Raw genomic sequence first — 57254 nt, 5'->3', positions numbered from 1 at the left:
ATTCGCCGCCGGCCATGTCCTGGCCTTTCACACCGCCACGGCGTTTCACACCAATCATCGCTGGCTGAACGACGCCACCCTGGAACACACCCTTACCGAAGGGGCCGCAGACATTGCCGCCATCACGGGCGCGCCCCCCGTGCTGGTACGCCCACCCTTCTGGAACTACGACAAGCGCACCTTCGCCGCCTACCAACGCCACGGCATGCACGTTCTGCTGACGGACCTGAGTGCCAATGACGGCAAGATCTGGGGCTTCAACGCCAGCCCGCGTCGGCGGGCCAACCTGTATCGGCAACTGTCGGTGGTGCGCGAACGCATCGCCTTGGGTGAGCTGCCAACGGTGGAGGGGGTGATCCCGGTGGTGGTGACCTTCCATGACATCAATCGCTACACCGCGCGGCATATGCAGGAGTATTTGCAGATCCTGATGGACAGCGCGCGGGTCAACGGTTTGAAGACCGCTGCCGAGCCGTTCTACACCGACACGGCCCAGGTTGAGCGCGCGGCGATTGCGCGAACCGTGAAAAATGTGGACGACCCAGTGCATTTGCCTGGGATTTGGAATCTGGTGTGGGACGCAGACTCTCATTAACCTCGTCGCAACAACGGATAACATCTGCTGCCGTCCCCGCCCACCTGCTGTCGGGAACCTCAATTCCAGCACCACCACTCAGGGTCAACACACAATGAGATGACCCACATGAATACGTCTTCGCTTTCTGGCGCATACGCCGTCAATCCACAACCCATGGCGCCCGTGGAGGCACCTTCCAGCACAACCTCACCGCGACCACCCATCCAGATCAACGCTAAATCTGCCGGGTATGTAGGACCGGACAGGACAGTGGATTTCCTGTACTTTTCCAGCCATTCCAGGCTCACACCTGATCAGGACCCACTAGACACAACCCAAAAAAAATACATCAACACTGATGTGTTGCGTCATGACGCGAACGTAAAGATCTATCAGGAGATAACCTACTTAAGCAAAAACGGCGAGCCGATAGGGGCTGCTGGTAATGAATGTGTAATCGAGACAACTGACCGTGCCGATAAGGTCATTATCAAAAAAGGCCCGGACGACAGTCTGGTCGCCACCATCAATAACATACCGTATCAACTGAGTCTTGCTCGCTCCTCTGACGGAACTGAAATCCAGCCCCTGCGCATAAAAACCAAAGGCGGCGATGACTGCGTTGTGATCCACCCAGACGTTAATAACGACATTCGCATTGAACTGGGCGAGGGCAATGATTATGCCCGTGCTGGCTCGGGTAATACGCGTCTATACGGAGGCGCAGGGAACGACTGGCTAAAACTGGGCAGCGGCGTCGGCATCGCATTTGGTGATGATGGCGACGATTTACTCATCGCAGGCTCCGGCAGTGGCATTCTCAAGGGAAACAACGGTAATGACCGCATGCAGTCAGGAGAGGGTTCTGCTGATCGCCATATCTACATGGACGGTGGTGACGGTCACGACTTTATGATTAGCACCAGCAATGACTCCCCAAACCCGATAGTCATGCATGGAGGCAAAGGTGAAAACCTGATAGTCACGCAGGGCCCTGCCACGATTTATACCGGGCGCGACAAAAATATTGTCAGGTCCAATAGCGATGACACCGTCATTTATGCCAAGCCTTCGGACGAGATTCACCGCACGCCAGGTTCCACGCTCATTCACACGCAATACCGCGAAGCAGGAAAAAGTGGCTATGTCGTTGAAGGCTCTCCCGAGTTCATACAATACGTAGAGGACGACATGGAACTGCTGAGAATGTCCCTGCCAGGCAAAAAAATGTTAAGCACTGCCGATAACTCGGCCCAGCGCAATGACTCTCCGGTGCGCATCACTGAAACGGCTGATGATAACGGCTTTTACATTTTTAATAACGCAGCGGTGCGCAACCACCTGGCTACAGGTAAATCCCTGGAGACCCTTGAACCAGCAGCCCAGGGCTACATTGCTCACAATCAACGTGGCGCCTTCGCGACGGGCGCACAATTACAATACAACCCCTCCTTCGTGCCTAATGACGAAACTGCTCCGGTCAACGTCCTATTCCATGAAATGGCCCACGCCTACAATGGGGCCACGGGTACCTTCCTCGAAGGTCAAACAGTCATAGACGAGAATCCTGAGGGCGAGCCCAACGACGAACGTCAAGCAGTAGGCTTGCCTACAGATGCATTATCGTTCGATTTTGACGATCATCGTGCAACCGAGCCCACGACAAGCAACCCCCCTGCATTTACTGAAAATGCACTGAAGGAAGAAATGCGCCGCCCACTACGTACGGAATACATCTAGACCGCGCCCCGCGACTCAACTCCCAACTCATCCCACACTGACTCAGCCAAGTGAAACGTCGCATTCGCCGCCGGGATCCCACAGTAAATCGCACTCTGCATCAGCACTTCCTTGATCTCGGCGCGGGTCACGCCGTTGCTGGCGGCGGCACGCAGGTGCAGTTTCAGTTCTTCACTGCGGTTCATGCCGATCAGCATCGCGATGGTGATCAGGCTGCGGGTATGCCGAGGCAGGCCGGGGCGGGTCCAGATGTCACCCCAGGCATGGCGGGTGATCATTTCCTGGAACTCGCTGTTGAACTCGGTCAGGGCATTGAGGCTGCGGTCGACATGGGCATCGCCCAGTACTTCGCGGCGCACCTGCAGGCCTTCGGCATAACGTTGTTTCTCGTCCACAAATAGCTCCTCAGAGGGCCAGCAGAAATTCGATCACCCGGTCGCTGAACGCAGCACCGGCCTGAACGTTGGACAGGTGCGCCGCATAGAACTCGGCATACTCGGCACCCTGCACATGGCTCTGGATAAAGTGGCCGCCGGCTGGCGGCGTCACCGCGTCTTCGGTGCCGGCAATCACCAGGGTCGGCACCTTGATCGAGGACAATTGCTCACGAAAATCCGCATCGCGCACGGCGCCGCAGTTGGCGGCATACCCCTCGGGTGACGTGGCCGCGAGCATGTCGGTGATCTGCTTGGCCTGATGCGGGTTGGCAGCGGCGAAATCCGCGGTGAACCAGCGCGCAATCGACGCATCGCGCAGCGCCACCATCGCGGCTGCGCCATCACGCAGGACCATTTCGATACGCGGGTTCCACACCTCGGGCGTGCCGATCTTGGCCGCGGTATTACACACCACCAGGCGTTGCAGGCGCTCGCCGGCATGAATGCCCAGCCATTGGCCGATCAAGCCACCCATGGACAGTCCGCAAAAATGCGCCTTCTGGATATCCAGCGCATCCAGCAGCGCGATCACGTCTCGGCCCAGTTGCTCGATGCTGTAAGGCCCCGCGGTCACCAGGGATTGGCCGTGGCCACGGGTGTCGAATCGCAGCACACGAAAATGCTCGGTAAAAGCCGGTATCTGGATGTCCCACATATGCAGGTCGGTACCCAAGGAATTGGACAGCACCAATACCGGTGCGTCGGCGGGCCCCTCGAGTTGGTAATGCAGTTCGCCCTCGGCGAGTTGTACAAAAGCCACAGCGTTCTCCTCAGGCAGTCAAAGCAAAATGTTCGGTCACCGCACGCGTGACCCAGGTAGACGCCTGGCCTAGGTAGTGGGCAGGGTCGAGCAGGCGATCCAGTTCAGCCGCCGACAGCTCGGCGGTGACGTGCGGCTCATCCGCCAGTACCGCGCGCAAATGGCGCTGCTCGGCGACCGCACGTTTGCAGCACTGTTCCAGCAGATGGTGCGCGGTGTCACGGCCCAAGCGTTGGGCGAGCACGATACTCACCGCTTCGGCCAGTACCAGGCCTTGGGTCAGGTCGAGGTTCTGTGCCATGCGTTCGGCATTCACCTCCAGCCCTTCACTGACCAGAATTGCCTGATGCAAGGCACCGGATACCAGGCGGCAAATTTCCGGCAAGGTTTCCCATTCGGCGTGCCACAAGCCCAGGCTGCGTTCGTGCTCCTGGGGCATGGCGCTGAACATTGTCGCCACCAGGCCGGGTACGCGGGTGGCTGCGCTGATCAGCACCGCGGCGCCCACCGGGTTACGCTTGTGCGGCATGGTGGACGAACCGCCCTTGCCCGGCGCCGAAGGCTCGAACACCTCCGCCGCTTCGGTCTGCATCAACAGGCTGATATCGCGGCCCAACTTGCCGAGGCTACCGGCGATCAGACCGAGCAGGCAGGCAAACTCCACCAGGCGGTCACGCTGGGTGTGCCAGGGTTGCTCCGGCAAGCCCAGTTGCAACTCGGCGGCCAAGGCCTCGGCCACAGGCATGGCGTGTTCGCCGAGCGCGGCCAAGGTGCCCGAGGCGCCGCCAAATTGCAGCACCAGCAGGCGCGGCTTCAACTCGGCCAGACGCTGGCGACTGCGCGTCACCGCGCCCAGCCAACCGGCGATTTTCATCCCCAGGGTGACCGGCGTCGCGTGCTGCAACCAGGTGCGCCCGGCCAACGGCACGGTGGCGTAACGCTGGGCCTGGGCGGCCAACACCTCCCCCAGGCGAGCCAGGTCGGCCTCGATCAATTCCACCCCACGGCGCAGTTGCAGCACCAGGCCGGTGTCCATCACATCCTGACTGGTTGCGCCCAGGTGCACATAACGCTCGGCGTCAGCGTCCTCACTGGCGATCAACTTGCCCAACGCCTTCACCAAAGGAATCGCTGAGTTGCCCGCCGTGGCAATTGCGCTGCCAAGGGCATCCACGTCATACAGCGACGCCAGGCACGCCTGGGCAATCGGTGCGACGGCGGCCTGGGGAATCAACCCTACGCGGGCCTGCGCCCGGGCCAGTGCGGCTTCGAAATCCAGCATGCCCTGCAAGCGCCCCTGGTCACAGAACACCTCGGCCATGCTGTCAGCAGTGAAATAAGCGTCGAACAGTTGATTGCTCGTGCGCAACGTCATAACTCATCCCTTACAGATCGTGATGCAGGTACGCCGCCTGTTTCGGCAGGCGCAAGCTGAACAGGAAGGCCACCGCCATCATCGCGGTGACGTACCAATAAAAGGTGTTTTCCATGCCGATGGATTTGAGGCTCAGCGCAACCACTTCTGCCGAACCGCCAAACACCGCGTTAGCCACCGCATAGGCCAGGCCTACGCCCAAGGCACGCACCTGCGGCGGAAACATCTCCGCTTTGACCAGGCCGCTGATGGAGGTGTAGAAGCTGACAATCGCCAAGGCCAGGGTGATCAGCACAAATGCCAAAAACGGGCTGGTCACGGTTTTCAAGGTCAACAGGATCGGCACAGTGAACAGCGTGCCAAGGCCGGCAAACCAGAGCATCGAATTACGCCGGCCGATCTTGTCGGCCAACATGCCGAACAACGGCTGCATGCACATGTACAGGAACAGCGCGCCGGTCATGATGTAGCTCGACGTCTTGGCGTGCATGCCGACGGTGTTCACCAGGTACTTCTGCATGTAGGTGGTGAAGGTATAGAAAATCAGCGAGCCGCCGGCGGTGTAGCCCAGCACCGTAATGAAAGCTTTGCCGTGGTCGCGAAACAGCGCGACGATACTGCCGGCGTCCTTGTCTTCACGCATTTCCTTGCTGGTGGTTTCTTTCAGGGTGCGACGCAGCAGCAGGGAGATCACGGCGGCTATGGCGCCGATCACAAACGGGATGCGCCAGCCCCAGGCACGCAGTTCTTCTTCGGTGAGGATCTGTTGCAGGATCACCACCACCAGCACCGCCAGCAACTGGCCGCCGATCAGGGTCACGTACTGGAACGAAGCAAAGAAGCCACGCTGGCCCTTGAGCGCGACTTCACTCATGTAGGTGGCCGTGGTGCCGTATTCGCCGCCCACCGACAAGCCCTGGAACAGTCGTGCCACCAACAGCAGCGCCGGGGCCCAGGCACCGATGTCGTTATAAGTGGGCAGGAAGGCGATGACCAGAGAGCCGCCGCACATCATCAGCACCGAGATCATCATCGAGTTCTTGCGCCCGTGCTTGTCGGCCACCCGGCCAAACAACCAACCACCGATCGGTCGCATCAGGAACCCGGCGGCAAACACACCGGCGGTGTTGAGCAACTGCACCGTGGGGTCATCCGAGGGGAAAAACGCCGGGGCAAAATAAATCGCGCAGAAGGCATAGACGTAGAAGTCGAACCATTCGACCAGGTTGCCGGAGGACGCACCGACAATCGCAAAGATCCGTTTGCTGCGTTCTTCTCCGGTGTAGTGGCTGGTTTTTGTTGTCATGTTTTTTTACTCAGTGGGAACGGTTATAGCCTAGACATACTTTGCAACAACCCTGTTCCGCAAGCAGACTTTTGGATAGGTGGAGCCTGGATGATCGTTCCCACGCTCTGCGTGGGAATGCCGCATGGGACGCTCCGCGTCCTGCCGTTCGCGGGTGACGCGCAGCGTCACGGGATGCATTACCACGCAGAGCGTGGGAACGATCGTCAACAGCCAACTCAATAGTCGAAGAACACCGTTTCCTTATCTGTGCCCTGCAAAATCACATTCCACTGATATACCCCTGCCGCATCCGCCTGGGCAATCAAGGTGCCACGACGTTCTGCCGGCACACACGCCAGCAACGGGTCATCGCCGTTCAAGGCCTCACCGTCAAAATAAATCCGCGTCAGCAAGTGCTTCACCAACCCACGGGCAAACACCAGCACCACCAAATGCGGCGCCTGAGTGGTGCCCTTGAGCCCCGGCACACTGCCCGGCTTGATGGTGGTAAAACGAAAACGCCCTTCGGCATCCACCGGCACGCGGCCGAAGCCTTCGAAGTTCGGGTCGAGCGCTTTGTCCTGCTCGTCTTCGGGGTGAGCATATTTGCCGACGGCGTTGGCCTGCCAGACTTCCAGCATGGCGTCGTTGACGACATCACCATTGCCGTCCACCACTTGCCCGCTGATCGTCACGCGTTCGCCAAGGGTGGCGGTGACGGTCAGGTCTTCACGGTTCAGCCAGGTCAGGCCAATGTGGTAATACGGCCCGACGGTGTGGGACGTGGTCGCGTTGAGTGTCATCTCATTTCTCCATCGGCGTGGCGTCGCGGCCGCGCAGGACGATGTCCCAGCGGTAGCCGAGGGCATAGGAAGGAATGGTTTTTTCCAGGTCGAAGCTAGCGATCAAGCGTTGCTTGGCGCTGGTATCCGGCACGCAGTTGTAGATCGGGTCGTACTCCAGCAACGGGTCACCCGGGAAATACATTTGCGTCACCAGGCGCGTCAGCACGCTGGGGCCAAACAGCGAAAAGTGGATATGCGCCGGGCGCCAGGCGTTGTGGTGGTTGCCCCACGGGTAGGCGCCGGGCTTGATGGTCTGGAACTGGTACCAGCCATCGGCGTCGGTGACGGTGCGCCCGGTGCCGGTGAAGTTCGGGTCCAGGGGTGCATCGTGCAGGTCGCGCTTGTGGTTGTAGCGGCCGGCGGCATTGGCCTGCCAGATCTCCACGAGGATGCCCGGCACTGGCAGGCCGTTTTCGTCCAGCACACGGCCATGAATAATGATGCGCTCGCCTTGCGGCTCGCCCTCGTGCTGGGCCGTCAGGTCGTTGTCCTTCTCATTGATACGTTCGGCGCCGATGGTCGGGCCGGTGATTTCCGACAAGGAATGGGGCAGGAACACCAAAGGCTGGGACGGCGAACGCAGGTTCGTCGACTGGTAGGCCGGGTGCAGGTAATCAGGTTGAGTGCCCGCTTGCGGGCGCCGGTAACCGGGCTTGTCACTCATGGAGCAATCCTCTTTTATTGATCAGACGCGTTCAATCGCCAGGGCCAAGCCTTGGCCGACGCCCACGCACATGGTCGCCAGGCCTTTGCTGCCGCCGGTTTTTTCCAATTGGTGCAGGGCCGTCAGTACCAACCGCGCACCACTCATCCCCAAGGGATGGCCGAGGGCAATGGCGCCGCCGTTGGGGTTGACCTGGGGCGCATCGTCCGCAATACCCAGCTCGCGCAGCACCGCCAGGCCTTGGCTGGCGAAGGCTTCGTTGAGTTCGATCACATCAAAGTCGGTGACCGCCAACCCAAGGCGCTCCACCAGTTTGCGCACCGCCGGCACCGGGCCGATGCCCATCACGCGCGGGGCTACACCAGCACTGGCCATGCCCAGCACACGGGCGCGGGCGGTGAGGCCGTGTTGCTTGACGGCCTCGGCGCTGGCGAGGATCAGCGCGGCGGCGCCGTCGTTGACGCCCGAGGCATTGCCAGCAGTGACGGTCTTGTCCGCGCCGTTGACCGGCTTGAGCTTGGCCAGGGCTTCCAACGTGGTGTCCCGTGGGTGTTCATCGTGTTCCACCAGGATTTCGCCTTTTTTATGGGCAACCCGCACCGGAACGATTTCCTCGGCAAAGAACCCGGCGGCCTGGGCAGCGGCGGTGCGTTGCTGGCTGCGCAGGGCGAAAGCGTCTTGGTCGGCGCGGGAAACCTGATAGTCATCGGCCACGTTATCGGCCGTCTGCGGCATGGCATCCACGCCGTACTGGGCCTTCATCAGCGGGTTGATAAAGCGCCAGCCAATGGTGGTGTCTTCCAACTTCATGTTGCGCGAGAACGCCGCGTCGGCCTTGCCCATCACAAACGGAGCGCGGGACATCGATTCGACGCCACCGGCAATCGCCAGCTCCATTTCACCACTGGCAATCGCACGAAAAGCGGTGCCGATGGCATCCATGCCCGAGGCGCACAGGCGGTTGAGGGTCACTCCAGGAATACTTTCCGGCAGCCCCGCCAGCAGCAACGCCATGCGTGCCACGTTGCGGTTATCTTCACCGGCCTGGTTGGCGCAGCCGAGGAAGACTTCGTCTACGGCGCTCCAGTCCACCGACGGGTTGCGCTCGATCAGCGCCTTGATCGGCAGCGCCGCCAGGTCGTCGGCACGCACCGTGGACAGGCCACCGCCGAAACGGCCGATAGGTGTGCGAATGGCATCACAGATAAAAACCTCGCGCATCAGGCTTCTCCCGGTGCTTGGCCGTGGGCAGCCGCGGTGCGCGCTTCGAGGTCACGCAGGGCGGTCAGTTCGGTCTCGGTGGGTTCAGCGGTGGTGCTCACCTGGTCGGCAAAGCGAATCGCCCAGCCGGTGGCGGCGACCACTTGCTCGCGGGTTACGCCCGGATGCAGCGCAGTGACCACGAACTCATGACTGCCCTCCTCCGGCTCCATGATGCATAGGTCGGTAATGATGCCTACCGGGCCGGCGCCGGGCAGGCCCAGACGCTTGCGTGAGTCGCCACCTTCGCCGTGCCCCACAGAGGTGATGAAATCGAGTTTGTCGACGAACGAACGGGACGATTGCTTAAGGATGATCAACACGCTCTTGGCCGAACCGGCGATTTCCGGCGCGCCACCGGCACCCGGCAAACGCACTTTGGGCTGGTGATAATCACCGACCACGGTGGTGTTGATATTGCCGAAACGGTCGACCTGGGCCGCGCCGAGAAAACCGACATCAATGCGCCCGCCCTGCAGCCAGTAGCGAAAGATCTCACCGGTGGGCACCACGGTGTCGGCGGTCTCCGCCAGCTCGCCATCACCGATGGACAGCGGCAACACACTGGGCTTGGCCCCAATCGGGCCCGACTCGTAGATCAGCACCACATCCGGCGAAGACGTCAGGCGCGCCAGGTTGGCCGCCTTGGATGGCAGGCCGATGCCAACGAAGCACACCGAGCCGTTCTTGAGGCGGCGTGCGGCGGCGACGGTCATCATTTCATTGGTGGAATAAGCCATTACTTAGCCTCCTGCACGGCGGCCAGCTTGGCCTGGAATTCACTGAAGTCGGCAGTGCCGTGGATGTATTCGTCGATCCAGGCGGTAAAGGTGCCACGGTCGCGGGCAATCGGGTCCCACGCCTGGTAGAAACGGTTATCCCGCTCGTTGTAGCCGTGCGCGTAGGACGGATGGGCACCACCGGGTACGTGACACACCGCTGTCAGCGCCCAGGTCGGCAGCACGCAGCTGTTCATCGGCGCATTCAGGTCGTCGACGATTTCCTCGACGGTGACGATGCAGCGCTTGGCCGCCAGGGCCGCTTCCTTCTGCACCCCGAGAATGCCCCAGAGCAGCACGTTGCCTTTGCGGTCGGCTTTCTGCGCATGAATCACGGTAATGTCCGGACGCACCGACGGCACCGCCGCCAGCACTTCGCCGGTGAAGGGGCAGGTGACGGTCTTGATCAGCGGGTTGACCTTGGGCAAGTCGGAACCGGCGTAGGCACGCAACACCGCGAACGGCAGGCCGGAGGCACCGGCAACGTAGGCATTGGCCAGGTCGGCGTGGCTGTGTTCTTCGATCTCCAGCGCTTGCGGCCATTGTTTCTCTACCGCGTCGCGCAGCCGATGCAGGGAACCCACGCCCGGGTTGCCGCCCCAGGAGAAAATCAACTTGCGCGCACAGCCGGCACCGATCAACTGGTCGTAGATCAGGTCAGGCGTCATGCGCACCAGCGTCAGGTCTTTCTTGCCCTGACGAATGATTTCATGGCCTGCGGCCGTAGGGATCAGGTGGGTGAAGCCTTCGAGGGCGACGGTATCGCCGTCGTTCACGAAGCGCTTGACCGCATCACGCAGGGTGAGGATTTCAGCCATGGGGTTGGGCTCCCGGTGTTGATCGAAAAAGGCGCTGAGGTGGCGCCGAAGTGCTTGAAGATTAAGCCGGGGAAATGGACCGAACAATCCGATAATCGACTGAGCGTTCGATTATCGAACCGATTGTTACTTAACTAACCATTGTAAGGAACAGGGTCAATGTGGGAGCTGGCTTGCCTNGTGGATTCAGCACCGCTATCGCAGGCAAGCCAGCTCCCACAGGGGTAGCGATTGGTTTCAGGTGGCATCGGCATGGCTGACCATGCCCTTGATCACCACCGCTGCCGTGGCCAATGCCGCCGGAATCACCAGTGCCGTAAGCACCTGCTCGAAGTTCCAGCCCAGGCCCAGCAAAGTAGCGCCCATCCACGCCCCCAGAATCGCGCCGAAGCGGCCGATGCCGAGCATCCATGACACCCCGGTGGCACGGCCTTGGGTGGGGTAGAAACGTGCTGCCAGGGATGGCATTGCCGATTGCGCACCGTTGACGCACATCCCGGCGACCAGCACCAGGGTGGCCAACAGCGTGATGTTGCCCAGGCTCTGCCCCACCGCGTAGGCAAACACCCCGGCCAGCAGATAAAAAGTGCCGATCACTTTGTGCGGGTTGAACCGGTCCATCGCCCAGCCCACGCCCACCGCGCTCAATACCCCACCAAACTGGAACAGCGCGCCGATAAACGCGGCCTGTTCCATGCTCGCGCCGCTGTCACGCATCAAAGTGGGGAGCCAACTGGTCAGCAGGTAAACAATCACCAGGCCCATAAAGTACGTGAGCCACAACAGCAAGGTGCCAGCGCTGTAGGTGCCCGAGAAGATCACTGCGAACACATTGCGGGCCTTGACGGTTTTTTGCTCCGGTACGCTGAAGTGAGTGGCCTGGGCAACGATGTTTGGCTCGATGGGGGCAAGGGTCTTGCGTACCTTGTCGGTGCCGCGATTGCGTACCACCAGGTAGCGGGCAGACTCCGGCAGCCACACCAACAGCACCACCGCCAGGATCAACGGCAGGATGCCGCCTATCAGCAACAGGCTGTGCCAGCCGAACGCGGGAATCAGCTTGGCCGAAATAAACCCACCACCGGCCATGCCGAGGTTGAAACCACAGAACATGCTGGTCACCAACAAGGATTTATGCCGCTCGGGGGTGTATTCAGACAGCAAGGTGGTGGCATTCGGCATGCCGGCGCCCAGGCCCAGACCGGTGAGAAAGCGCAGCACCAGCAACTGGTCGACATTGGTGCTGTAGGCCGACGCCAGGCTGAACGCACCAAACACCAACACCGCGCCGACCAGCACGACTTTGCGGCCAAAGCGGTCGGCCAGCGGGCCGGAACCGAGTGCGCCAAACACCATGCCGATCAACGCGGCGCTCATCACCGGGCCCAGGCTGGCGCGGTCGATGCCCCAGTCCTGGGACAGTGCCGGCGCGATAAAGCCCATGGCGGCTGTATCGAGGCCGTCGAGAAAGACAATCAGGAAACACAGGATCACCACGCGCCACTGATAGCGCGAGAGTGGCTGGGTGTTGATAAAGGACTGTACGTCCAGGGTGGTACCGACAGAAGGCTGATTCATTATTTTTATTCCACACCGATGGCGGGCTGACGACCTGGGGCCGTCATTCTTATTGGGCAGCTCCTCAGAGCGCTGCCGCACATTAATAAGCCAAGGGAAACACCGTCAATCGAGCCAGCCGGGATCTGTGCGGTCACCGAACAGCTTAGGCAAACAGCTGCGCACTCAGCTCACGGCTGGCGCTGAGCATGCTCGGTAGAAAGCGCTGTTCCAACTCACTGCGGCTGACCCGACCGGCGTGGGTGCTGACATTCAGCGCGGCCAATACCTGGCCGGACGCGTCATACACCGGCACCGCGATGGAGCGCAGGCCCTGCTCCAGTTCCTGGTCGACAATGCACCAGCCCTGCTGACGCACCTGTTGCAGGCATTCGAATAACGCTTGCGGTGTTGTCAGGGTGCGGCTGGTCTTGGTTTGCAGGTCGGCATGGTCGAGATAATCCTGCAGCGAGGCATCGTCGAGGGCGGCCAGCAGAATGCGCCCCATGGACGTGCAATACGCAGGCAGGCGCCCGCCCACCGACAGGTCAACCGAGATCAGGCGCTGGGTGGTGGCGGAACGAGCGATATAGAGGATGTCATCGCCTTCCAGGGTAGCCATGTTGCAGGCTTCATGGAGCTGCTCGCTCATGCGGTCCAGGTAAGGCTGTGCCGAAACGGCCAGCGGTGTGGACGACAGATAGGCGTGACCGAGGGTCAGCACCTTGGGCAACAGCGAGTAGGTGCGCCCATCCGTGGTGGCGTAGCCGAGCTTGATCAAGGTGTGCAGGCAACGGCGCACGGCGGCGCGGGGAATTTCGGTGCGGTGGCTGATCTGGGCGATGGTCAGGTGACGCTTGCGCTCCTGGAACGCCTGCACCACGGCCAGGCCACGGGCCAGGGACGTCATGAAATCCGGATCACCGGTGAATGCCTGGATGCGCTTGGCCGGTGAAGCCACGATCGGCGGCGCCACTGATGCAAAGGAGTTGCGCAATTGATCGTTCATTTCAACGGGCCTTCTCTTGTTATCACCACGGGAGGGTTGGCGGCTATTACAAGCCGTGCCGGCAGCCCTGCACAAGTCAACGCCGGTAACATTGGGCGATTATCGGACAACCATGCGATTATCGCAATTTGGCCGGCATGGGTGCAGATCCCGCAGATAAGGTTCGAGATTTAGCTGATGTCGCCGAAAAGTGTAGGCATTCACCCTTCTATCAGTATGAATACAGATATGAAGATGACGCTGTTCACAAATACGTCGGCGATATGTAACAAAACCCAAGCACGCCGTTGACGCTTTTTAACTTCATGATGATAGTGTTATTCAAATGCGTCGCTATAATGCAACCTGTGCAGAGGTCAGCCCGGTATCACTATCGGGAGGGGAGCTCACCAGGTATTGCAGGCTGCAGGCAACGCCGGTCACAAGTACTCGCTTAAAAGAACGGCCCTCAGGCCCGTATACCAACTTGAACGGTTCTACTGTTCTATTTGGAATCGCCCCCGAGCACGACTTTCAGGCATGACACTGCGCAATCAATAACTCAACTCAATTAGGTAATACTGTGACGAAAGATGAACTGCGCGCGGAACTTGAGCGCCAGGAGCAACGTTACAAGGACGTCTACGGCGGGGAAGTCACCACCTACGCCGCGCAACCTGAGCCGGAACGCAAACCATGGCGCAAACGAGCCAGCCTGCTGGATCAGGCATTTGCCCAGGAAATCCAAAAAATCGAGCAGGAACTCAAGACCGAGGAGCCCTGAGCACTTCGGTCGAGTTCAGCGCCTTGCAGTCGCTGCCGGTCAACCACTGGTTCAACGGCCGCTGGTCAGTAACCTACAGCTACCCACGAAATTTCATACAAATGTTTCAGGCATGGCGTTTTCATGACAAAAGTCCGCCTTCCGCGGCCTGCGCTTTATAAATCAAAGACTTGCCAAAGCCCCGAAAACCCTGGGATACGTGTGTCTTGCCGGTTTTTTTTCCAGGAAGATTGTTACCGATGAGCAGCTAATGCATCGATTACTGATGTTTTCTGGCATAATCGCGCCCCCTTACGACCGGGTCAGAAAACCTTCATGATCGATTTATTCAGCGGACTGGATGCTTGGGTTCTCGTGAGCCTGTTGCTCGCCCTGGCCTTTGTCCTCGCCTTCGAGTTCATCAATGGCTTTCATGACACCGCTAACGCGGTGGCCACAGTCATCTATACCAAAGCCATGCCGCCACACCTGGCCGTGTTCTTCTCCGGGGTGTTCAATTTCCTCGGCGTATTGCTCGGCGGTGTCGGTGTCGCCTACGCCATCGTGCACTTGCTGCCGGTGGAGTTGCTGATCAATGTGAACACCGGCCACGGCTTGGCAATGGTCTTCTCGTTGTTGGCGGCGGCGATCACCTGGAACCTGGGCACCTGGTACTTCGGTATCCCCGCCTCCAGCTCCCACACCCTGATCGGCTCGATCCTCGGTGTCGGCCTGGCCAATGCATTGATCAACGACATCCCCCTGGCTGACGGTGTGAACTGGCAGAAGGCCGTGGATATCGGCGCCTCCCTGGTGTTCTCGCCGATGGCGGGCTTCCTGGTTGCCGCCCTGGTGCTGATCGGCCTGAAGTGGTGGCGCCCGCTGTCTAAGATGCACAAGACCCCGGACCAGCGCCGCAAGCTCGACGACAAGAAGCACCCGCCGTTCTGGAACCGCCTGGTCCTGGTGATTTCGGCCATGGCTGTAAGCTTCGTGCACGGCTCCAACGATGGCCAGAAAGGCATCGGCCTGATCATGCTGGTACTGATCGGTATCGTGCCGGCGCAGTTCGTATTGGACCTGGGCAGCACCACTTACCAGATCGAACGTACCCGCGACGCCACCCTGCACCTGAACCAGTTCTACCAGCGCAACCACGAGACCCTCGGTGAGTTCCTGGCCTTGGGCAAAAGCGTGAAGGATGACCTGCCGGGCAAGTTCCGCTGCAACCCGCAGCAGACCGAACCGACGATCAACGCGCTGCTGGGCACCCTCAAGGGCGTCTCGGACTACCACTCGCTGACGGCCGACCACCGCATCGAAGTGCGTCGCTACCTGCTTTGCCTAGATGACACCGCGAAAAAGGTCGGCAAGCTGCCAGGCCTGGACTCCCGTGAGAAGTCAGACCTCGACAAGCTGCGCAAAGACCTGACCGCCACCACCGAGTATGCTCCGTTCTGGGTGATTCTCGCGGTCGCACTGGCCCTGGGCCTGGGCACCATGGTGGGCTGGAAGCGCGTGGTACTGACCATCGGTGAGAAGATCGGCAAGCAAGGCATGACCTATGCCCAGGGCATGTCGGCGCAAATCACCACGGCCACCATGATCGGCTTTGCCAATATCTTCGCCCTGCCAGTGTCCACCACCCACGTCCTGTCTTCTGGCGTGGCGGGCACCATGGTTGCCAACAAAAGCGGCCTGCAAGGTGGCACCGTCAAGACCATCCTGATGGCCTGGGTATTGACCTTGCCAGCGACCGTAGGCCTCTCGGCCGGGTTGTTCTGGTTGGCGTCCAAGGCTTTGGGCAACTGATAGCCAGCCGGCAATAAAAAAGGTGCGATCCGCGAGGGTCGCACCTTTTTTTATGCTCGTTCCCACGCTCTGCGGGGAATGCCGCCACGGACGCTCCGCGTCCCACTCGCGCACGGGTGACGCGTAGCGTCACAGGATGCATTCCCACGCGGAGCGTGGGAACGAGCCAAAAAAAAGGGCGACCGAAGTCGCCCAAAATGCCTTGCGTGCTCATGTAACCTGGAAAGACTTAAGGTTTTTTACGCTTGTTCGCGTCTTTCCAGATAAAAAATCCAAACCCTACAAAAAACAGCACCATGAGGCTAACAGTCAGCACTCCGGCGAAAACCACATTATCGAAAAACATGACCGGCCTCCTGCACTTGCCCTGTTGCGATAGGGCTAAGTTAATGGAGAAGGCGCAGTGGGAAATTGACCAGGATCAATGTCGCCCACAACGGGGCGTAAAGAAGGGGAATAACTGACCTGCATCAATGGATGCAGGGCGTTTCAACGCTTTTTCGGCTTGTTCTTGGACTTTTTCTTGGGCTTGCCCAAGGGCATGGCTTGTTCAAAGGCTTGGCGCACTTCATTCAAGCGTTTGTCATTGAGGTCGTGCACGCGCTTGGCACGTTCGGCGTTCAGGTCGATCAGCTTGTCGTCATCACTCATGGCTTGGCTTACGTCGTGGCGGGAATGCCTCAATAATGCGGCCTGCCCCGCCCGACGGCAATTAAGCGGGCGACAAAATGCAGGCCATCGACCAAAATCGGCACTTTCTACCCTGCCCAGGAGGCGCATCCAGGTGGCCTTGCACAACGACCTTCCACCGCTTCTGGCCCTGCGCGCCTTCGAGGCCGTGGCGCGGCACTTGAGTTTTATCAAGGCGGCCAACGAGTTGTCGGTGACCCAAAGCGCGCTGAGCCACCAGGTACATAAGCTCGAACACCACCTGGGCAAATCGTTGTTTATCCGGCGAACCCGTGCGATTGACCTGACGTTGGCCGGGCAAGATTACTACGCGCAAATCCGCCCTGCCCTGGACGCCATCGCCGCTGCGACGCGCAACCAACGGGGTGCGCCCAGCGCCAGTGTGTTGCGTATCGGCTTGCTGGCATCCTTTGCCACGTTATGGCTGGCGCCGCGCCTGGCCGAGTTTCTACGGTGCTACCCGCATATCCAGGTGGAGTTGCTGCCCGCCATTCAACTGGCCAACGTCGCCACGGCCGAGGTTGACCTGGCCATCCGCTACGGCAAGGGCGACTGGCCCGACGTGCGCGCCACACGCCTGATGGCCGAAACCCTGTCACCGGTATGCAGCCCTGGGTTCAAAGCCAGGCAGATCGCCAGGGGCGCGCTGTTGATGGCGACCTCCCACCGCCCTTTCGAGTGGACCGATTGGTCGGCCCATTACCAGGTCAACCTAGATCACCACCCCCGCGTGATGCTGCATGACTACAACATCGTGGTCGAAGCGACCGTGGCCGGCCAGGGGATCGCCATGGGCCGCCATCGCCTGATCGAACGCAGGCTCCAGGACGGCAGCCTGGTAGAGGCCTTTGACTGGCCGCCCTATCACAGCGATATCGGCTATTGGCTGATCGCACCTCAGCGCCCGCTCAGTGAGGCGGCTGAATGCTTCAGCCAGTGGTTGAAGCAGGCGTGTGCCGACGCGTGAGGTTTTTCGATACGTCGGATGAGATCTATCCGTTTGTCGCCCCTCGCCACCGCCAACATGCTGGAACCTTCTGACACCAGAGGATTTCACCATGACCAATTCCATCCGCCAGCGCGTACACGCCCTCGGCCTGACACTGCCCACGCCCAGCCAACCCGCTGCCAACTACGTCAATCATGTGATCAGCCAACACCAGCTGTTCATCTCGGGACAAATTCCCATGGCCGATGGCAAACCTGCCTACCTTGGCCGGCTGGGCGATTCTCTCAGCGATGAAGATGGCGCCCAAGCGGCGGAATTGGCGGCGCTGGGCCTGCTGGGGCAATTGAGCGACGCGTTGGGCGATGACCTGTCGCGGGTGGTGCGCATCCTGCGCCTGGGCGTGTTCATTGCCAGCAGCGCCGACTTCCAGCGCCAAAGCCTGGTCGCCAATGGCGCTTCGAACCTGCTGGTCAATGCCCTCGGCGACAAGGGCCGGCACGTGCGCACCGCCGTAGGGGTCTGCAGTCTGCCGGCTGGTGTCGCCGTGGAAGTGGACGCCATTTTCGAGCTGCAGCCATGACCCCGCTGCAAGTCCAGCACTTGCGAGAAGCCACGCCCGGTTGCCAGTCCGGCATCGTGCACTTCAACCACGCCGGGGCGTCCTTGCCCAGCCAGGCGACGCTCGACGCCATCATCGAACAGCTGCAACGCGAAGCCCGCGACGGCCCGATGGAGGCCGGAGAACAGGGTGCCGTCTTAGTGGAAAAGGCCCGCCGAGCCGCCGGCCAACTGCTCAATGCGCCCGCCTCATCGATTGCCTTCGCCAGCAGTGGCTCGACGGCCTGGAGCATGGCCTTCCAGGCGCTGGGGCCATGGCAGCCGGGCGATCGTATTCTAGTGGGGCGCCACGAATGGGGCGGCAACCTGGCGAGCATGGAACTGGCCGTTCAAGCCGGGGCGCGGGTGGAGGTCATCCCGTGCGATGCCAGCGGCGCGGCCTGCCCGGTGGCGTTGGAGGCGATGCTGGATGCCAAGGTGAAGCTGATCGACCTCACCTGGCTGCCGGCCAACGGTGGCTTGATCAACCCGGCCCAGGCCATCGGCGATGTGGCCAGGCGGCATACCATTCCCTACTTCATCGACGCGGGCCAAGCCGTCGGCCAGGTGCCGGTGGATGTGCAAGCGTTGCAGTGCGATGTGCTCAAGTCCGCCGGCCGCAAACACCTGCGCGGGCCTCGCGGTACCGCGCTGCTGTATATCAGGCCGGATTTTCTGCCGCCTCTGAACCCGGCCCAACGCGACGTGTTTTCAGCGCCCTGGACCACCGAAGGCTTCGACCTGCGCAACGACGCCCGGCGCTTTGAAACCAGCGAAGTCTCTTTCGCCCTGCTGGCCGGCCTGGGCAATGCGTTGCAAGAAATCAATCACTTGGGGATTGAGCAAGTATGGCAAAGGGTCTCGAAGACCAGCGCGCGAATCCGCGAGGCACTGCGTCAGATACCGGGAATTACCTTGCATGACTTAGGCAGAACGCATTCAGGCTTGATCGCGTTCAACCTGGCCGGCTGGGACAGCTTTGAACTCAAGCAACGCCTGGCCTGCAAGCGCATCAACATCGGCGCCAATGGCGTGGCCTACACCCCGCTGGATATGCAAGCACGTGGGTTGAACAGCATTGCGCGCATCTCCGTCAGCCCGCTCAACACCGATGACGAGATTGAGTTACTGGTGAAGGCGCTGCGCGAACTGAACGATTAAACCTCGATATCCACCCACAGGCCCTGGCGCGGCGCGTCTTCGATCAGCGGCGCCACGGGCACGGTGTTGTCAGCGTTGAGCAAGTCGCCGGGAATCGGCAAATGCTGCTCCGCGTCGTCGTCGGCTTCACGCCGGCGTTTCTGCTGCTCCTGCTGGCGACGCTGCTCTTCGCGCAGCAGAAAGGTCGATTGCTCGGCATCGCCTTTTTTCAGGTCGATCGTGCTCTCGTTGGAGCCCGGTTGAACGGGCACCACCGGCGGAATATCCGGTTTCTGGCGTGCCGGGTCGAGTTGCGACGTGACCGGCACAACACTGACGGGCAGCATGGGTGGCAGCATGATAATTATTCTCCTGATCAACAGGCTGTCGGCGGGTGGCAGGGCGACTTGAGCACCCGCGTGCCAAGCTGTGACTCAGTCGACACTCTCAAGTGCCCGCCACCCGTCGATTCAATTTCCGCCTGCCCGTACAAACAGCGTAGTTTTTGTCAGAGTTCTTGGGCGCCGGGCCGTGTTCCGTTAACATAGTCGGCTTTTTCACGGCGGGAGTCAGGCAGCATGGCGCAGCAGTATCAACCGGGGCAACGCTGGATTAGTGACAGCGAAGCAGAGCTGGGGTTAGGCACCGTTCTGGCACAGGACGGCCGCTTGTTGACCGTGCTCTATCCGGCCACTGGCGACACTCGCCAGTATGCGCTACGGAATGCGCCCCTCACTCGCGTGAGGTTTTCGCCGGGTGACACCATCACCCATTTCGAAGGCTGGAAAATGACCGTACAGGAAGTCGACGACGTCGATGGCCTGCTGGTCTACCACGGCCTCAATGGGCAGAACGAGCAGGTCACCCTGCCAGAAACCCAACTGTCCAACTTCATCCAGTTCCGCCTGGCCAGTGATCGCCTGTTCGCCGGGCAGATCGACCCGCTGGCGTGGTTCTCGCTGCGCTACCACACCCTGGAACACACCAGCCGCCAGTTGCAGTCCTCGCTGTGGGGCCTGGGTGGCGTACGCGCCCAACCGATTGCCCACCAACTGCACATCGCCCGCGAAGTCGCTGACCGTATCGCGCCACGCGTGTTGCTGGCGGACGAAGTGGGTTTGGGCAAGACCATCGAAGCAGGCCTGGTGATCCATCGCCAACTGCTCTCGGGCCGTGCCAACCGCGTACTGATCCTGGTCCCGGAAAACCTGCAGCACCAATGGCTGGTGGAAATGCGCCGCCGCTTCAACCTGCAGGTTGCGCTGTTCGATGAAGAGCGCTTTATCGAAAGCGATGCCACCAACCCGTTCGAAGACACCCAGCTTGCACTCGTTGCGCTGGAATGGCTGGTGGACGACGAGAAGGCCCAGGACGCGCTGTTCGCCGCCGGCTGGGACTTGCTGGTAGTCGACGAAGCCCACCACCTGGTGTGGCACGAAGACAAGGCCAGCGCCGAATACTCGCTGGTCGAACAACTGGCCGAAGTGATTCCTGGCGTGCTGCTGCTGACCGCCACTCCAGAACAACTGGGCCAGGACAGCCATTTTGCGCGCCTGCGCCTGCTGGACCCGAACCGCTTCCACGATCTGCAAGCCTTCCGCGCCGAGAGCGAAAACTATCGCCCGGTGGCCGAAGCCGTGCAGGAGCTGCTGGACAAGGGCCGCCTGTCGCCGACCGCGCACAAGACCATTCAAGGCTTCCTCGGTGACGAAGGTGAAGCCCTGCTCACCGCCGTCAACGATGGCGACACCGAGGCCAGCGCACGCCTGGTGCGTGAACTGCTGGACCGCCACGGCACCGGCCGCGTGCTGTTTCGCAACACCCGTGCTGCGGTGCAAGGCTTCCCCGAGCGCAAGCTGCACGCCTACCCGCTACCGAACCCGGACGAATACCTCGAACTGCCCCTGGGCGAACACGCCGAGCTGTACCCGGAAGTCAGCTTCCAGGCGCAACCGGACATCGAGGAAGAGAACCGCTGGTGGCGTTTCGACCCTCGGGTCGAGTGGCTGATCGACCAGTTGAAAATGCTCAAGCGCACCAAGGTCCTGGTGATCTGCGCCCACGCCGAAACCGCCATGGACCTGGAAGACGCCCTGCGTGTGCGCTCCGGCATCCCGGCCACGGTGTTCCACGAAGGCATGAATATTCTGGAGCGTGACCGCGCCGCTGCCTATTTTGCCGATGAAGAGTTCGGTGCCCAGGTGCTGATCTGCTCGGAAATCGGCAGTGAAGGCCGCAACTTCCAGTTCTCCCATCACCTGGTGCTGTTCGACCTGCCGTCCCACCCCGACCTGCTGGAACAGCGCATCGGGCGCCTGGACCGGATCGGCCAGAAACACGTGATCGAACTGCACGTGCCCTACCTGGAAACCAGCCCGCAAGAGCGCCTGTTCCAGTGGTACCACGAGGCGCTCAATGCCTTCCTCAACACCTGCCCGACCGGCAACGCCTTGCAGCATCAGTTCGGCCCACGCCTGCTGCCCTTGCTGGAAGCCGCCGACGACGGCGAGTGGCAAGCCCTGATCGACGAAGCCCGTGCCGAGCGCGAGCGCCTGGAGCAGGAGCTGCACACCGGTCGCGACCGCTTGCTCGAACTCAATTCAGGCGGCGCTGGCGAAGGCGATGCACTGGTCGAGGACATCCTCGAACAAGACGACCAGTTCGCCCTGCCGATCTATATGGAAACCCTGTTCGACGCATTCGGCATCGACAGCGAAGACCATTCGGAAAACGCGCTGATCCTCAAGCCCAGCGAAAAAATGCTCGACGCCAGCTTCCCCCTGGGCGACGACGAGGGTGTAACCATCACCTACGACCGTAACCAGGCGCTGTCGCGCGAAGACATGCAGTTCATCACCTGGGAGCACCCGATGGTGCAAGGCGGCATGGACCTGGTGCTGTCCGGTTCCATGGGCAACACCGCCGTGGCACTGATCAAGAACAAGGCGCTCAAGCCAGGCACCGTATTGCTTGAACTGCTGTATGTCAGCGAAGTGGTCGCCCCGCGCTCCCTGCAACTGGGTCGCTACCTGCCACCGGCCGCCTTGCGCTGCCTGCTGGATGCCAACGGTAATGACCTGTCGGGCCGCGTGTCGTTCGTAACCTTGAATGACCAGCTGGAAAGCGTGCCACGGGCCAGCGCGAACAAATTCGTACAGGCGCAGCGCGACCAACTCACACCGCGCATCAACGCCGGTGAAGAGAAGATCGCCCCGCGTCACGCCGAGCGTGTAGCCGAAGCCAAGCGTCGCCTGGCGGCAGACACCGACGAAGAGCTGGCGCGCCTGACCGCGCTGCAAGCGGTCAACCCGACCGTACGTGACAGCGAGCTGGTTGCCTTGCGCAACCAGCGCGAGCAAGGCCTGGCCATGCTTGATAAAGCGGCACTGCGACTGGAAGCGATTCGGGTGTTGGTGGCGGGTTGATAATCCGCTGAACGTAAAAGGCCCGCGCAATGCGGGCCTTTTTATTAGCCTTAGAGATCGTTCCCCCGCTCGGCGTGGGAATGCATCATGTGACGCTCTGCGTCACGACTTTTAAGCGGACGCAGAGCGTCCAGAGCGGCGTTCCCACGCAGAGCATGGGAACGATCACTCGGTCTCACGCCGTTGCCGCCGCTGCCGGCACCTCAACCGCACTCAACCCTTCCTTCATCCGCTTGGCATCACGCACAAAACTGCGCGAGGCCTGGAACAGAAACAGCATGGTCAAGAACAACGCCACTGGAATCAGGTACATGGCGTCATGCAAGCCTACCGCTTTATAAGCCTCTGTCATCTGCTGCGCCCCAGCCGCATACATCGCTGAATGGGCAAAGTGATCGGACAACGCCCCGACCACCACCGGCCCCATGCCACCGCCGAGCAGATACAGCCCGGCAAAGAACAGCGCCATCGCCGTTGCGCGCAAGCGTGGTTCGACCACGTCCTGGATCGCGGTATACACGCAGGTATAGAAGTTGTAGGCAAACAGCCAGCCCACACTGAACAGCGCGACAAACACCCCGATTTCGACACGCCCGGCATGCAATGCCCAGGCGGTGGTGACCGTGGAGATGATCAAGCTGAAGGCGGCGAACAACAGTCGGCCATTGGCGACCCGCTGATGAATCTTGTCGGCAATCCAGCCCCCCAGCGTCAAGCCCACCAAACCGGTCAGGCCGACGATGACACCCGTCGCGACGGCCGCGTCCTGCAACGGCATGAGGAAATAGCGCTGCAGCATCGGCACCAGGAACGAGTTGCACGCATAGGTGGCAAAGTTAAAGCACAACCCGGCCAGCACCAGCCACAGAAAGGTCGGCACAGCCAGCACGCGACGGATCGGGCGGTCGACGCGCTCTTGGGAGACTTGCACGGTTTCCGCCGCACCACGCTTGGGTTCTTTTATGTAGAACATAAACACCGCAAGGATCAGCCCCGGCACCGCCGCGATAAAGAAGGGCGCGCGCCAGCTGTCGAACGCCTTGACCATCGCACCGATCGTAAAGAACGCCAGCAACAGGCCCAACGGCAGACCAAGCATGAAAATCCCCATGGCTCGGGCTCGGCGGTGGGCGGGAAAGAGGTCGCCAATCAGCGAATTGGCCGCGGGTGCATAGCTGGCTTCGCCGATGCCAATGCCCATGCGCACCAGCAGGAAGGTCCAGAAACTGCCGACCATGCCGTTGACCGCCGTCAGCCCACTCCAGGCGAACAAGCCCCAACCCATCAACTTGCTGCGTGAACCGGTGTCGGCCAGGCGCCCGAGCGGCAGCCCGGCAATGGCGTAGACGATGGTAAAAGCGGTGCCGATGATACCGAGCTGGAAGTCGCTCAGGTGCCATTCCATGCGGATGGGCTCAATGATGATCGCGGGAATGGTGCGGTCAAAAAAGTTGAACAGGTTAGCGAGGAACAGCAGGAACAGAATGCGCCAGGCATTCGCCGCTTGGGTCGAGTTCTGCATGGGTCCGTCTCTTTTATTGTTATGAGAGCTGCGATGCCCGATGCATCCTGCTCAGGTCACTGCAACATAGTCAGGCTGGCAGTGATTGTCTGTAATGATTCGTAAAGCTGATAGGGCATGATTTCACCCAGGCAACAGCGGATTTTGCCCACGAAAATATAAGTGCGTGCCCCTCTTCCCAATGGCGATGGCACGGATAGAATGGCGAGCCTTTCGTAGCACCCTCCTCCTACTTTTCTTATTGATGACGCCCATGTCCGAAGCCAGTCCGTGTCTGAATTGCGGTGCCTGCTGTTCACACTTTCGCGTGTCTTTCTTCTGGGGTGAGTGCGCCTCGTCCGGGGGCACGGTGCCCGATGACCTAGTGGTGCAGATCAACCCCAGCCGCGTGGCGATGATCGGCACCGATCAGAAACCTGCACGGTGCTGCAGCCTTGAAGGTGAAGTCGGACAGGCCACCAGCTGCTCTATTTATGAGCAACGCTCCAGCGTATGCCGTGAGTTCGACTCGTCCTGGAGCCAGGGCGAGCAAAATGTCGATTGCGACGCCGCCCGTGCCGCATTCGGCCTGGCGCCGCTGGAAGCCCCACACTTCGAACTCGACCTGCCCATCAGCGCTTAGCACCAAACGCTATGGAAGGCATGTCAAAATAATTTGAGATCAAAACGCCATTACTCATGGCAAATCTTCGGAGACTTCTATACTCGATCTCATCGGTCATCGCCTCTGGCAGTGACATGGCTCTATGACGGGATACGCTATGGAATGGCTGGGGCAGCACTTTTTTACCGACCTTCCAGACAGTGGGCATTTATTACTCAATTGCAGTCATAACCCCTTTCTGGTGCTACTGGCGTACCTGGTCGCCTGCGCGGCGGGCTTCGGTACGCTGGACATGGCCGAACGTGTGGGCCATGTCGAAGACCCCACCGCCCGCCGCCATTGGCGCTGGCTGGGCGCGGGTTGCCTGGCAGGCGGAATCTGGTCGACCCATTTCATCAGCATGCTGGCGTTCCAGGCCCCCATCGCCATTCACTACGAATTGATCATGACGTTCGCCTCGCTGCTGATCGCCCTGATCGCCTCGCTGCTCGCCATGCAGACCCTCAGTCATACTCACCTGCGCTTTCATCAGTACCTGGTGGCTTCGGTGTGGATGGGACTGGGTATCGCGCTGATGCATTACGTGGGCATGTCGGCCATGCGCTCCCAGGCCCAGGTGTACTTCGAAACACGGCTGTTCCTGGCCTCGGTGGCGATTGCCATCGGCGCCAGCCTGGCGGCATTGTTGCTGTCCAGCTACCTGCGCAACGGAACCGGCATGTTTCACCAACTGCTCAAATACGCCGCCAGCCTGGTGCTGGGGGCCGGGATCCTGAGCATGCATTTCACCGGCATGGCGGCCATGCAAATGCTGGTGCCCGCTGGCGCGGATCTTTCATTGCCGGTGGATGGCAGTCCGGTTCAACTGGGGTTGTCGGTGGCGGTAATTACCTTGCTGGTGATCGGCAGTAGTGTCAGCGCAGCCCTGGCAGATAAAAAGCTGCAGCACAAAGAGCGGGACCTGCGCCGGGTCAATGCGCTGCTCAGCGAACTCGACCAGGCCCGCGCTTCACTGCAACAAGTGGCCCACTTCGATGCACTGACCAGCCTGCTCAACCGCCGTGGTTTCAATCAGATCTTCGCGGAAAAGGTTGCGGAAAAAACCCGAAGCCAAGGCATGCTGGCGGTAATCTTTCTCGACATTGATCACTTCAAGCGCATCAATGACAGCCTTGGCCACGATGCGGGCGACCAGTTGCTCACGGTGCTGGCCGGGCATATCAAGGGCTCGATACGCAGCCATGAAGATGTAGTGGCACGCTTTGGCGGCGATGAATTCTGCATTCTGATCACTATTCATCACCGCGACGAAGCCCGGCAGATGGCCCAGCGCATCATGCAGAAGATGAAAGAGCCCATCGAGCTGGCTGGCCGGCGCATGGTGATGACCACCAGCATCGGCATCAGCCTGTTTCCCGAGGACGGCCACACCTGCGAAGAGCTGCTGAAAACTGCCGACCTGGCGCTGTATCAATCCAAGGACGCCGGGCGCAACAGCTTGCACTTCTTCAGCTCCAACCTGAAAACACGCGCCTTCCTTGAGCTGCAACTGGAGGAGGAACTGCGCGCCGCCTTGCGTACGCGCAACCAGCTGGTGCTGTTTTATCAGCCGATCTTCGACATGAAGCTGGGCAAGGTCACGCGCCTGGAAGCCCTGGTGCGCTGGCAACACCCCCAGCACGGACTCCTGGCTCCGGACCGCTTTATCGGCATTGCCGAGAACAACGGGCTGATCGCCGAGCTGGACCACTGGGTATTGCGCCAGGCCTGTCACGACCTGAGCCTGTTGTCTGACCGGGGCTACACCGAGTTGATCATGGCGGTAAACTGCTCGGCGTTGAACCTGGCGCGTGACGAACTGGCCGATGAAATCGAAGACGCCCTGCGCTTCGCCGGCATAGGCACCAACCGACTTGAACTGGAAGTCACTGAAAATGCGCTGATGGGCAACATCAGCAGCACCCTGGCACTGTTGCGGCAAATTCGCGCCCTGGGTGTGTCACTGGCCATCGATGACTTCGGCACTGGCTATTCGTCGCTGGCTTATCTCAAGCGCTTGCCGCTCAACACCTTGAAGATCGACCGCTCGTTTATCCAGGACATTCCCAAATCCACCGCAGACAGTGAAATCGTCCAGGCGGTTATCGGCATGGCCCACACCCTGCACTTGCAGGTGGTTACCGAAGGCGTGGAAACCCAGGCACAGTTCGAGTTGCTGCTCAAGCATGGCTGTGACTACATCCAGGGCTACCTGCTCAGCCCGGCGGTGCCTTTCAATGACATCATCGGCGTGATGCAGGGGATTGCCATGCGCAACCCGCTATACCCGCTCAGCGTAGAGAACAACGACGCTCCACAGCCAAAAGACCCGGCGCCAGGGCGTATCGGCCCGCCGTCTATTGTCAGGCCGATTCGCTGAGACGCAGGCACGGGGAGTGGTGGTGTAATCGCTGCTTCTCTTCACGCCGGGTCATACCTGGAAACAATTGCGCCACTCATTCCTTCGGACCTCAACTGTTCCCGTGACGCTTACGTCACCCTCGGCTGTGACCTTTCTCTACGGCAAGGTGCCATCACGCGTTCAGCGGTTACTCGGCTACACACTTCAGCGCGTGAAAAATACGCACCTTTTTCGTGCGCGCCATTCTTATGCTGCCCTTTCCTGGATCAGGATCCATGGCGAGACCACCACTGCCCATAAGCTTGGATCCCGTTCGACCAGGTCCAATGCCCGCGTCGCAGACACCTCGCCAAGGGTGCCTGCAGCCAGCCAGGCGGCGACTTTGTCACGGTTGTCTTCGGCCATTCCTTCGGCGGCCTCGATCAAATCCAGGCCGGCATCGACCCACAATAGGGCACCCTTGGCAAAGAACGGTTCAAGCTCCTTCCAGGAAATTTCGGCGGTTTCACCGAGCAGCTTGGCATAGAGGGTGCTTGGTTCTTGCGTCATGGGAATTCACCTGAGTAGAAAATCGGCGCAATCATAGCCCCGTCGCTCAGGCAGAAAAACCCAGTAGCAAATGAAGTAGCGATTGAAACTGCCAGGAAAGCCAAGGAATGCCTTGAAAGCTGTTAGGAGCCCGGCGCAATTCTGTCTTTTTCTTTCACTTAAGCGACATACCCAGGTTTTGCCCCCAGCTGCCAGCTTTTCAAGCGATCAGCCGGCGCTCTACACTGTACCGGTACAGTTGCCAGGGCAATGCCGGGGGGATATCCGCGATATCTGATCCGGTTCTGCAGCTCACAAGGCCGCTAGAACTATAAAAAATACAACAGTAAGAGTGGAGCACTATGAATAAGGCTACTAAGCAGATTTCCAAACTGTTTGCCGCTATGGTCCTGGCTGGGGTTGCCGGCCATTCGTTCGCAGCCGACACCATCAAGATCGGCATCGCCGGTCCCAAGACCGGTCCGGTGACGCAATACGGCGACATGCAATTCATGGGTGCCAAGCAAGCCATCAAAGACATCAACGCCAAGGGCGGCGTAGACGGCAAGATGCTTGAGGCCAAGGAATACGACGACGCTTGCGATCCAAAACAAGCCGTGGCCGTTGCCAACAAAGTGGTCAATGATGGCGTCAAGTTCGTCGTCGGCCACCTCTGCTCCAGCTCCACTCAGCCAGCGTCGGATATCTATGAAGACGAAGGCGTCATCATGATTACCCCAGCCGCCACTAGCCCGGAAATCACCTCCCGTGGCTACAAGCTGATTTTCCGCACCATCGGCCTGGACAGCGCGCAAGGCCCAGCGGCCGGCAACTACATCGCCGACCACGTGAAGCCGAAAATCGTTGCCGTCCTGCACGACAAGCAGCAATACGGTGAAGGTATTGCCAGCGCCGTGAAGAAGACCCTTGAAGAAAAAGGCACCAAGGTTGCCGTCTTCGAAGGCCTGAACGCCGGTGACAAAGACTTCTCCTCGATCATCCAGAAGCTCAAGCAAGCCAACGTCGACTTCGTCTACTACGGCGGCTACCACCCTGAGCTGGGCCTGATCCTGCGCCAAGCCAAGGAAAAAGGCCTGAACGCCAAGTTCATGGGCCCAGAGGGCGTGGGTAACGACTCTATCTCGCAAATCGCCCAGGGCGCTTCCGAAGGCCTGCTGGTGACCCTGCCGAAATCCTTCGACACCGACCCTGCCAACAAAGCCATCGTTGAAGAGTTCGCGAAGAACAAACAGGACCCAACCGGTCCGTTCGTATTCCCGGCGTACTCGGCAGTTGAAGTCATCGCCGGCGGTATCGCTGCCGCGAAGAGCGAAGACACCGCCAAAGTGGCCGAGGCCATCCACGCCGGTACCTTCAAGACCCCTACCGGCGACCTGAGCTTCGACGCCAAGGGCGACCTGAAGGACTTCAAGTTCGTGGTCTACGAATGGCACTTCGGTAAACCAAAAACCGAAGTTTCCCCTCAGTAAGCCAGGCGTTACTGGTCAACAAGCCCACTGTGCAAGCAGTGGGCTTTGTTTTACGAGGTTTATGGGCCATGTCACCCGCGATCCGGGCGCTGGCTCACCTGAAAATCTTAAAACCGTCACCAGCGGTTCGCTGGCAAACGCTTCGTGCAACCTGGTCACAGAACAGGGCACCGAGCCGGAAATGACTCCACCAGTGAAATGCGTATCGGGTTTTTAGGAGCGCTGTAATGCCTGAGATCTATCATTTTTTCCAACAGCTGGTTAATGGCCTGACCATTGGCAGCACCTATGCCTTGATAGCCATTGGCTACACAATGGTTTACGGCATCATTGGAATGATCAACTTCGCCCATGGCGAGGTGTACATGATTGGTTCCTACGTGGCCTTTATCGCCCTTGCCGGGCTGGCCATGATGGGGATCCACTCCCTGCCGCTATTGATGACCGCTGCGTTCCTGGCGTCGATCATCGTAACCAGTGCCTATGGCTACAGCATCGAGCGGGTTGCCTACCGTCCCCTGCGGGGCAGCAACCGTTTGATCCCGCTGATTTCCGCGATCGGCATGTCGATTTTCCTGCAGAACACCGTATTGCTGTCCCAGGACTCCAAGGACAAGTCCATTCCCAACCTGATTCCGGGGAGCATCTCCTTCGGCCCGGGTGGCGCACAAGAAGTGCTGATTTCGTACATGCAGATTCTGGTTTTCGTGGTCACCCTGGTGGCCATGCTGGGCCTGACGCTGTTCATCTCCCGCTCCCGTCTGGGGCGCGCCTGCCGGGCCTGCGCCGAAGACATCAAGATGGCCAACCTGCTGGGCATCAACACCAACAACATCATCGCCCTGACCTTCGTCATTGGTGCTGCGCTGGCGGCCGTGGCGGCCGTGTTGCTGAGCATGCAATACGGCGTGATCAACCCCAACGCCGGTTTCCTGGTGGGCCTCAAGGCCTTTACCGCTGCGGTATTGGGCGGCATCGGCAGCATTCCGGGCGCCATGCTCGGCGGGCTGGTGCTGGGTGTGGCCGAAGCCTTTGGCGCCGATATCTTCGGTGACCAGTACAAGGACGTCGTCGCGTTCGGCCTGTTGGTTCTGGTGTTGTTGTTCCGTCCGACCGGCATCCTGGGCCGTCCGGAGGTTGAGAAAGTATGAGCAGATATCTTAAATCGGCGTTTTTCAGCGCCTTGCTGGTGTGGGCCGTGGCCTTCCCGGTACTCGGCCTCAAGCTGAGCATTGTCGGCATCAACCTGGAAGTGCACGGCACCGGGCCTGTGACCCTGACCGTCATCGCCCTGTGTTCGGTGCTGATGTTCCTGCGTGTACTGTTCACCCAGCAGGTGGGTGCCTTGTTCAAGGGCAACCGTGGCCCGTTGGTGTCGCCCAAGGTCAGCCAATTTCTGACCCTGCCGCGCACCCAGCGCTACATCATCATCGGGTTGATCATCGCGGCGCTGATCTGGCCGTTCTTCGGCTCGCGCGGCGCGGTCGACATTGCCACGCTGATCCTGATCTACGTGTTGCTGGGCCTGGGCCTGAACATCGTGGTGGGCCTGGCAGGCCTGCTCGACCTGGGTTATGTGGGCTTCTACGCCGTGGGTGCCTATACCTACGCGCTGCTCTCGCATTACCTGGGCTGGAGCTTCTGGATCTGCCTGCCATTGGCGGGTATGGCGGCGGCCACGTTCGGCTTCCTGCTGGGCTTCCCGGTGCTGCGCCTGCGCGGTGACTACCTGGCCATCGTGACCCTGGGCTTCGGCGAAATCATTCGCCTGTTCCTGCGTAACCTCACCGATATCACCGGTGGCCCCAACGGTATCAGCAGCATTCCCAAGCCGACGTTCTTCGGGCTGTCGTTCGACCGCACCGCCGCCGAAGGCATGCAGACCTTCCACGAGTACTTCGGGATTGCCTACAACCCGGTGAGCAAAGTGGTGTTCCTGTACCTGGTGGCGCTGCTTTTGGCGTTGGCGGCACTGTTCGTGATCAACCGCCTGCTGCGCATGCCCATCGGCCGTGCGTGGGAAGCGCTGCGCGAAGATGAAATCGCCTGCCGTGCCCTGGGCCTGAACCCGACCATCATCAAGCTTTCCGCATTCACCCTGGGCGCTGCATTCGCCGGTTTTGCCGGCAGCTTCTTCGCCGCTCGCCAAGGCCTGGTGACGCCGGAATCGTTCACCTTTATCGAGTCGGCGATCATTCTCGCCATCGTGGTACTGGGTGGCATGGGCTCGCAACTGGGCGTGATCCTGGCGGCCATCGTGATGATCCTGCTGCCGGAAATGATGCGTGAGTTCAGCGAATACCGCATGTTGATGTTCGGCGCCATGATGGTGCTGATGATGATCTGGCGCCCTCAAGGCCTGCTGCCCATGCAACGTCCACACATGGAGCTGCGCAAATGAGCCGCGAGATCCTGAAAGTCGAAAACCTGAGCATGCGCTTCGGTGGTTTGCTGGCGGTCAATGGCGTGGCCCTGTCCGTCAAAGAGAAACAAGTGGTAGCGCTGATCGGACCCAACGGCGCCGGCAAGACCACGGTGTTCAACTGCCTCACCGGTTTCTACAAGCCGAGCGGTGGCAGCATCCTGCTGGACGGCCAACCCATACAGGGCCTGGCCGGCCACGAAATCGCCCGCAAAGGCGTGGTGCGTACCTTCCAGAACGTGCGGTTGTTCAAAGACATGACGGCGGTCGAGAACCTGTTGATCGCCCAGCACCGTCACTTGAACACCAACTTCTTCGCTGGCCTGTTCAAGACCCCGGCGTTCCGCAAGAGCGAACGCGAGGCTATGGAATACGCGGCGTACTGGCTGGACAAGGTCAACCTGACCGAGTTCGCCAACCGCCCGGCAGGCACCCTCGCCTACGGCCAGCAACGTCGCCTGGAAATCGCCCGCTGCATGATGACCCGCCCGCGCATCCTGATGCTCGACGAACCTGCCGCGGGCCTGAACCCCAAGGAAACCGAAGACCTCAAGGCGCTGATCAGTGTGCTGCGTGAGGAAAACAACGCCACGGTGCTGTTGATCGAACACGACATGAAACTGGTCATGAGCATCTCCGACCATATCGTGGTGATCAACCAGGGCACGCCGCTGGCCAACGGGACGCCGGAGCAGATCCGCGACAATCCTGAAGTGATCAAAGCCTACTTGGGGGAAGCGTAAAATGCTGCAATTCGAAAACGTTTCCACTTTCTACGGCAAGATCCAGGCCCTGCACAGCGTCAATGTGGAAGTGCGCCAGGGTGAGATTGTCACCCTGATCGGCGCCAACGGTGCCGGCAAATCGACCTTGCTGATGACCTTGTGCGGTTCGCCGCAAGCCTACAGTGGCAGCATCCGCTACATGGGTGAAGAACTGGTGGGCAAGCACTCCGCCGAGATCATGCGCAAGAGCATTGCGGTGGTACCGGAAGGCCGTCGAGTGTTTTCGCGCCTGACCGTGGAAGAGAACCTGGCCATGGGTGGGTTCTTTACCGACAAGGGCGATTACCAGGAACAAATGGACAAGGTGCTGCACCTGTTCCCCCGCCTCAAGGAACGCTTCAGCCAGCGCGGCGGCACCATGTCCGGCGGCGAGCAGCAAATGCTCGCCATCGGCCGGGCGCTGATGAGCAAGCCCAAGCTGTTGTTGCTGGACGAGCCTTCCCTGGGCCTGGCACCGATCATCATCCAGCAGATCTTCGACATCATCGAACAGCTGCGCAAGGACGGTGTGACGGTGTTTTTGGTGGAGCAGAACGCCAACCAGGCGCTGAAAATCGCTGACCGTGCCTATGTGCTGGAGAATGGCCGGGTGGTGATGCAGGGTACGGGTGAGCAATTGCTGACCGATCCGAAGGTGCGGGAGGCCTACCTCGGCGGCTAAGAAAGAGTGAGTTCCAAATGGGAGTTGGCTTGTGTGGGAGCTGGCTTGCCTGCGATGGCATCACCCCGGTGTATCTGAAGAACCGAGGCGTTTGCATCGCGGGCAAGCCCGACTCCCACATTTGCTTTGTATAAGTCATTAAACAGGTGTTGTTTGCAGTTTTTTTCGATGGCTTTGTAACGAATTCCCTCCCCCTTTCTCTAGTGGTGCATGCAGGCAATCAAGCCTGCGCATTCAACCACTGCTGGAGACACACCATGACCACCAAACTGTCCGCCGCCACCCTCGTTCTGGCCCTTGGTTCTGCCCTGAGCCTGTCCGCCCTGACCACCACCGCCCACGCGGCCGACGACATGCAGAAATGCTTCGGCGTGGCTGAAGCCGGCAAGAATGACTGCGCCGCGGGCGCCGGTACGTCGTGCGCTGGCACCTCCAAAACCAAAGACCAGGCCAATGCCTGGAAGCTGGTACCCGCCGGCACTTGCACCAAGACCCCAAGCACCACCTCGCCGACCGGTTTTGGCCAGGAAGCGGCCTTCACCGCCAAATCCTGAACCCCGCGCAGCCTGAGTACTGATGATGACGCCTACAGCCCAACACGCGGTCTCACCGGCTCAGGTGCCCGGCCTCCCCTATCGGGCCGGGCTGGGGCTCAAGACCGAGCACTTCAGCGAGGTTCTCGAGACCCGCCCCGACATCGGTTTTTTCGAAGTACACGCCGAAAACTACATGGTGGCCGGCGGCCCGTTTCATCACTACCTGGGGTTGATTCGTGCGCAGTACCCCCTGTCACTGCACGGCGTCGGCCTGTCCATCGGCGGCGAAGCCCCCTTGGATCGCGAGCACCTGGCACGCCTGGCCACGCTGATCGAACGCTATCAACCCCAGTCTTTTTCCGAACACCTGGCCTGGTCCAGCCACGGCCCGGTGTTTCTCAACGACTTGCTGCCCCTGGCCTACGACGCCTGCACCCTGGAGCGGGTATGCGAACACGTGGATCAGGTACAGAGCACGCTCAAGCGGCCGATGCTGTTGGAAAACCCCTCCACTTACCTGCAGTTCCAGCGCTCTACCCTGGACGAAACCGACTTCATCAGCCAGATAGTCCGCCGTACCGGTTGCGGCCTGCTGCTCGACGTCAACAACGTCTACGTGTCCTGCATCAATCATCAGCGCGACCCGCTGACCTACATCGATGCCTTGCCATTGCACGCAGTGGGTGAGATTCATCTGGCCGGTTTTGCCGAAGACACCGACAGCCTGGGCGACCGCCTGCTGATTGATGACCACGGCGCGCCGATCGATAACGCCGTGTGGCAGCTTTACGCACAGGTACTGGCGCGGACCGGAGCGGTGGCGACGCTGATCGAGCGGGATAACCAGGTGCCCGCGTTCAGCGTGTTGCAAGCAGAGGCCCGGCAGGCCGAATGGTATTTGTCGCAGGTGGCCCGATGAGCATTCAGCAAACATTCGCAGAGGCTTTACTGGCCCCGCAAGTAACCTGCCCCGAGGGCGTGTTCAGCAGCAACGGTGCTGAACCGGCGAGCCGCTTTGCGGTGTATCGAAACAATGTCCATAGCGCTTTGATCAATGCTTTGGCAGCCGCCTACCCGGTGGCGCGGCAACTGGTCGGCGATGAGTTTTTCCGTGCCATGGCCGGTCTGTATGCCCAGGCCCACCCGCCCACCAGCCCCTTGATCAGTGAGTACGGCGGCACGTTCGCTGACTTTATCCAGGGTTTCGAACCAGCCTGGAGCGTGCCCTACCTGGCCGATGTCGCCCGGCTGGAGCGCTTGAGGGTCCGCGCTTATCACGCGGCGGATTGTCTGGTTCTGGATCAGCACAGCGTACTTCGGCAACTGCAAGGTTGCGCGCAACTGGGGCAACTGCGTGTAGGACTGCATCCGTCACTTGCCACGCTGGAATCTTCCTACGCGGTGGTATCGGTTTGGGCGGCGCACCAGGCCGACGGGGCCATCGCCAGCTTGAACCCCTGGCATGCCCAAGGCGGGCTGGTCTTGCGCCAAGGGTTGGTGGTCAAGGTATTCGCCATCGACCGCGGGTCTGTGACCTTTATCAACCGACTCAACCAAGGCGCAGGGCTGGAAATGGCCATAGCTGATGCCCTGCAAGCCTCTGACGAATTCGATTTGCACCTATGTCTCACGCTGTTGATCAGCCACGACGCCATCACCCATTTGCATCTGCAACCAGAGGTATCGCCATGAACTTTCCCGCTCCCTGCCTGGTAAAACGAACCGTGGCACTGTTTGAAAAAATCCCCTACAGCCTGATCGCCTTTATCGCGCGCTTCTCCATTGCGGCGGTGTTCTGGAAGTCTGGCCAGACCAAGGTCGAAGGCTTTGCCATTGACCTGATCAGCGGCACCTTCCAATGGGGTGAGCCCAAACTCGCCGCCTCGACCCTCTTTTTGTTTCGCAGCGAATACCAATTGCCTCTGCTGTCGCCAGAGGTGGCCGCGCATCTGGCAACCTTTGCCGAGCACTTTTTCCCGGTACTGATTCTGCTGGGGTTCGCCACGCGCTTCTCGGCCCTGGCCCTGATCGGCATGACCTTGACCATCCAGCTGTTCGTCTACCCTGACGCCTACCCCACTCACGGCACCTGGCTTGCGCTGTTGTTGTTGTTGCTTGCCAAAGGCCCCGGGTGCCTGTCCATCGACCACCTGATTGCCCGTCGTTATCGCTGAAGCCGATCCAGTGCCTCGCCGCTGCGCTTGAACCAGTCCACCAGGTAGTCGGCCAACACCTGGGTACGCCGTGGCAAGCCGCCCTGGTAGGGATGCACCAGGTACATCGGCATGCTGCGTGTCTGATAATCGCGCAGCAGCCAGCGCAATCGGCCGTCAGCCAGCTCCGTGGGTAGAACGTAGGACGGCAGGCGGGCAATACCGGCGCCGACCAACGCTGCTTTTTTCAGCAGGTTGTAGTGGTTGGAGGCGAAGGTGCCGCTCACCTTTACCCGCAGCAATTCGTGTTGCTGGTGGTACAACCATTCCTCGCGGCCACTGTAATGACTGTTGAGCAAACAGCTGTGCGCCGCCAGGTCCGCTGGGGTCTGCGGCTCGCCATGCTGTTCCAGATAAGCCGGGCTGGCGCAGGTCATCTCATGCCAGGCCAGCAAAGGTTTAGCCACCAAGCGTTCATGTTCGATGGCGCCCGACCGTACCCCCAAGTCAAAACCATCCCGTGCCAAGTCTCGGTAGTTGTTATTGAGCTCCAGCTCGATCTGCACCTGCGGGTATTGCTTGGAGAACTCCAGCAGCAAGCCATCGAAGAAGGTTTCACCCAACGACACTGGAACGGTCATACGCACAGGGCCAGCCAAATCATCTTTGAGCCGCGCCAATGCCTGGCGGGCGCGTTCCACCTGCACCACCAATGCTTGTGCCTGGGGCAGCAACGCCGCGCCGGCAGCAGTCAGGCTCAGCTTGCGCGTGGTGCGGTGCAGCAAAACCACGGCAAACTGCGCTTCCAACTGGCTGATGCGCTTGGACAACTGCCCTTTGCTGCAGCCCAATTGTGCGGCCGCCACGGTGAAACTGCCGGCTTCGATCAGCACGGCGAACGCCGCCAGGTCATCCATTTCGCTCATGGACTGTTTCCATTTGAAAACCAAAGGTTGCCTATTAGCACGTTTATCCAATTAAAAAGCCACACTAGACTGAACGCAAATCCCAACCCCTGTAGGAGCGAGCTTGCTCGCGAAGAACGTCAACGATCACGCGGTAAGCCTGACTACACGCCGGCGACCTTGAGTTTTTCGCGAGCACGCTTGCCCCTGCAGGAAATCAGCCCCAGAGGAACAGCACGATGAAAATCCTATTGATCGGTGCCAGCGGCACCATCGGTTCAGCGGTCAAGGCGGAACTGGCCCAGCGCCACGAAGTGATCAGCATCGGCCGCACCAGCGGTGACTTCCAGGTGGATATCAGCGATAGCGCCTCGATCCGTAAGCTGTTCGAGCAGACCGGTAAGTTCGACGCCCTGATCTGCGCGGCAGGCAGCGTCAACTTCGTGCCCCTGGCAGACATGAACGACAGCGATTTCGAACTGGGCCTGCGTGACAAGCTGATGGGCCAGGTCAACCTGCTGTTGATCGGCCGTGAGTACGCCAACGACGGTGCTTCGTTCACGTTCACCAGCGGCATCCTGAACCGTGATCCGATCCGTACCGGCGCTTCGGCGGCCTTGGTCAACGGTGCTCTGGACGCCTTCGTCAAAGCGGCGGCCATTGAATTGCCTCGCGGCCTGCGTATCAACTCGGTCAGCCCGACGGTACTACTGGAAGCCATGGGCAGCTATGCCCCTTATTTCCGTGGCTACAAACCTGCCCCCGCCGCCGATGTAGCGCTGGCTTACGCCAAAAGCGTCGAGGGCCTACAAACTGGTCAGACCTTTATCGTGGGGTGAGGGTGAGTGCTGTAAGAAACGCCTGAAGCTGGCAAGCGGGCTTGTGATGCACGGCCAGCCTGCGTAACGTGGCGGCACTTGCCTGGAGACCCGATAATGCGCGCCGCCCGTACCCTCGTCCTGTTTGCCTTGCTTCCTGTATTCGCCGCCTGCCAATTGTTCGAAAGCGAGCCGGCCAAGCCATCGACTGTCGGGCTGACCCGTATGCAGGGTGAGTTGACCGCGGTGGACGGCAAACTGCTGTTCCAGCCGTGCGGCGACCAGCGTAGCTACGTGGTCAACGACACCGGCGGCACCAGCGTCCTGCAGGAAGCCGCCTCGCTGGCCGGCCAGCAGGGCAAGCTGTTTGCCGACCTGCGCGGCAAGTTTTCCGGGGTCGCCAGCGGCACCCAGGGTTCAGTGGACCTGCAACAGCTGTATCGCGTCGAACGCTCGACTTCAGCGTGCTCCGACCCGGACTTCAAGCGCATGATCCTGCGGGCCAACGGCCATAAACCCGCCTGGGCAATGAATGTCACGGCCAAGGGCATGGTGCTGGAACGCGAAGGCCATCCACCTTTGGCAGTACCCTACGTCGAGGAACAACTGGGCGACGGCCGCTTCAATCTGATGACCGAAGCCAACAACCAGCACATCGAACTGTGGGTGGCGCCCCAGCGCTGCGTCGACAGTGTGAGCGGCAGCCTGCAACACATGAGCGCCGAGTTGCGCGTGAACGGCCAGGTGCAGCGTGGTTGCGCAGCATTCGGCGGCTCGCGGGACGACTGATTAGGCCCTGTGCTGTTTTAACCTGACGGAAACTTGCCATTGGGGCTTATAATCGCCGGTTTGCAAAACAGCCGGCCTCCTTGCCCGCCGCCTACCGGATCCTGTCATGTTACGAATCACCGAACTCAAGCTGCCCATCGACCATCCCGAAGAAGACCTGCGCACTGCCATCGTGCAGCGCCTGGGCATCGCCAGTGATGACCTGCTCGATTTCACCCTGTTCAAGCGCAGCTACGATGCGCGTAAAAAGACCTCTGAGCTGTGCTTCATCTACACCGTCGACCTGAACGTGAAGGGTGAAGCCGCGCTGCTGCTCAAGTTTGCCGACGACCGCAACGTCAACCCGGCACCGGATGTCAGCTACAAGGTGGTGGGCCAGGCGCCGGAAGGCCTGGCTGAGCGGCCAATCGTGGTGGGCTTCGGTCCCTGCGGAATTTTCGCCGGGCTGCTGCTGGCACAGATGGGCTTCAAGCCGATCATCCTCGAGCGCGGCAAGGAAGTGCGCCAACGCACCAAGGACACCTGGGGCCTGTGGCGCAAAAGCGTGCTCAACCCCGAGTCCAACGTGCAATTCGGTGAAGGCGGCGCAGGCACCTTCTCCGACGGCAAGCTGTACAGCCAGATCAAGGACCCGAAATTCCACGGTCGCAAAGTGCTGCACGAGTTCGTCAAGGCCGGCGCGCCGGAAGAAATTCTCTACGTCAGCAAGCCCCACATCGGCACCTTCCGCCTGACCGGCGTGGTGGAAAACATGCGCGAGCAGATCATCGCCCTGGGCGGTGAAGTACGCTTCGAGCAGCGGGTCACCGACGTGTTGATCGAAGACGGCCAGTTGAACGGCGTGGTCATCGACGGCGGCGAGCAGATCCTCTCCAAGCACGTGATTCTTGCCCTGGGCCACAGCGCCCGGGACACCTTCCGCATGCTCCACGACCGTGGCGTGTACATGGAAGCCAAGCCGTTCTCGGTGGGTTTCCGTATCGAACACCCACAGTCGCTGATCGACGCCGCACGCCTGGGTAAATACGCCGGCCACCCGAAGCTGGGTGCTGCGGACTACAAGCTGGTGCACCACGCCAAGAACGGCCGTTCGGTTTACAGCTTCTGCATGTGCCCGGGCGGCACCGTCGTGGCTGCGACCTCGGAGCCCCATCGCGTCGTGACCAACGGCATGAGCCAATACTCGCGTAACGAGCGCAATGCCAACTCTGGCATCGTGGTAGGCATTACCCCCGAGGTGGATTACCCGGGTGGCCCGCTGGCCGGTATCGAGTTGCAGGAGCGCCTGGAGTCCCACGCCTACATCCTCGGCGGCAGCAACTACGAGGCCCCGGCGCAACTGGTGGGCGACTTCATCGCCGGCAAACCCTCCACCGCGCTGGGCAGTGTGGAGCCGTCCTACAAACCCGGTGTGTCGCTGGGTGACCTGGCCCTGGCCCTGCCGGACTTCGCCATCGAAGCCATCCGCGAAGCCTTGCCGGCGTTTGAGAAACAGATCAAAGGTTACTCGCTGCACGATGCGGTGCTGACCGGCATCGAGACCCGCACCTCATCGCCCTTGCGCATTACCCGCAACGAGTCAATGCAGAGCCTGAACGTCAAAGGCTTGTTCCCGGCCGGAGAAGGCGCGGGGTATGCCGGTGGGATTCTGTCGGCGGGTGTCGACGGGATTCGGATCGCCGAGGCGTTGGCGCGGGATATGCTCGGCATCCACGGTTGAAGCTTCGAGTTGTAAGCTTCAAGCCACAAGCTAAAAACAGGTATGCATCCTGCTTTTCTTGTAGCTTGGAGCTTACAACTTGGCGCTGCTTGTCAGATATTAGCGCGCAGGATGTTAGCGGGTAGCGCCTCACCGCGCTCGACACTCGCCGCAACCGCCGCGATCAACCCTTCCAGCTCATAGCCCTGCCCCGCCAGCCAAGCTTGATCGTAATAGGTCGTGGCATAGCGCTCACCACCATCGCACAAGATCGCAACGATCGACCCCGACTCCCCCGCCGCTTTCATCTGTTGCGCCGCCATCAGCGCACCGATCAGGTTGGTCCCGCTGGACCCGCCAACCCGTCGTCCCAAATGCTCAGCCAGGTAATGCATGGCCGCCAGGGACAATGCATCCGGTACCTTGACCATGGCGTCAATCACCGCCGGCAGAAACGAGGCCTCCACACGTGGGCGACCAATCCCTTCAATCCGTGAGCCACAGTCCAGGCGCAGGCTGGCATCACCACTCTGGTAGAAGTCGAAGAACACCGAGCGTTCGGCATCGGCACACAACACCCGGGTGCAATGCTGGCGATAACGCACATAGCGGCCCAGGGTCGCGGTGGTGCCGCCGGTGCCAGGGCTGGAAATCAACCAACTCGGCTCCGGGTGCTGTTCAAAGCGCATCTGCTGGAAGATCGATTCGGCGATGTTGTTGTTCGCCCGCCAGTCGGTGGCACGTTCGGCGTAAGTGAACTGGTCCATGAAGTGACCACCGCTTTCCTGGGCCAGGCGTTCGGATTCGGCGTAGATCTGCGTCGGGTCCTGGACCAGATGGCTCTTGCCACCATAGAAGGCAATCTGGGCGATCTTCTCTTGGGACGTGGTCGCGGGCATGACGGCAATGAACGGCAAGCCGAGCAAGCGCGCGAAGTAGGCTTCCGAGATCGCGGTGGAGCCGCTGGACGCTTCAATAACGGGGGCGCCAGGCTTGAGCCAACCATTGCACAGCGCATACAGGAACAACGAGCGCGCCAGCCGGTGTTTCAGGCTGCCGGTGGGGTGGCTGGACTCATCCTTGAAGTACAACTCGATGCCTGGCAAACCCGGTAATGGCAGCGGGATCAGGTGGGTATCGGCGCTCCGCTGGAAGTCCGCTTCAATGATACGAATGGCTTCGCGGGCCCAGGTACGGTGGTCGCTCATGGTGGCTTCTCTAAAGGCTTTCAGCGGTGATCTTAGGATGTTTCCCACGCTTCACACAGATACAGTGACGACGCAATTGGACACACAATTGCTAGTCTTTAACCCACCGATGTTCCGGCCAACCACTTATAACAAATAAGAATATAACTTTTGTTTTAACAACTAACGGTACGGGTTAGGGTACCCACCTATTGAACCTGGATTGGAGAGCATCCCTTGCCTCTGCGTAGCACTTTCACCCGTTTCTTCCAGCTGGAAGCCGCCAGTGGTCTGTTGTTGATCGCCGCTGCCGCTTTGGCGCTGATTATCAACAACTCACCGTTGTCGCACCTGTACAACGCCTTTCTCGACACGCCGGTGGTGGCTCAGGTTGGCGCGTTGAAAATCGCCAAGCCGGCGCTGCTTTGGATCAACGATGGCCTGATGGCCCTGTTTTTCCTGCTGATCGGCCTGGAGGTCAAGCGTGAGCTGCTGGATGGTCACCTGTCCAAGCCTTCGCAAGTGGTGCTGCCTGGCGCAGCGGCCATCGGCGGCATGGTTGTGCCGGCGCTGATCTACTGGGCGCTTAACAAGGACAACCCGGCCGCCCTGGCCGGCTGGGCGATCCCCATGGCCACCGACATTGCCTTTGCGCTGGGCGTTCTGGCCCTGCTGGGCAAGCGCGTACCAGTGTCGCTGAAGCTGTTCCTGATGACCCTGGCGATCATTGATGACCTTGGCGCCATCATCGTCATTGCCTTGTTCTATTCCGCTGACTTGTCCACGGCATCCCTGGCGGGCGCGGGGGCGTGCTTGATTGCGCTGATTGCGATGAACCGCCTGGGCGTGATCAAGCTGGGGCCGTATATGATCATCGGCCTGATCCTGTGGGTGTGCGTGCTCAAGAGCGGTGTGCATGCGACCTTGGCGGGTGTAACCCTGGCGTTCTGCATTCCACTGCGCACCAAGAATGCCGAAACCTCACCGCTGCTGAGCCTGGAACACGCCCTGCATCCCTGGGTGGCCTACGCCATCCTGCCGCTGTTCGCGTTTGCCAATGCCGGGGTCTCTCTGACAGGTGTCAGCCTGGAGAGCTTCACCCACTCCGTGCCCATGGGCATCGCCGCCGGTCTCTTGATCGGCAAGACCGTCGGTGTGTTCGGCCTCACCTGGCTGGCGATCAAGACCGGCATCGCCTCACTGCCCAGCGGCGCCAACTGGGGTCAGGTAATGGGCGTGGCGATTCTGTGCGGGATCGGCTTCACCATGAGCCTGTTTGTCGGCTCCCTGGCGTTTGTGCCAGGCGCCAGTGAGTTTGCCGGTGAAGATCGCATGGGGATTCTGACCGGGTCGATCCTGGCGGCCTTTATCGGGTATGCCGTGACGGCGATGGCAAGTCGCAAGAAAGTCGTCGTTGCATGATTGAAGTCAGTCAGTTGTAGGAGCGAGCTTGCTCGCTCCTACAAACAAAACCCCCAACCGGTCACCCGGTTGGGGGTTTTTCTTCGCCTGAAGCTTAAGGCTTAGCGAGTAACGCGGCTGGTACCGTCGACGGTCATGATGCGTACGCGGTCGCCAATGCGGAAGATTTCATTTTCCTGCACGGCTTGTACGTAAGCACGCATGCTGCCGTCGTCTTCGCGCACGGTGATTTCCACGCCCTGGGTACGGGTCAGGCCTTCTTCAGTGGCCGAGCCCAGCAGGCCGCCCGCAACTGCGCCGATCACAGCAGTAACGATGCTGCCTCGGCCGCCACCGATGGCGCTGCCGCCAACGCCGCCGATGACTGCGCCCGCGGCGCCGCCGATTGGGGTTTTGGTGCCTTCGATTTTCACCGGACGCAGAGATTCGATGGTGCCCATGCGAACGGTCTGTACACGACGCGCCTCATCACGAGAGTACGAGTCGCCGGTCAGACTCGAGGCGCAGCCACCCAGCAGCAACGACAGGGTGGTAAAGCAGGCAACTAGTAAAACGGACTTACGCATAGCATCAACTCCAAAGGACAGGTATTCATTAAACGCTGTGGCTTGGCGCGTGTCACGGCGCACCAGGCAGAAACTTGCTTTCATTCAGCCTGAGTACAGACTGCCAGCACCAGAGAACTCGACGAACGGTAACCAAGCCAGGGTACGGAACGATGCCATAACCGGCTCGATCAGTGTAGCCGCACAGCCGAAAGCGTCCGAAGTCTCTTGAACAGAGACTTCGACGCAACGGTGTTGATTCAGGTGGGATGACGAAAGGTGACGCTCAGGGCGCCAGGCGCTCGCGGCACCATTGGCCGTCTTGCAAGCGGTAGTTGAGGCGATCATGCAGGCGGCTGGCGCGGCCTTGCCAGAACTCGATGCGCTCAGGCAGTAAACGGTACCCTCCCCAATGCTCGGGGCAATCGGGCTGGGTATCGCTGAAACGCTCTTCAGTGGCCTTGAGCAGCGCCTGCAGCTCATCGCGATCACGAATGACTTTGCTCTGCGGAGAGGCCCAGGCACCCAGGCGGCTGCCCAACGGGCGCACCTGATAATAAGCATCCGACTCTTCAGGCGTGACCTTGGCCACGCGCCCTTCAATGCGTACCTGGCGCTCCAGGGTGGGCCAGAAGAAGGTCATGGCCGCAAACGGCCGCGCCGCGAGTTGTTCACCCTTGGCGCTCTGATAGTTGGTGAAGAAGGTAAAGCCCTGTGCATCCAGGCCCTTGAGCAGCAGGATGCGGCAGTGCGGGCGGCCGTCCTGATCCACTGTCGCCAGCGTCATGGCATTGGCCTCCACTGGCGGCTGTTCGGTTTTCACCGCATCAGCAAACCAATGGTGGAACAACGCAAACGGCTCGTCCGGGGCCTGGGCCTCGCTCAAACCGTCCCGTGTGTAGTCACGGCGCATATCGGCCAGTGCCTGGGTCATGCGGCTTTATCCTTGTGGTTCAACAGCTCAGTTCTTCGCCTGATCGTTCGAAGCGGGTGCCGCCTTGGCTTTTGCCGTGGCAGGTTTCTTCGCAGCCGGCTTGGCCGCAGCCTTTTTAGCCGCTGGCTTGGCCGCCGCTTTCTTGGCCGTGGCCTTTTTGGCAGGCGCTTTGGCCGCAGGTGCTGGCGCAGGCACATTCTGCACCGCGACCATTTCGGCTACGGGCGGGGTCTTGCCGGAGTTGTACTTGCTCAGCAGTGCCAACATCGTTGTACGCTGAGTGAACATGATTTCCATGCGACGGTTCAGCGCACGCCCCTGATTGCTGTCGTTGGCGGCACGCGGCATAAGGTCGCCCATGCCACGCAGCATCAAGCGATCCTGTTTCAGACCACTCAGGCTGAAAATCGAGGCAATGGACTGCGCACGCTCCTTGCTCAACGCCTGGCTGGCCGGGGCGCTGCCCGTGGCATCAACGTGGCCCAGCACCAGTACGGCGGTCTTCGGGTCAGCTTCGACGGCCTTGGCCACCCGCGTGAACGGGCCCAGGGTCACCGGCAGCAACATGGCCGGACGCTTCGGGTTGTAGGAGCCGTCTACCGGGGCAATCACCACCAGGGTGTTGTCACGGCGCTCCAGTTGCAGGTTGCTGTCCTTGATGGCGGCACGCAGGCGTGGTTCGTATTCGTCCAGCCAGGCTTGGGTGATCTTCGGGTCAGGCATTTGTACATTGGTCACATCGACCTTGGCCAATGGCTTTGGCTTGCTTTCGAACGGCCACCACCAGCGCGGCTCGCTGTCGGTCTTGGCGACGACAGGTGCGGCGTCCGAGGCCGGGGTTGCCGCCTTGAGGTCGGCTTTCAGGTCGGCCTTGGCGTCGGCGGCTTTGTCTTCGGCACTCTTGGTGGAAAACGGCCACCAGCTGTAACCGGTGTCGGCTTTGGCAGCCGGGGCAGCGGCAGCAGCGGTGACAGGCTCAACAGGCTTGGCACCGGCGGCCGGCTTGGCGTCGGGTTTGGCATCCGACTTGGCGTCGGTCTGGGCCACTGGATCCTTGGTCGCCGTTTTGTCAGATCCAAATGACCACCAATGCCCACCTTCGGCATCATTTTGTGGAGTTTGTGCACAACCCGTAATAGTGAGGCACAGCGCCAGTGCCAAAGACTTGTTCGATAACATGAGATATCCACAAAATGAGAAAAAACCAGAGGGTCGCAGGACCCGTTAAACAGACGCTAAAAGAACATTCAACTTACAACATGTCGTTCAGCATCTTTTTTATACTTGCCTTTGTAACAAAAAATTGTGAAACAGCAAGGGGTTTATAGACAACCGGCCAATATTCCGACCAACTTCTGGGCCCGCGGGTCCATAAGTACGTAGGGACCCAGGGTATTAGTCACAAAACCGAAGGCTACATCATGTTCAGGGTCGGCAAACCCGACTGAGCCCCCTGCCCCGGGATGCCCGAATGCACGTGGTCCGAGGCCGAACGTGGCATTGGGCAACTGCGGTTGATCCAACATGCAGCCCAGGCCGAAGCGGGTTTGGGTCAATAAGGTTTTATCCAGCCCGATACTGTGCTCGCGGGTCAATTGTTCGAGCATGTCGCTTTCCAGCAAACTACCGTCCAACAAACCACTATAAAACCCGGCCAGGCTGCGTGCATTACCGTGGCCATTCGCCGCAGGCTGCTGCATGCGTCGCCATTCAGGCTTATTAGTGCTGGTCAGAATAGACGGTGGATTGGCAAATGCACGGGTAGTCATCGCCGCCGGCTCGCGCATCATTACTTGAAGTAACCGTTGCGCGGCTTCATCCCCCATAGTGCCTTTGCTGCGCGCTATATGAGCGACGCGATAAAACTCTTCATCCGCCAGGCCTACATGGAAGTCCAACCCCAATGGGCGTGCCACCCGCGCCACGATCGACTCCCCCGGCCCGCGCCCGTCGGCGCGACGCAACAGTTCGCCAACCAGCCAGCCGTAGGTGATTGCCTCATAGCCGTGGCCCTGGCCCGGTGTCCACCACGGGGCTTCTGCCGCCAGGGTATCGACCATCAATTGCCAGTCGTACAACGCTTCGGTAGGCAGCATTTCGCGGATGGCGGGCAGCCCGGCCTGGTGGCAGAGCAACTGGCGCAGCGTGATCGCGTCCTTGCCAGCAGCGGCAAACTCCGGCCAGTACTCGGCTACCGGCGCATCGAGCTTGAGCTTGCCTTCGGCCACCAGTTGCAGGGCAGTCACTGCCGTGAAGGTCTTGGTGCAGGAGAACAGGTTGACGATGGTATCGCTGTGCCAGGCCTCGGCACCGTCCTTGTCGGCAGTACCGGCCCACAGGTCGACGACGGTTTGCCCGCCGATCTGGATGCACAGCCCGGCACCACGCTCCTGAGGATCATCGAACAGGGCGGCGAAGGCTTCGCGCACCGCTTCGAACTGCAGCTCGTAATGACCCTGAATCTGCACCTAAGTCCCCTCGGAAAACACCATGAAAAGTGGTCGCCATTCTTTCAGCCATTGTAGGTTTTGTGAACCCGTCAACGATGAATCAATGACCGTTTCCAGCGTGCCCACCAGCATGCTCAGCGCCCTGCCCCGCGCCTTTGCCGTCGCGCCCCGGCTTGCCGGCGTCACTTTCACGCATCGCTTGGGTGGCCTTGGCTTTTTGCGCCTCACGGCCCAACTGGTCGAGCGCGGCCAGGTTGCTCTTGCGCACCGTCTCGACAAAGCCCTGGAAGGGTACATCGGTGATGCCGACCAGGCCGAAATGGCCGTTTTCACCATCCAGCAGACGCCCGGTTACCGGCTGGTCCAGGTACTGGAACCAGTGCACCCCGACAATCGACGGCTCGGCCACCGCCTGCTTGAGGAACGCGGAGTAGGCCGCGCCGCGGTCCTCTTCGCGAGCCAGTTGCGTCACGCCGCCCCAGAACGGGCCGCGGTCGGCGGAGCCAAAGTTGAATTCGGTGATCAGTACCGGTTTGTCCAGCGCACGCAGGGCGGCGAAGTCGTAACCGTCCTGGGGTTTCAAGGTGTACATGTTGAAGCTCAGCACGTCGCAATACTGCGCGCACGAAGCGACGGCCTCGGGCGTGCTCACCGCAAAACGGCCGCCCAGCAACAGCTGGTTGGGCGCGTGCCACTTCAGCGAGTCGGAAATGGTCTTGAAGTAAGCATCGGCGAAGGTCTTCTGGAAATACTTGAAGTCGGCTTCGATTTCCGGGTGTTCAGAGCTGGGCATCGGCGGCTCGAAGCCTGGGTCTTCCATCAGTTCCCAACCAGCCAGTTGAATACCCCAGGCTTTGGAAAGGCCCTCTTCATTGCGGTATTTATCGCGCAGTTGCTTGAGGAAGGCGCGCTTGGCCGGCACGTCGGTGGTCATGCGCAGGGTGCCGTACGCCAGGGCGTAGCGGGATTTTGCATCCTCGCCAGGACCGGCCCAGGCCAGTTCGTTGTCGGCAAAGAAACCGATCAGCCAAGGATCGTCACGGTGATCGCGTGCGGCAATAGCCACTGCGCGCTCGGTGGCCATGGCAAAGCGCGGGTCGAACGGGTCGGGCATGCCGCCCCACCAGTCGGTGCCGGTGCTGATGCTGGCATAGTCACCGACAATCGACAGCGGCAAGGTGTACGGCACGCGGTCGGCAGTAGCCAGGTCCGGATCGCTCCAGTTGCCGACGGTGTTGAAGCCCCAGGCTTGCAGGCGATCGAGGGTATGGGTCACCCAGCGTGGCTGGTCCAACGCGTCACCGCCGTAAGTGCGCTGCAAGTTGGCCCCATAGAAATCGTACCAACGCCCCGAGCCAAAGCCGCGGCCTTCACCGGCGCCGTTGCCGGTGCGGCTGTCGTCGCTGCCGTAGTACTTGTCAAAGGGTTCGCCGGCCTTGGGCAGCGCCGCGAACATCCACTCGCGCCCCGCCACGTAGGTCTGGCTGTTGTCCGGCGCCACGGTGTTCACCCCCAGCGAGTAGAACGGATGCCCCTGCGGCGTCACCAGGTACCAGCGGCCGTCGCGCTTCTGGGTGCGGAAAAAACCGCTGGCATCGAAGGCCGGGCCCTTCTTCCAGCCACCGTATTGATCCAGGGAGGACTTGTCCCGCTCGGCCAGCCAGGTCTTGAGCTGCTGTTTTTCCTTGGCGGCCGATGCCTTGAGTTGCTCGTCACTGCTGACCTTCTCCGGCCAGCGTGCGCGGTTGGATTGGCCATAGGCATCCACCAGTTCAGTGTAGGCAGCCTTCAATACCGGCTCGCTGTCCTGCACGCCAAAGCGCTCCAGCAGGATACTTTGAGCGGCATTGGGCTTGAGCATCGACAGGGTCACCGAGACGACCTGGCTGCGGTCGATTTCCCCGGCGCTGGCGGCCAGCAATACCCGTTGGCCATCCACAGTCATCGGCATCGGCGGGCCGGCCTTCATGCCCTGGCTCAGCGGTGAGTTGGCTTGCAGCGGGACGAGCAGCGTCTGGGCCGGGCCGGCCGGCAGGTCGATGCGGCTGACGAGCGTCTTGCCGTCGGCGCTCTGCACCTTGACGTAAAGGGTCAGCGCCCAGTTCATCGCGCTCTGGATACGCAGGCTCATGGCGCTCGATTGCGACCAGTCCCACGTCCCCGTCTGCGGGCTGAGCACCAGGCTCGGCTCGGCCGCTGGGTTGAAGGTGATGCGGCGCAGCACCTCGCCTTCGGGCGTTTGTTCGGCATTGTATTGCGGCAGGCTGGCGTCCTGGGTCGCCACCTTGACCACATCGGCCGGCCGGACGAAGTTGAACAGCGTTTGTTGCCCCTCGGGCGCCGCCATCAACGGCGCAGCGAACAGCAGGGCAAAAAGAGCGGGCAGCGTGCGAATCATACGAACAAGGTTCTCCCAAACGGCCGATGACTGGCCTGATGATAGTGATGAGATAGACCACAGAGTGGGCGAATCCGCCCACGGTGGCTTAAGAAATTTCGCGCCTGAACGGCGGCAATGCATTGAGGATCGCCTTGCCATAGCGCTGGGTAACCAGGCGACGGTCGAGCAAGGTGATGGTGCCGCGGTCTTCTTCGGTACGCAGCAGACGCCCGCAGGCCTGCACCAGTTTCAGTGAAGCATCCGGCACCGAGATTTCCATGAACGGGTTGCCGCCCCGGGCTTCGATCCATTCGGCCAGTGCGGCCTCGACCGGGTCATCCGGCACCGAGAACGGGATTTTGGCGATCACCACGTGTTCGCAGTAGGCACCGGGCAAGTCCACGCCTTCGGCAAAGCTGGCCAGGCCGAACAACACACTGGAATCCCCACCGTCGACCCGCGCTTTGTGCTTGTTCAGGGTTTCCTGCTTGGACAGGTTGCCCTGGATAAACACTTGCTTGCGCCAGTCGCGGTCGAGGCCATCGAACACGTCCTGCATCTGTTTGCGCGACGAGAACAGCACCAGGGTGCCGCGGGAGCCTTCCACCAACGACGGCAGATCGCGAATGATCGCCGCCGTGTGCGCCGCCGCATCCCGTGGGTCGGCCTTGAGGTCCGGCACCCGAAGCACGCCGGCGTCAGCGTGATGAAACGGGCTGGGCACCACGGCGGTGACGGCCTTTTTCGGCAGGCCGGCGCGCATGCGGAAGCGGTCAAAGGTGCCCAGGGCCGTCAGCGTGGCCGAGGTTACCAGGCAGCCGTAGGCGACGTTCCACAGGTTGCGGCGCAGCATTTCAGCGGCGAGGATCGGACTGGCGTTGACCTCGATATCGAACAGCGCACCGCTTTCCGACAACGTCAGCCAGCGGGCCATGGGCGGGTTGTCTTCCGGGTCTTCGACGGTAAAGGCGGTCCACAGCTCCCAATTGCCTTGGGAACGAGACAGCAAACTGCCGAACAAGGGATACCACTCTTCGGCCTGGTTGCTGGCGATGCCGATATTGACCTCGCCATCCATGCCTTCCTTGAGCAAATCCGTCAGGCGGGTGAACAGGTCGGTCAGGCGTGAAAAGCCTTTCTTCAGCTCGATGCCCATTTCGCGCATGTGCTCGGGAATCATCCCGCCGACAAAACGGTGGCGCGGGCGCTCTCGGCCTTCGACGTCTTCACCGGGCTTGAAGTCCGCCACCTGCTCGCAGGCGCTGAACATGAACTGCTGCTGGGTCTTGATCTCGCGCGCCAGCTCCGGCACTTGCTCGATCAACTTGCCCAAGTCGCCGGGTAACGGGTGCTGGGCCAGCAACTTGGTGAGATTCTTGGCAGTGGTTTCCAGCCAGTCGGCCGTGGAACGCAAACGGGTGTAGTGGGCGAAATGGCCAATGGCCTTGTCTGGCAGATGGTGGCCTTCGTCGAAGACGTAGAGGGTGTCGCGGGGATCAGGCAGTACCGCACCGCCGCCCAAGGCGAGGTCAGCCAATACCATGTCGTGGTTGGTGACGATGACGTCCACTTTGCCCATGCCTTCGCGCGCCTTGTAGAACGCGCACTGGCCGAAGTTGGGGCAATGGCGGTTGGTGCATTGGCTATGGTCGGTGGTCAGGCGCGCCCAGTCTGAATCTTCCAGGGCGGTGGGCCAGCTGTCGCGGTCGCCGTCCCATTTGTTGCCGGCCAGCTTCTCGATCATGCTGGTAAACAGCTTCTGGCTGGCCTCATCCACCTCGATCTTGAAGCCTTCTTCTTCGAACAAGGAGGCGGTGGCGGTTTGGGCGTGGCCTTCCTGCAGCAATACGTCGAGCTTGGACAGGCACATGTAGCGGCCACGGCCCTTGGCCAGGGCGAAGGTAAAGCTCAAGCCGCTGTTGCGCATCAGGTCGGGCAAGTCTTTGTAGACGATCTGCTCTTGCAGCGCGACGGTAGCGGTGGCGATCACCAGGCGCTTGCCAGCAGCCTTGGCCGTAGGGATCGCAGCCAGGCTGTAGGCCACGGTCTTGCCGGTACCGGTACCGGCCTCGACGGCCACTACCGCAGGCTCACCCTCGCGGCGGCCTTCGTCGTCGGTGTCGATATCCCCGAGGACTTTTGCCACTTCGGCGATCATCAGGCGTTGGCCGTAGCGCGGTTTCAAGCTCTTGGCTTCGAGAAAACGCGAATAGGCGCCCTGGATCGTGGTTTTGAGTTCAGTGCTGATCATGGATAGTCGGGCGCAAAAAACGCTGGATAAATTTTCAGTGGTTCGGATCGGCCGCTATCATACCCCGCTAATTAATCCCGCGCAGAACGGAGTACCACAATGACCGCGTTTAGCCTCGCTTATACCCTGCATGTACTGGCCGCATTGATCTGGGTCGGCGGCATGTTTTTCGCCTGGATGATCCTGCGCCCCGCCGCCATGGCGGCGCTTGAGGGCCCTGCCCGGCTCAAGCTGTGGGCAAATGTGTTTCAACGTTTTTTTGTGTGGGTGTGGGTGGCGGTGGTGCTTTTACCGATCAGCGGCATCGGTTTGCTGCAACTGCGCTTCAGTGGTTTTGAGACCGCGCCGCGTTATGTGCAGGTGATGATGGGGCTGTATCTGGTGATGACGGCGTTGTTTATCCGAATCCAGGCCTTGAAGTTCCCGGAGCTGAAGGCAGCGGTGGCGGCTGAGGATTGGTCGGCGGGCGCGGCTGCGCTGGGGCAGATTCGCAGGTTGGTGGGGATTAATTTGATCGTGGGGTTGGTGGTGGTGGCGGTGGCTTCGGCTCGGCCGATGTTCTGAGGCGAGTCTTACACCGCTATCGCGGGCAAGCCCNGCGATAGCGTCAGGCCAGGCGACTCAGAGCCGCTGGATAGTCACAGACCCCGCAGGCCCAGCCGGCCCCGGTTGCCCCTCCAACCCTGGTCGGCCCTTTTCGCCGCCGTCCGCGCGGTACACCAGGCAGCCCTTGGACTGCCCGCCCTTGCCGGGTTTACCTGCAACACCCGCCAGGCCTCCAGCCCCGCCATCGACCCAGACCTTGATCTGTTCAGCCGGGAATTCCTGTGGCAACTCCAGGCGTACCTGGGCGCCCGCTGCCCCTGGCCGGCCATCGCCGCCATTATCGCCATTAAAGCCGCGCCCGGCTGAACCCCAGGTGCAACCCGGGTCCACGCCGTTGGCACCGTCCAGGCCCGCATATCCTTGGGCTCCAGCGCCACCACGGGCATCCACCGACAGCGCTTCGGCAGTCAGCGAGTTAATGCGCAAGGTCAGATCACGTCCAGCCTTGGCGGGTTTTTCGTGGGTGCCGGGGGCGCCCCGTGAGGTGATCTGGCTACCGTGCTCCAACTGCGCCTCGCGTACCTGCATTTGCAAGGCGGTATTGCCAGGCACAATGGTGATGCGTGCGTCGCGCCCCAAGTGCAGCTCATCCACCGTGACCTGGCTGATGGTGGCCGGAATCAGCAAGGTGCCGTAGTCCGCCACGTCCAGGCGCTCGAGCTGCAACACGCTGGTACTGCTGGGCAAGCGCATCAACGAGTTGGTTTCGACACTGACACTCTGGGCCAGGGCAACGGGGCTGACCAACAGGGCCAACAGAAAAACCTTACGCATCATGGGGCTCCTGAGTGTTTTCAAATTTTTCTTTGAGCGCACAGTAACGACTTCTACCGGCGATTTGCCAGTGAAGGATCAAAAAACTTCAATTCCACCTCGGTGGGTATCGACCGCCGCGCTCTAGGCCCACGCGCCCAGCCGCGCTAGTCTCTACGGTCTTGATGCGAGGATCTGCAATGACCGCTGGAATTTCTGCCCGTACGCCCCAACACGCCTTGGCGGCCCTGCTGGACCTTCACAGGCCAAAACGCCTGTTGTTAGTGGGCGCCAGCCAATTTCCGGCGCTGGATGCCTTCAAAGCTGCGCACCCGGACACCGAGGTGTTCTATGCCGCGCCAGGACCGTTGCCGGAAGACCTCGCGGCGCAGCGCTTTGACCTCGCGCTGGTGGTCGACTGCCTGGAGCACCTGTCCAAACCCCAGGGCCTGACCCTGCTCGGAGGCATCCGTAACCTCAACGCCAGCCGCATTGCCGTGCTGGTCGACCTGGGTGCCTGCGACTGGAAGGACACCGACTTTTTCTCCCTGGCCCTGCAAGCCGGCGAACGCTTCCAACGCGATGATCAGGTGCTGACGCTGTTTACCTATGATCTGCTTGACTATAAACAGGTGCCGGACTGGCTCAACGCCCGCTTCTGGGCCAACCCGGAAAACTTCGGAAAGTATTGGTGGTAACCCGATGAGTACATCCATTTGCCCGTGCGGCAGTGGCAATCTGCTGGATGCCTGCTGCGGCCATTATCACGCCGGCCACCCGGCCCCCTGCGCCAGCGCGTTGATGCGCTCGCGCTACAGCGCCTATGTGCTGGGCCTGGTCGATTACCTGGTCGCCACTACGCTGCCTGCGCAACAGGCCGGCCTGGACCGCGACGCCATTGCCGCCTGGAGTGCACAGAGCACCTGGCTGGGCCTGGAGGTGGAAAGCTCCGAGGTATTCGGCGGCCAGCCTGAGCACGCCTTTGTCACCTTTACCGCGCGCTGGCATGACGCTGCCGGTGAACATAGTCACCGCGAGCAGTCTTCTTTCGTACAGAATGAAGGGCGCTGGTACTTCATCGATCCTACGGTAGAAGTGAAGGCCGGACGTAACGATGCCTGTTTGTGTGGCAGCGGGCAGAAATTCAAGAAGTGCTGTTCCAGCTACTTCTAATCACTCGACGGGGATAGCGCCATGCTTCGGATGTATAGCTTGATGCTGGCGTTGACCCTGGCCCTGACCGGCTGCGCGTCCTGGTTCGAAGACGACGCGCCGCCCCCCCACGTTTCCCTGGTCAAGGTCGAAGTGGTGCGGGCCAAGCTGCTGGAACAGAAATTCAAGCTGTACTTTCGCGTGGACAACCGCGACGACGCCGACCTGACCGTGCGCGGCCTGGTCTACAAGGTCAGCCTGGGCAATCTGGTGTTGACCGAAGGCGAGTCCAACGAGTGGCTGACCGTACCGCCACGCGGTCATAAATTCTTCAAGGTCTCTGTGCGCACCAACCTCTGGCCACAGGTGCGTGAGGTGGTGCAGATGCTGAAAAATCCCGACCGGCCCGTGCCTTATCGTTTAGAAGGCGAACTGAAAACCGGATTATTCATCGGTAATGACGTGCAGGTGGCACACAATGGCGAGATAATCCCCGGCGATTTTATTCCGGAGCAACATCGATGACACAGCAACCCCATGTCCATGGTCCTGACTGCAACCACGATCACGACCACCATGATCATGATCACGACCACGGCCATGTCCACGGCCCGAACTGCGGCCACGCTCATCAAGAGCCGGTGCGCAATGCATTGAAGGACGTCGGTCGCAACGATCCTTGCCCGTGCGGCAGCGAGAAGAAATTCAAGAAGTGCCACGGTGCTTAAACCGCACGGGTAGGAGCGAGCTTGCTCGCGAAAAACGTCAACGATAGCGCGCGTTTTCTGAGTAAACGCGGCGCCTATGGGTTTCTCGCGAGCAAGCTCGCTCCTACAAAACCTTAAGCCACCTCGATTGGTGGCTGTTTCAAGTTCTCACGCAATTGCCAAAACTCCCGCTTGCGTCGTTTCGCCGCGCTCACTAACGTAGCGCCTTTACTGACGCTACCCCCCGCAGGAGCTTTGCCATGGCCTCGCCAGCCCTCTTACATTTTCTTCCCCGGTTCGGCGTTGCCGCGGCAGTGGTCAGTGCCTTGGGCCTGGCCGGTTGCCAGCTCCAGAACACCCAGGACACCCTGCCGCCCGTTGCCGGCGTGCAGCCAATCAAGGGCCTGGCACAGAATGTGTCGGTGCGCCGCAATGCCCAAGGCATGCCGCTGATCGAAAGCAACACCTTCCACGACGCACTGTTCAGCCTCGGTTACGTGCACGCCAGCGACCGCATCACCCAGATGGTCACCCTGCGCCTGCTGGCCCAGGGCCGCCTGGCGGAAATGTCGGGGCCGCAAGTGCTGGACGTCGACCGTTTCATGCGGGCGGTCAACCTCAAGAAAAGCGCTGGCGAGTTGTATAGCGCCTCATCGCCGCGCCTCAAACGCTTCTTTGAAGTGTATGCCCGAGGCGTCAACGCCTACCTGTTCCGTTATCGCGACAAGTTGCCGACGGACCTGGCCCAGAGCGGCTACAAGCCCGAGTACTGGAAGCCGGAAGATTCGGCGCTGCTGTTCTGCCTGCTCAATTTCAGCCAGTCGAGCAACTTGCAGGAGGAGCTTTCGTCCCTGGTGCTGGCGCAGAAGGTCGGCGTCGATAAACTGGCCTGGCTCACCCCAAGCGCACCGGACGAACCCGTCCCGCTGGCCGAAGCCGACAAGCTCAAAGGCGTCAACCTGAACCAGATCACCGGCCTCGCCGGGCTGGAGACGGTGGGCCAGCAATTGCGCGACCTCAATGCCCTGGGCGTCACCACCTCAAGCAACTGGGCCATTGGCCCACAACGCAGCCGCAGCGGCAAAAGCCTGTTGGCCAACGATATCGCCGCGCAGCCACAAGCACCGTCGCCGTGGAACTACGTGCAGATTCGTGCGCCCAAATACCAGGCCGTCGGTGCTTCGATTGCCGGCCTGCCGACCCTGCTGGCTGGTTTCAACGGCAAAGTGGCGTGGAGCATGAGCGCGGTCAAGGGCGACACCCAGGACCTGTTTCTGGAGAAGGTCAAACGCCAGGGCAGTGCGCTGTACTACGAGAACAACGGCAAATGGCTGCCGGCCGGCGTGCGCAACGAAACCTTCTTCATCAAGGGCCAGCGCTCGATTCGCGAAGTGGTGTACGAAACCCGCCACGGCGCTCTGCTCAACAGCAGCCAGGCGCTCACCAGCGGTCTTGGCCTGGCCTTGCAAACCGCCGACTTCAAGGACGACAAGAGCCTGGATGCGTTCTTCGACCTGTCCCGCGCACAAAACGCCGGCAAGGCCTCGGATGCTACCCGCGAGATTCGCGCCATCGGCCTGAACATGATCTTCGCCGACGCCAGCAACATCGGCTGGCAGGTCACCGGCCGTTTCCCCAACCGCCGCGAAGGCGAAGGCCTGTTGCCATCGCCGGGCTGGGACACGCGCTTTGACTGGGACGGCTACGCCGACGCGATGTTGCACCCGTACGACCAGGACCCGGCCCAAGGCTGGATCGGCACCGCCAACCAGCGTACCGCGCCGCGTGGCTACGGCATGCAACTGTCCAACGCCTGGGATGCACCGGAGCGCAGCGAGCGCCTGGCGCAACTGGCCAACGCCGGCAAGCATGACAGCCGCAGCCTGATCGCCATGCAATACGACCAGACCACCCTCTTCGCCGCCAAGCTCAAGAACATGTTCCAGGCACCCGGCATGGCCCAGCCGCTCAAGCAGGCCATCGAGGCCCTGCCGACAGCGGAACGTGCCAAGGCCCGCGAAGCACTGGAGCGCCTGATGACTTTCGATGGTCGGCTGGCAACCACCTCGGCTGACGCGGCAATCTACGAACTGTTCCTGCAGGAAAGCGCCCGGCAGATCTTCCTCGACAAACTCGGCCCGGAAAACAGCGCCAGTTGGAAAGCCTTCGTCAGCAACGCCAGCCTGTCCTACTCGGCCATCGCCGACCACCTGCTGGGCCGTGAAGACAGCCCATTTTGGGATGACACGCGTACACCGCAAATAGAAGACAAACCCGCGATCCTGGCTCGCACCCTGGCCGCCGCCATCACTACTGGCGACAGCCAACTGGGCGCCGACCACAAGGCCTGGCAGTGGGGCAAGTTGCACAGCACCACCTGGAAAAATACCAGCGGCCAGGTCATCCGCGGCCCCTTTGCCAGCGGTGGCGACCACAACACCTTGAACCCGGCGCCGTATAGCTGGGGCCAGGATTTCAACGCGACCCAGGTGTCGGCGCTGCGCATGATCATCGACTTCGGCCAAGTGGAACCGATGATGGGCCAGGGCGGCATCGGCCAATCCGGCAACCCGGCCAGCCCGAACTATGCCAATGGCATCGACCCGTCGCTGAAGGCGCAATACCTGAGCTTTCCGATGCAGCCGCAGAACTTTGAAAAGGTGTACGGCAAGACAAGGTTGACCCTGACGCCTGGTAAGTAACCGGGCTTCCCTGACGAAACTGGATAACGCTGTGGGAGCTGGCTTGCCTCAATGCCAGTCAGTTAAGGGCTTTTTGTAGGAGCGAGCTTGCTCGCGAAAAACTCACAGGCGCCGCTTTCATTCAGCAAGCACGCGTTATCGTTGACGATTTTCGCGAGCAAGCTCGCTCCTACAGTCGGCGATGACCGCTTGACTGACTGGCATTGTGGCTTGCCTGCGATAGCAGCCGACGGTAACCACGATGCGAAGCGAGCCGCTCTTGATCTTGCTCTTGATCTGCTTTTGATCTTGATCTTAGGCGCCCCGTCAAACCACGCTGGCCGGAATTCGACAGTGATTTGGGGGGTAAACCGGCAGGGATGCCGGTTTAGCCGCCCCGCGCCATGGA

At 60.7% G+C, this 57254-nt stretch carries 54 protein-coding genes (1 of these 54 running past the window's edge); 29 read left to right on the top strand and 25 right to left on the bottom strand.

Features of this window, described 5'->3' with window-relative positions; all coding sequences use genetic code 11:
• Positions 1–595: the 3' portion of a polysaccharide deacetylase family protein gene (locus tag ACTJLA_RS15285; RefSeq protein WP_089041254.1), read on the top strand. The gene continues 305 nt to the left of window position 1, outside the view; the window shows 595 of its 900 coding nt (coding positions 306–900); its start codon lies off the left edge, out of view; its stop codon occupies positions 593–595.
• 108 nt (positions 596–703) lie between these two features.
• On the top strand, positions 704–2317 hold the full coding sequence (locus tag ACTJLA_RS15280; protein WP_054898419.1) for a M91 family zinc metallopeptidase: 1614 nt from the start codon (positions 704–706) through the stop codon (positions 2315–2317).
• Here ACTJLA_RS15280 and pcaC read toward each other — a convergent pair.
• The 11 genes from pcaC to pcaR form a co-directional block, all read right to left on the bottom strand.
• A complete protein-coding gene (gene pcaC, locus ACTJLA_RS15275) occupies positions 2314–2712 on the bottom strand; it encodes a 4-carboxymuconolactone decarboxylase (RefSeq protein ID WP_054898418.1) in 399 nt (132 codons plus the stop codon). The two genes, ACTJLA_RS15280 and pcaC, sit on opposite strands and share 4 nt — an antisense overlap.
• A gap of 10 nt (positions 2713–2722) precedes the next feature.
• Entirely contained in the window at positions 2723–3514 is a 792-nt protein-coding gene (gene pcaD / locus ACTJLA_RS15270; RefSeq protein ID WP_314549341.1) for a 3-oxoadipate enol-lactonase, read from the bottom strand.
• Between the two features lie 10 nt (positions 3515–3524).
• On the bottom strand, positions 3525–4889 hold the full coding sequence (locus ACTJLA_RS15265) for a 3-carboxy-cis,cis-muconate cycloisomerase (RefSeq protein WP_072446863.1): 1365 nt from the start codon (positions 4887–4889) through the stop codon (positions 3525–3527).
• Between the two features lie 10 nt (positions 4890–4899).
• Positions 4900–6195, bottom strand: a complete 1296-nt coding sequence (locus ACTJLA_RS15260) for an MFS family transporter (RefSeq protein ID WP_032893116.1) — start codon at positions 6193–6195, stop codon at positions 4900–4902.
• Positions 6196–6413: 218 nt separating this feature from the next.
• On the bottom strand, positions 6414–6980 hold the full coding sequence (gene pcaG, locus ACTJLA_RS15255; protein ID WP_314549334.1) for a protocatechuate 3,4-dioxygenase subunit alpha: 567 nt from the start codon (positions 6978–6980) through the stop codon (positions 6414–6416).
• A gap of 1 nt (position 6981) precedes the next feature.
• Positions 6982–7686: a protocatechuate 3,4-dioxygenase subunit beta gene (pcaH, locus tag ACTJLA_RS15250; RefSeq protein ID WP_019817832.1), complete on the bottom strand. Its 705-nt coding sequence runs from the start codon at positions 7684–7686 to the stop codon at positions 6982–6984.
• Between the two features lie 21 nt (positions 7687–7707).
• Positions 7708–8910: a 3-oxoadipyl-CoA thiolase gene (gene pcaF / locus ACTJLA_RS15245; protein ID WP_314549666.1), complete on the bottom strand. Its 1203-nt coding sequence runs from the start codon at positions 8908–8910 to the stop codon at positions 7708–7710.
• Positions 8907–9686: a CoA-transferase subunit beta gene (locus ACTJLA_RS15240; RefSeq protein ID WP_003189301.1), complete on the bottom strand. Its 780-nt coding sequence runs from the start codon at positions 9684–9686 to the stop codon at positions 8907–8909. Before ACTJLA_RS15240 ends, pcaF begins: the two co-directional genes overlap by 4 nt.
• Positions 9686–10543, bottom strand: coding sequence for a CoA transferase subunit A (locus tag ACTJLA_RS15235; protein WP_197880252.1), 858 nt, complete (start codon positions 10541–10543; stop codon positions 9686–9688). Before ACTJLA_RS15235 ends, ACTJLA_RS15240 begins: the two co-directional genes overlap by 1 nt.
• A gap of 237 nt (positions 10544–10780) precedes the next feature.
• Positions 10781–12121 (bottom strand): MFS transporter, encoded by a 1341-nt coding sequence (locus ACTJLA_RS15230; protein WP_034125964.1) that lies wholly within the window; start codon positions 12119–12121, stop codon positions 10781–10783.
• Between the two features lie 145 nt (positions 12122–12266).
• Positions 12267–13109: a pca regulon transcriptional regulator PcaR gene (gene pcaR, locus ACTJLA_RS15225; RefSeq protein ID WP_003189296.1), complete on the bottom strand. Its 843-nt coding sequence runs from the start codon at positions 13107–13109 to the stop codon at positions 12267–12269.
• A 562-nt stretch (positions 13110–13671) separates the two neighbouring features.
• On the opposite strand from pcaR, the gene ACTJLA_RS15220 reads away from it, so the two are divergent.
• Positions 13672–13872 (top strand): hypothetical protein, encoded by a 201-nt coding sequence (locus tag ACTJLA_RS15220; protein WP_003189295.1) that lies wholly within the window; start codon positions 13672–13674, stop codon positions 13870–13872.
• Between the two features lie 315 nt (positions 13873–14187).
• Positions 14188–15663 (top strand): inorganic phosphate transporter, encoded by a 1476-nt coding sequence (locus ACTJLA_RS15215; protein WP_003189291.1) that lies wholly within the window; start codon positions 14188–14190, stop codon positions 15661–15663.
• A 229-nt stretch (positions 15664–15892) separates the two neighbouring features.
• Here ACTJLA_RS15215 and ccoM read toward each other — a convergent pair whose 3' ends face one another.
• Both ccoM and ACTJLA_RS15205 read right to left on the bottom strand, forming a co-directional pair.
• On the bottom strand, positions 15893–16009 hold the full coding sequence (ccoM, locus tag ACTJLA_RS15210; protein ID WP_019817835.1) for a cytochrome c oxidase subunit CcoM: 117 nt from the start codon (positions 16007–16009) through the stop codon (positions 15893–15895).
• Between the two features lie 143 nt (positions 16010–16152).
• Complete coding sequence (locus tag ACTJLA_RS15205; protein ID WP_005785860.1) at positions 16153–16314, bottom strand: hypothetical protein; 162 nt, start codon at positions 16312–16314, stop codon at positions 16153–16155.
• Between the two features lie 133 nt (positions 16315–16447).
• On the opposite strand from ACTJLA_RS15205, the gene ACTJLA_RS15200 reads away from it, so the two are divergent.
• The 3 genes from ACTJLA_RS15200 to ACTJLA_RS15190 all read left to right on the top strand — a co-directional run bounded on the left by ACTJLA_RS15200 (position 16448) and on the right by ACTJLA_RS15190 (position 19060).
• Positions 16448–17320, top strand: a complete 873-nt coding sequence (locus ACTJLA_RS15200) for a LysR substrate-binding domain-containing protein (protein WP_314549314.1) — start codon at positions 16448–16450, stop codon at positions 17318–17320.
• A 91-nt stretch (positions 17321–17411) separates the two neighbouring features.
• Positions 17412–17882 carry a RidA family protein gene (locus tag ACTJLA_RS15195; RefSeq protein ID WP_057975632.1) on the top strand — a complete coding sequence of 157 codons (471 nt, stop codon included), beginning with the start codon at positions 17412–17414 and terminating at the stop codon, positions 17880–17882.
• On the top strand, positions 17879–19060 hold the full coding sequence (locus ACTJLA_RS15190; RefSeq protein ID WP_440841526.1) for an aminotransferase class V-fold PLP-dependent enzyme: 1182 nt from the start codon (positions 17879–17881) through the stop codon (positions 19058–19060). Before ACTJLA_RS15195 ends, ACTJLA_RS15190 begins: the two co-directional genes overlap by 4 nt.
• Here ACTJLA_RS15190 and ACTJLA_RS15185 read toward each other — a convergent pair.
• Positions 19057–19398, bottom strand: coding sequence for a hypothetical protein (locus ACTJLA_RS15185; RefSeq protein WP_014717286.1), 342 nt, complete (start codon positions 19396–19398; stop codon positions 19057–19059). The two genes, ACTJLA_RS15190 and ACTJLA_RS15185, sit on opposite strands and share 4 nt — an antisense overlap.
• Positions 19399–19617: 219 nt before the next feature.
• Here ACTJLA_RS15185 and rapA point away from each other — a divergent pair, with 219 nt between their 5' ends.
• Positions 19618–22464: an RNA polymerase-associated protein RapA gene (rapA, locus tag ACTJLA_RS15180; RefSeq protein WP_034125960.1), complete on the top strand. Its 2847-nt coding sequence runs from the start codon at positions 19618–19620 to the stop codon at positions 22462–22464.
• Between the two features lie 175 nt (positions 22465–22639).
• On the opposite strand, the gene ACTJLA_RS15175 is transcribed toward rapA, so the two are convergent.
• On the bottom strand, positions 22640–23986 hold the full coding sequence (locus ACTJLA_RS15175; RefSeq protein ID WP_034125959.1) for a spinster family MFS transporter: 1347 nt from the start codon (positions 23984–23986) through the stop codon (positions 22640–22642).
• 253 nt (positions 23987–24239) lie between these two features.
• Here ACTJLA_RS15175 and ACTJLA_RS15170 point away from each other — a divergent pair, with 253 nt between their 5' ends.
• Both ACTJLA_RS15170 and ACTJLA_RS15165 read left to right on the top strand, forming a co-directional pair.
• The gene (locus tag ACTJLA_RS15170) at positions 24240–24608 is read left to right on the top strand and encodes a YkgJ family cysteine cluster protein (RefSeq protein ID WP_034125958.1); all 369 of its coding nucleotides are present in this window, start codon (positions 24240–24242) and stop codon (positions 24606–24608) included.
• 139 nt (positions 24609–24747) lie between these two features.
• On the top strand, positions 24748–27009 hold the full coding sequence (locus tag ACTJLA_RS15165; protein WP_072446873.1) for a putative bifunctional diguanylate cyclase/phosphodiesterase: 2262 nt from the start codon (positions 24748–24750) through the stop codon (positions 27007–27009).
• Between the two features lie 228 nt (positions 27010–27237).
• Here the strand turns inward: ACTJLA_RS15165 and ACTJLA_RS15160 are convergent, their stop codons facing one another.
• Positions 27238–27540, bottom strand: a complete 303-nt coding sequence (locus ACTJLA_RS15160; protein WP_034125956.1) for a DUF2288 domain-containing protein — start codon at positions 27538–27540, stop codon at positions 27238–27240.
• Positions 27541–27881: 341 nt separating this feature from the next.
• Between ACTJLA_RS15160 and ACTJLA_RS15155 the strand changes: the two genes are divergently transcribed.
• From ACTJLA_RS15155 to ACTJLA_RS15115, 9 genes are all read left to right on the top strand, one after another.
• Positions 27882–29009, top strand: coding sequence for a branched-chain amino acid ABC transporter substrate-binding protein (locus ACTJLA_RS15155; protein ID WP_003193533.1), 1128 nt, complete (start codon positions 27882–27884; stop codon positions 29007–29009).
• 227 nt (positions 29010–29236) lie between these two features.
• A complete protein-coding gene (gene livH / locus ACTJLA_RS15150) occupies positions 29237–30160 on the top strand; it encodes a high-affinity branched-chain amino acid ABC transporter permease LivH (protein WP_003193535.1) in 924 nt (307 codons plus the stop codon).
• Positions 30157–31410 (top strand): high-affinity branched-chain amino acid ABC transporter permease LivM, encoded by a 1254-nt coding sequence (locus ACTJLA_RS15145; RefSeq protein ID WP_034125955.1) that lies wholly within the window; start codon positions 30157–30159, stop codon positions 31408–31410. The genes livH and ACTJLA_RS15145 overlap by 4 nt, the downstream gene beginning before the upstream one ends.
• A complete protein-coding gene (gene livG / locus ACTJLA_RS15140) occupies positions 31407–32174 on the top strand; it encodes a high-affinity branched-chain amino acid ABC transporter ATP-binding protein LivG (protein WP_034125954.1) in 768 nt (255 codons plus the stop codon). The genes ACTJLA_RS15145 and livG overlap by 4 nt, the downstream gene beginning before the upstream one ends.
• 1 nt (position 32175) lies before the next feature.
• A complete protein-coding gene (locus ACTJLA_RS15135; protein WP_003193540.1) occupies positions 32176–32877 on the top strand; it encodes an ABC transporter ATP-binding protein in 702 nt (233 codons plus the stop codon).
• 257 nt (positions 32878–33134) lie between these two features.
• Positions 33135–33431: a BufA1 family periplasmic bufferin-type metallophore gene (locus ACTJLA_RS15130; RefSeq protein WP_034125953.1), complete on the top strand. Its 297-nt coding sequence runs from the start codon at positions 33135–33137 to the stop codon at positions 33429–33431.
• Positions 33432–33453: 22 nt separating this feature from the next.
• Positions 33454–34332, top strand: coding sequence for an MNIO family bufferin maturase (bufB, locus tag ACTJLA_RS15125; protein WP_057975626.1), 879 nt, complete (start codon positions 33454–33456; stop codon positions 34330–34332).
• Positions 34329–35105 carry an HvfC/BufC N-terminal domain-containing protein gene (locus ACTJLA_RS15120; protein WP_440841520.1) on the top strand — a complete coding sequence of 259 codons (777 nt, stop codon included), beginning with the start codon at positions 34329–34331 and terminating at the stop codon, positions 35103–35105. The genes bufB and ACTJLA_RS15120 overlap by 4 nt, the downstream gene beginning before the upstream one ends.
• Positions 35102–35587, top strand: coding sequence for a DoxX family protein (locus ACTJLA_RS15115; RefSeq protein ID WP_034125950.1), 486 nt, complete (start codon positions 35102–35104; stop codon positions 35585–35587). Before ACTJLA_RS15120 ends, ACTJLA_RS15115 begins: the two co-directional genes overlap by 4 nt.
• Here ACTJLA_RS15115 and ACTJLA_RS15110 read toward each other — a convergent pair.
• The gene (locus ACTJLA_RS15110; RefSeq protein WP_034125949.1) at positions 35578–36492 is read right to left on the bottom strand and encodes a LysR family transcriptional regulator; all 915 of its coding nucleotides are present in this window, start codon (positions 36490–36492) and stop codon (positions 35578–35580) included. The genes ACTJLA_RS15115 and ACTJLA_RS15110 overlap by 10 nt on opposite strands.
• 218 nt (positions 36493–36710) lie before the next feature.
• Here ACTJLA_RS15110 and ACTJLA_RS15105 point away from each other — a divergent pair, with 218 nt between their 5' ends.
• From ACTJLA_RS15105 to ACTJLA_RS15095, 3 genes are all read left to right on the top strand, one after another.
• The gene (locus ACTJLA_RS15105; RefSeq protein ID WP_034125948.1) at positions 36711–37310 is read left to right on the top strand and encodes a short chain dehydrogenase; all 600 of its coding nucleotides are present in this window, start codon (positions 36711–36713) and stop codon (positions 37308–37310) included.
• Positions 37311–37406: 96 nt separating this feature from the next.
• Positions 37407–38078 (top strand): COG3650 family protein, encoded by a 672-nt coding sequence (locus tag ACTJLA_RS15100; RefSeq protein WP_034125947.1) that lies wholly within the window; start codon positions 37407–37409, stop codon positions 38076–38078.
• A gap of 106 nt (positions 38079–38184) precedes the next feature.
• Positions 38185–39798 carry an NAD(P)/FAD-dependent oxidoreductase gene (locus ACTJLA_RS15095; protein WP_034125946.1) on the top strand — a complete coding sequence of 538 codons (1614 nt, stop codon included), beginning with the start codon at positions 38185–38187 and terminating at the stop codon, positions 39796–39798.
• 92 nt (positions 39799–39890) lie between these two features.
• Here ACTJLA_RS15095 and ACTJLA_RS15090 read toward each other — a convergent pair whose 3' ends face one another.
• Positions 39891–40985: a PLP-dependent cysteine synthase family protein gene (locus tag ACTJLA_RS15090; protein WP_034125945.1), complete on the bottom strand. Its 1095-nt coding sequence runs from the start codon at positions 40983–40985 to the stop codon at positions 39891–39893.
• 216 nt (positions 40986–41201) lie between these two features.
• Between ACTJLA_RS15090 and nhaA the strand changes: the two genes are divergently transcribed.
• On the top strand, positions 41202–42386 hold the full coding sequence (gene nhaA / locus ACTJLA_RS15085; RefSeq protein ID WP_054897977.1) for a Na+/H+ antiporter NhaA: 1185 nt from the start codon (positions 41202–41204) through the stop codon (positions 42384–42386).
• Between the two features lie 101 nt (positions 42387–42487).
• Here the strand turns inward: nhaA and ACTJLA_RS15080 are convergent, their stop codons facing one another.
• The 6 genes from ACTJLA_RS15080 to dinG form a co-directional block, all read right to left on the bottom strand.
• Positions 42488–42952 carry a glycine zipper 2TM domain-containing protein gene (locus ACTJLA_RS15080; RefSeq protein WP_003189251.1) on the bottom strand — a complete coding sequence of 155 codons (465 nt, stop codon included), beginning with the start codon at positions 42950–42952 and terminating at the stop codon, positions 42488–42490.
• Positions 42953–43217: 265 nt separating this feature from the next.
• Positions 43218–43865, bottom strand: coding sequence for a pyridoxamine 5'-phosphate oxidase (gene pdxH / locus ACTJLA_RS15075; protein ID WP_054917903.1), 648 nt, complete (start codon positions 43863–43865; stop codon positions 43218–43220).
• 27 nt (positions 43866–43892) lie between these two features.
• Positions 43893–45044 carry an OmpA family protein gene (locus tag ACTJLA_RS15070; RefSeq protein ID WP_080757662.1) on the bottom strand — a complete coding sequence of 384 codons (1152 nt, stop codon included), beginning with the start codon at positions 45042–45044 and terminating at the stop codon, positions 43893–43895.
• Between the two features lie 143 nt (positions 45045–45187).
• On the bottom strand, positions 45188–46333 hold the full coding sequence (locus ACTJLA_RS15065) for a serine hydrolase domain-containing protein (protein ID WP_060764380.1): 1146 nt from the start codon (positions 46331–46333) through the stop codon (positions 45188–45190).
• 82 nt (positions 46334–46415) lie between these two features.
• The gene (locus ACTJLA_RS15060) at positions 46416–48713 is read right to left on the bottom strand and encodes a beta-galactosidase (protein WP_314549258.1); all 2298 of its coding nucleotides are present in this window, start codon (positions 48711–48713) and stop codon (positions 46416–46418) included.
• Positions 48714–48801: 88 nt separating this feature from the next.
• Positions 48802–50946 (bottom strand): ATP-dependent DNA helicase DinG, encoded by a 2145-nt coding sequence (gene dinG / locus ACTJLA_RS15055; protein ID WP_014717263.1) that lies wholly within the window; start codon positions 50944–50946, stop codon positions 48802–48804.
• A gap of 99 nt (positions 50947–51045) precedes the next feature.
• On the opposite strand from dinG, the gene ACTJLA_RS15050 reads away from it, so the two are divergent.
• Positions 51046–51510 (top strand): CopD family protein, encoded by a 465-nt coding sequence (locus tag ACTJLA_RS15050; protein ID WP_105226044.1) that lies wholly within the window; start codon positions 51046–51048, stop codon positions 51508–51510.
• A 57-nt stretch (positions 51511–51567) separates the two neighbouring features.
• On the opposite strand, the gene ACTJLA_RS15045 is transcribed toward ACTJLA_RS15050, so the two are convergent.
• Positions 51568–52326: a hypothetical protein gene (locus ACTJLA_RS15045; RefSeq protein WP_034125938.1), complete on the bottom strand. Its 759-nt coding sequence runs from the start codon at positions 52324–52326 to the stop codon at positions 51568–51570.
• 179 nt (positions 52327–52505) lie between these two features.
• On the opposite strand from ACTJLA_RS15045, the gene ACTJLA_RS15040 reads away from it, so the two are divergent.
• The 5 genes from ACTJLA_RS15040 (at position 52506) to ACTJLA_RS15020 (ending at position 56866) form a co-directional block, all read left to right on the top strand.
• On the top strand, positions 52506–53003 hold the full coding sequence (locus tag ACTJLA_RS15040) for a DUF6231 family protein (protein ID WP_314549250.1): 498 nt from the start codon (positions 52506–52508) through the stop codon (positions 53001–53003).
• 4 nt (positions 53004–53007) lie between these two features.
• The gene (locus ACTJLA_RS15035; protein ID WP_034125936.1) at positions 53008–53478 is read left to right on the top strand and encodes a YchJ family protein; all 471 of its coding nucleotides are present in this window, start codon (positions 53008–53010) and stop codon (positions 53476–53478) included.
• A gap of 21 nt (positions 53479–53499) precedes the next feature.
• Positions 53500–53982: an LEA type 2 family protein gene (locus tag ACTJLA_RS15030; protein ID WP_057975616.1), complete on the top strand. Its 483-nt coding sequence runs from the start codon at positions 53500–53502 to the stop codon at positions 53980–53982.
• Entirely contained in the window at positions 53979–54185 is a 207-nt protein-coding gene (locus ACTJLA_RS15025; RefSeq protein WP_057975615.1) for an SEC-C metal-binding domain-containing protein, read from the top strand. The genes ACTJLA_RS15030 and ACTJLA_RS15025 overlap by 4 nt, the downstream gene beginning before the upstream one ends.
• Positions 54186–54424: 239 nt before the next feature.
• Positions 54425–56866 (top strand): penicillin acylase family protein, encoded by a 2442-nt coding sequence (locus ACTJLA_RS15020; RefSeq protein ID WP_314549197.1) that lies wholly within the window; start codon positions 54425–54427, stop codon positions 56864–56866.
• Positions 56867–57254 lie beyond the last annotated feature (388 nt).

The organism is Pseudomonas sp. 22072 (assembly GCF_052046095.1).
Taxonomy (GTDB): domain Bacteria; phylum Pseudomonadota; class Gammaproteobacteria; order Pseudomonadales; family Pseudomonadaceae; genus Aquipseudomonas; species Aquipseudomonas paracarnis.
This window is presented reverse-complemented; position numbering and strand designations above follow the sequence as displayed.

Coding starts and splice junctions, on each gene's coding strand:
- ACTJLA_RS15280 (WP_054898419.1), top strand. CDS start 704: ATGAATACGTCTTCGCTTTCTGGCGCATACGCCGTCAATCCACAACCC.
- ACTJLA_RS15265 (WP_072446863.1), bottom strand. CDS start 4,889: ATGACGTTGCGCACGAGCAATCAACTGTTCGACGCTTATTTCACTGCT.
- ACTJLA_RS15260 (WP_032893116.1), bottom strand. CDS start 6,195: ATGACAACAAAAACCAGCCACTACACCGGAGAAGAACGCAGCAAACGG.
- pcaG (WP_314549334.1), bottom strand. CDS start 6,980: ATGACACTCAACGCGACCACGTCCCACACCGTCGGGCCGTATTACCAC.
- pcaH (WP_019817832.1), bottom strand. CDS start 7,686: ATGAGTGACAAGCCCGGTTACCGGCGCCCGCAAGCGGGCACTCAACCT.
- ACTJLA_RS15240 (WP_003189301.1), bottom strand. CDS start 9,686: ATGGCTTATTCCACCAATGAAATGATGACCGTCGCCGCCGCACGCCGC.
- ACTJLA_RS15235 (WP_197880252.1), bottom strand. CDS start 10,543: ATGGCTGAAATCCTCACCCTGCGTGATGCGGTCAAGCGCTTCGTGAAC.
- ACTJLA_RS15230 (WP_034125964.1), bottom strand. CDS start 12,121: ATGAATCAGCCTTCTGTCGGTACCACCCTGGACGTACAGTCCTTTATC.
- pcaR (WP_003189296.1), bottom strand. CDS start 13,109: ATGAACGATCAATTGCGCAACTCCTTTGCATCAGTGGCGCCGCCGATC.
- ACTJLA_RS15215 (WP_003189291.1), top strand. CDS start 14,188: ATGATCGATTTATTCAGCGGACTGGATGCTTGGGTTCTCGTGAGCCTG.
- ccoM (WP_019817835.1), bottom strand. CDS start 16,009: ATGTTTTTCGATAATGTGGTTTTCGCCGGAGTGCTGACTGTTAGCCTC.
- ACTJLA_RS15205 (WP_005785860.1), bottom strand. CDS start 16,314: ATGAGTGATGACGACAAGCTGATCGACCTGAACGCCGAACGTGCCAAG.
- ACTJLA_RS15195 (WP_057975632.1), top strand. CDS start 17,412: ATGACCAATTCCATCCGCCAGCGCGTACACGCCCTCGGCCTGACACTG.
- ACTJLA_RS15190 (WP_440841526.1), top strand. CDS start 17,879: ATGACCCCGCTGCAAGTCCAGCACTTGCGAGAAGCCACGCCCGGTTGC.
- ACTJLA_RS15185 (WP_014717286.1), bottom strand. CDS start 19,398: ATGCTGCCACCCATGCTGCCCGTCAGTGTTGTGCCGGTCACGTCGCAA.
- rapA (WP_034125960.1), top strand. CDS start 19,618: ATGGCGCAGCAGTATCAACCGGGGCAACGCTGGATTAGTGACAGCGAA.
- ACTJLA_RS15175 (WP_034125959.1), bottom strand. CDS start 23,986: ATGCAGAACTCGACCCAAGCGGCGAATGCCTGGCGCATTCTGTTCCTG.
- ACTJLA_RS15170 (WP_034125958.1), top strand. CDS start 24,240: ATGTCCGAAGCCAGTCCGTGTCTGAATTGCGGTGCCTGCTGTTCACAC.
- ACTJLA_RS15165 (WP_072446873.1), top strand. CDS start 24,748: ATGGAATGGCTGGGGCAGCACTTTTTTACCGACCTTCCAGACAGTGGG.
- ACTJLA_RS15160 (WP_034125956.1), bottom strand. CDS start 27,540: ATGACGCAAGAACCAAGCACCCTCTATGCCAAGCTGCTCGGTGAAACC.
- ACTJLA_RS15155 (WP_003193533.1), top strand. CDS start 27,882: ATGAATAAGGCTACTAAGCAGATTTCCAAACTGTTTGCCGCTATGGTC.
- livH (WP_003193535.1), top strand. CDS start 29,237: ATGCCTGAGATCTATCATTTTTTCCAACAGCTGGTTAATGGCCTGACC.
- ACTJLA_RS15145 (WP_034125955.1), top strand. CDS start 30,157: ATGAGCAGATATCTTAAATCGGCGTTTTTCAGCGCCTTGCTGGTGTGG.
- livG (WP_034125954.1), top strand. CDS start 31,407: ATGAGCCGCGAGATCCTGAAAGTCGAAAACCTGAGCATGCGCTTCGGT.
- ACTJLA_RS15135 (WP_003193540.1), top strand. CDS start 32,176: ATGCTGCAATTCGAAAACGTTTCCACTTTCTACGGCAAGATCCAGGCC.
- ACTJLA_RS15130 (WP_034125953.1), top strand. CDS start 33,135: ATGACCACCAAACTGTCCGCCGCCACCCTCGTTCTGGCCCTTGGTTCT.
- bufB (WP_057975626.1), top strand. CDS start 33,454: ATGATGACGCCTACAGCCCAACACGCGGTCTCACCGGCTCAGGTGCCC.
- ACTJLA_RS15120 (WP_440841520.1), top strand. CDS start 34,329: ATGAGCATTCAGCAAACATTCGCAGAGGCTTTACTGGCCCCGCAAGTA.
- ACTJLA_RS15115 (WP_034125950.1), top strand. CDS start 35,102: ATGAACTTTCCCGCTCCCTGCCTGGTAAAACGAACCGTGGCACTGTTT.
- ACTJLA_RS15110 (WP_034125949.1), bottom strand. CDS start 36,492: ATGAGCGAAATGGATGACCTGGCGGCGTTCGCCGTGCTGATCGAAGCC.
- ACTJLA_RS15105 (WP_034125948.1), top strand. CDS start 36,711: ATGAAAATCCTATTGATCGGTGCCAGCGGCACCATCGGTTCAGCGGTC.
- ACTJLA_RS15100 (WP_034125947.1), top strand. CDS start 37,407: ATGCGCGCCGCCCGTACCCTCGTCCTGTTTGCCTTGCTTCCTGTATTC.
- ACTJLA_RS15095 (WP_034125946.1), top strand. CDS start 38,185: ATGTTACGAATCACCGAACTCAAGCTGCCCATCGACCATCCCGAAGAA.
- ACTJLA_RS15090 (WP_034125945.1), bottom strand. CDS start 40,985: ATGAGCGACCACCGTACCTGGGCCCGCGAAGCCATTCGTATCATTGAA.
- ACTJLA_RS15080 (WP_003189251.1), bottom strand. CDS start 42,952: ATGCGTAAGTCCGTTTTACTAGTTGCCTGCTTTACCACCCTGTCGTTG.
- pdxH (WP_054917903.1), bottom strand. CDS start 43,865: ATGACCCAGGCACTGGCCGATATGCGCCGTGACTACACACGGGACGGT.
- ACTJLA_RS15070 (WP_080757662.1), bottom strand. CDS start 45,044: ATGTTATCGAACAAGTCTTTGGCACTGGCGCTGTGCCTCACTATTACG.
- ACTJLA_RS15060 (WP_314549258.1), bottom strand. CDS start 48,713: ATGATTCGCACGCTGCCCGCTCTTTTTGCCCTGCTGTTCGCTGCGCCG.
- dinG (WP_014717263.1), bottom strand. CDS start 50,946: ATGATCAGCACTGAACTCAAAACCACGATCCAGGGCGCCTATTCGCGT.
- ACTJLA_RS15050 (WP_105226044.1), top strand. CDS start 51,046: ATGACCGCGTTTAGCCTCGCTTATACCCTGCATGTACTGGCCGCATTG.
- ACTJLA_RS15045 (WP_034125938.1), bottom strand. CDS start 52,326: ATGCGTAAGGTTTTTCTGTTGGCCCTGTTGGTCAGCCCCGTTGCCCTG.
- ACTJLA_RS15040 (WP_314549250.1), top strand. CDS start 52,506: ATGACCGCTGGAATTTCTGCCCGTACGCCCCAACACGCCTTGGCGGCC.
- ACTJLA_RS15035 (WP_034125936.1), top strand. CDS start 53,008: ATGAGTACATCCATTTGCCCGTGCGGCAGTGGCAATCTGCTGGATGCC.
- ACTJLA_RS15030 (WP_057975616.1), top strand. CDS start 53,500: ATGCTTCGGATGTATAGCTTGATGCTGGCGTTGACCCTGGCCCTGACC.
- ACTJLA_RS15025 (WP_057975615.1), top strand. CDS start 53,979: ATGACACAGCAACCCCATGTCCATGGTCCTGACTGCAACCACGATCAC.
- ACTJLA_RS15020 (WP_314549197.1), top strand. CDS start 54,425: ATGGCCTCGCCAGCCCTCTTACATTTTCTTCCCCGGTTCGGCGTTGCC.